The following is a 57,671-nucleotide window of genomic DNA, read 5'->3' as shown; positions in this document are numbered from 1 at the left end:
CTAATTACTAACTACTTTTAATAATTTCCGCCAACAATTTCTTCGCGCGCAGCAGTTTGATCTTGATGTTGCTCAGCGGCTCGCCCAATTGGTCGGCCATTTCCTGATAGCTCAATTCCTGAAAATACCGCAACTGAATCACTTCCTGATAACGCGGTTTGAGCTGTTTGATACAACGCAATAACTGGGAAAGGTTCTGCTCGGTGATGATTTTGTCTTCGGCAGAAGGCGCGGTGTCTGCAATGTTGTTCGCGCGGTAATCGTCTTGGTCTGAAAAATCTACCGAAAGCGAGGATTTTCTTTTGCGCAACATGTCAATATGCACGTTTTTGGCAATCGCGATGAGCCAAGTATTGAACTGGAATTCTGGGTTGTACGTATGAATTTTGGCAAAAGCCTTAGCAAAAGTCTCGATGGTGATGTCTTCGGTGTCGGTTTCGTTTTCGGTGCGCTTGAGCATAAAACCGTAGACTTCGTTCCAATAATGGTCTAGCAGAAAGGTGAAAGCTGCCTGATCGCCTTGTTGGGCTTGGGCTATGTTTCTTTTTACTTCCACTGTACTGGTTTAGCGAAAAGGTTAGTCACAAATATATTAAGCTGGACAAACAAAACGACCATTTCTAAAATTGGGAACCAATACATCACATCTTTCTCGCGCAGTTTTCCGGCGGCAAAGCCCAAGGTAATCCAAGTGAACAAATACCTAAAACCAATTAAGCTCAGTACTATAATCCATTGGTATTGGAAGGCCAGCAGGACAATTGGCAAAACGATGAATAAGAGCTGCGAAACGTAAAACACACCGAGTTGCAAGCGGTCTGAAGTCTTGTAAAAACTTGCTGTGGCTACATGACGCCGTTTTTGGATGAACCAATCCTTGAAAGAAGTTTTAGGCATAGAGTAAGTAAAACTCTCCGGTGAGAAACAAATTGTGGTGTTTTTTCCGGTGGCGGCTTGGTTGATGAACAAATCGTCATCGCCCGAACGGATTTTCATGTGGTCCATGAAACCACGCACATTGAAAAACTCCTCTTTTTTATAAGCTAAGTTCCGGCCTACGCCCATATACGGACGACCGATTTTCGCCCAGGAAAAATATTGAACCGCCGTGAGCAATGTCTCGAAACGGATGAGTTTGTTCAAGAACGAACCGGCTACTCTTTCATAGGCACCGTAGCCCAAGACAATGGTTTTTTCGGAGGTAAATTGCGAACTCATCTCGCGAATCCAATCTTTGGAAATCGGATAACAATCGGCGTCGGTAAACAAAAGGTATTCTTTTTTGGCAGCTTTGATTCCGAGCGTTAAGGCAAATTTTTTGTTGCCCCAAAACGCTTCGTTGTTTTCCACTTTCACCAAACGGATGTTCGGGTATTGCTTTTCAAAATCTTCAAAAATATCGAGGGTTTCATCGCTAGAGGCATCGTCGATGAGCACAATTTCGTAATCAGGGTAATCTTGCTGGGCGAGAATCGGTACGAACTTAATTACGTTTTCTGCTTCGTTCTTAGCACAAACAATCACCGAAATGGGTACTTTTTTAGGCTTGCTCTGCTGGGGTTTCAGAAAAGAAAATTTCCCAAAAACAAACACGTAATAACACAACTGAATCGCCACAATACCAATAAAAACGAAAAATAAAATTGCCAGCATAGTTCGGAATCACTTTTTTAAAACGTGCGCAAAGGTATGAATTCCAAGGCGAAGTTTTAGCCTAATTTTTCAACAACTATTTCATAACTACTAGGTTTAATAATTAACTGAATGGCGATAAAGTCACTACACCCATTTTCCAATTGGTGGCATAACCTATCAGCAGCAGTAGCAGTATAAAAGCTTCCAAAGCGATCAACCCAAAGAACAACAAGACACGATAGAGAATGCCCCAAGTAGAGTAATCTTCGCTAAACGCATTGAAGTACGCATAACCGGTGTAAAGAAAACAAAGCCCAACAATCAGCCAACTCAGGAAAGTATCGCTGAACCAATTACCATAATCCAAATAAAACAGAAAATATCCTAAAATATTCAGAAGTAAAATGCCCAGAAGAATCATTCCGCCAATAATAAAGTGTTCGCTGAGGTTAAGTTTTTTACGGCGAAATAATATAAAACTATTCAAAGCGGCCAGCGGCACAAAGAGAAAAATAATAATCTTGCTTTTCTGCTTGAATATGGCGTCAATGGTTTGACTGGCTTGGTTTAGTTGCGGTTTGTGTTGGGGTAAAACGGCTTCTTCGCCATAAATCCATGTATCGACAGTATGCCGAAAAAATAACAGGAGTCCGATAGAAATCAGAATCAAATAAAACACATTATAGTAACGCACTCTTTTGCCCGAAATGTAATCGAGGGCCGCTTTCCCGGGCCGAATTAAAGCTTGTTTGGCGGTATAGAGCATACCTTTATCGATATGAAAAGTGCCATGCAACACGTCATGATGAATGAAATTTCTGAAGGTAATACGGTGTGTATCGGCTTTTTGCCCACAGCCCGAACAGTATTTGTCGGTGAGTGTTTTGTTGCAATTTAGACAGTTTTTGGCGGTCATTTCTTTGTCAAAATTTGAAAAATTCTGGAGTTTAAAGTAGGGAATTTATTGCAATGGAGTGCAAATTCAAGCAAAAGTTATTCAAAAATCCTCTGAAATGAATGGATTATAATTTAAAAGCTTAAATTCACTGTGCGGAATTTTAGATAATTGAGTACTTGGTTCGGCTGGTTTATTTTCCTTAAATTGATATCAAGATGAGTAGGATATTCATTTTAATTGTTTGGTTGTTCGCCTGTGATACCTTTGCGCAGCGCGCTTATTCCATTAATGATTCTACCAGTTATCAGCTCAGCAACACCAAAATTACCGTAGGCCGGCACAAAGTATATCAGAATGTCAATGATGAACTCACCCTAATTCGGGATTTCACGCTCGCCGATGAACCGTTTTATTACCTCCGCGATTTTGATTTCATTGATGCCGACAGTTGGTATGTTTTGGTAGGAAGCCGTTATATCGGGGCGCCCACGCAATTGTACAGAACTGATGATTCGGGCGGTTCTTGGGAATTGGTAGTGCCTTTCTTGCCCGGGTTAAGTGTAGGTATTGATGACACCGCGAACAGTATCAATCAGGTACAAGTGTTGGGCAATCGCATTTATTTGTTTGACAATTATTATCAGTCTCGAGTGGTTTATTCTGATGATGGTGGCCAAAGTTGGGTATTGTGGTTCGAATCCTTCTGGAGCCATTGGTACCAAATTTATACTTGTGGAAATGACCTCTACATCCACGGAATGCCCGGAGATGGTTTTCGGGCTTACATGACCCAGATTCCGGCTTCTTATTTAGGAGGTCAAAATATTCAAACTGTGGTACCTATTGGTGGCTGTCACAACGGTAATACAGCGGGATGTTATTATGCCCCAGCTAATATCACAGTTCCAGAGATATACAATCATTTTAAATCCGTGTTTGAAACAGTAGTCTGTCCTAACTTAGGCATAGAAGAAACCTTTTTTAATTCGATAAAACTCGTCCCGAATACTGTCCAAAACAAACTCTCTATTTACGGGCTTGAGCCAAGTTTAGCTTTCCAAATAACCATATACAACAGCTTAGGGCAACAGATGGTTTCAGTTTCCAACCGAACAGAAATTGACCTCGCTAGTTTGAGTGCTGGAGTATATCAACTTCGGATTGAGCAACACCAACAAACCATTTTTACAAAGATGCTCAAATTATAAAAATAAGACAAATTAAATTTATTCGTAATGGGTTTGAGTATTTTTAGAAGCCGGGAACCTGCTGTACGTTGCAATCTTTTGTTCTGAACCCCAGAACAAAAGGATTTTCACTACCATCAGGGCTAGGGCTGTTGTCCCAGAACAAAAACCGTATAATCCAATCCACACATCTACACATCCACAAATAAATTCAAAGGCAGGATTACTTTCGTGATTCTGAGTTTGGGGTCAATGCTAAAATCCTTTTCCGCTTTTTGGATTGGAGATTTTTTTTGCAGGATTACTGGTGTGATCCTGTTATGGGCTTGCTGCTAAAATCCTTTTCCGCTTTTTGGATTGGAGATTTTTTTTGCAGGATTACTGGCGTGATCCTGTTATGGGCTTGCTGCTAAAATCCTTTTCCGCTTTTTGGATTGGAGATTTTTTTTGCAGGATTACTGGCGTGATCCTGTTTTGGGCTTGCTGCTAAAATCCTTTTCCGCTTTTTGGATTGGAGATTTTTTTTGCAGGATTACTGGCGTGATCCTGTTATGGGCTTGCTGCTAAAATCCTTTTCCATCTTTTCAAGATGGAAGATTTTTTCATCATAAAAATAATCTCAAGCGAGCTTGGATTATTTTTATAATAAAAAAATCCCTTTTGCAGAGCAAAAAGGATTTTGGTCGGGGTGGCAGGATTCGAACCTGCGGCCTCCTGCTCCCAAAGCAGGCGCGATAACCGGGCTACGCTACACCCCGAAAGCGGGAGCAAATATACGGTTTAATTTGAGTTGACAAAGCGATTTTATTGAAATAAATAAAATTTATTTTTTAATCGATTTTTAGGATTTGGGTGCAGCAAAATTTCTACAATAAAGGTTACATTTGCGGCACCAAAAACAATAAAAACATGTCAGAAATTGAAAAAATAAAATGCCTGATTATCGGCTCTGGGCCTGCAGGTTATACCGCTGCTATTTATGCCGCTAGAGCGAATATGCATCCCGTTCTTTATCAAGGAACGCAACCTGGCGGGCAATTGACTACCACCAACGAAGTAGAGAATTTTCCGGGTTATGTTGACGGAGTAACTGGTCCGGAAATGATGGTTCAGCTTCAACAGCAAGCCCAGCGTTTTGGTACCGATATCCGTGATGGTTGGGCAACCAAAGTAGATTTTACTGGCCCAATCCACAAAGTTTGGATTAATGATAGCAAAGAATTGCATTGCGAAACCGTGATTATTTCTACCGGTGCTTCGGCCAAATATTTAGGGCTTCCTTCAGAGCAGCACTACTTGCAAATGGGTGGTGGTGTTTCGGCTTGTGCAGTTTGTGACGGTTTCTTCTACAGAAATCAGGAAGTTGTGATTGTTGGTGCCGGGGATTCTGCTTGTGAAGAAGCCCACTATCTTTCAAAATTGTGTAAAAAAGTCACAATGTTGGTTCGCAGCGATAAATTCCGTGCGTCTAAAATCATGGAAGAGCGTGTACGCAAAACCGAGAATATCGAAATCTTAATGCACCACGAGACAGAAGAAGTTCTAGGTGACGGACAAGTAGTGACTGCCGTTAAAGCTAAGAACCGTGCTACTGGTGAAATCATCGAAATTCCGGCTACAGGTTTCTTTGTCGCTATTGGCCACCAGCCCAACACGGAAATTTTTAAAGATTACTTGAAACTCGATGAAACCGGTTACATCATTAACGAACCTGGAACATCAAAAACAAGTGTTCCCGGAGTTTTCGTAGGCGGAGATGCAGCAGATCACGTGTATCGCCAAGCAATCACCGCAGCCGGAACCGGTTGCATGGCCGCACTCGATGCAGAGCGTTATCTGGCTTCAAAGGAATAGTATTTCCATAAAGCAACAACGAAAAGCCCCGACTAATAATCGGGGCTTTTTTATATTAAAAGATAAATTATTTTAATGGTTTTTTATTCAGTGAGGCGCTATCTAGAAAGTTCTTGACTTCAATTTTTTGGTTGCCATACAAATTGATTTCAGATTTGCCTTTAGCGTCTAGCACCAGTTTTGTGGCTACATTGATACTACAATCTGAAGCACCTTCTGCCAACAAATCAGTGTTTTTGGTGGTGAGCTTGCTTCCGGTAAAATCAGCGTCATTGTCTAGGCGTAACTTCATGTTGATAGCGTCGCCCTCGATGGTCGCTTTCGATTTCTGATACATATCAAACTTCAACTGCGTGGCCGAAATTAATGCCTTGAGCTGCGAACTTTTACTCATCTCGATTGTGGCATCTTCCGATTTCAAGTTGAGTTCCGTTTTCGATTTATCATCGGTCATCAGCGTGAAAGTTTTGGCATTCACATTGGCATACAACCGCGTGTTGTCATGAATTTTAAAGGTAAAATTTGGTAGGTTCAATTCTGCTAGTGCCGTAATATTGGCATCGTCTTTAGCAGTGAGCATTTTAAAGCCATCGGTATAAGTGACACGGATACTAAACTTTTTAAAACTTGAAACTTGTCTAGAAGCCGCAATTTGTAGTGCTTTTCCTTTGGCATTAATCGACACGTATTCCTGTAAGTTGTCGTCCGCTTCAATTTCAAGTGCACATTTATCTCCTTTGATTAAAAATATGTCAAAGTTGTCTGAAATTTCTAATTCTTCAAAAGGGGTAATGTCTTTCTGTACTACAGTTACGATTTTTGAACCTTTCACCTTTTCTTTTTGGGCAAAAGACATAGAAGTAAACAAGAGGAGCGTGACCAGAGCAATCAGGTGCTTCATGTAAATTAATTTTTGCCAAATATAAAAAAACATCCCAATTATCTCAGGATGTTTTGCAGTTTAACCTTTTCTTAGAACTTTTTCACGTTGTCATCTGGCACACGGTCAATCAAATAATTGTATGGGTCAATACCTGCTTGATAAGGTTTGACTTTGGTTCTAAAAGTAAAGGTATTGTCTTTTTTGGTGACTTTGAGACGTTTGTAAACCAACTGTTTGCCAAGGTTTTTGTCGTCTTTAGGCTCATCAAAGATGCCAATGTCGATATAATCGGCGATCGGAATCGGGGTTTCCTTACCCAAATCGTTGGAGCGGAATTTCTCTGAGGTTGTTTTTAAAGTCACTTCGTACTCATTGCCGACTTTTTTATAGGAAACTTCCAACATTCGGTTAGAAAACAAAGTAATTGTCTCGAACATGTCTTTGATCAAATATTGCAAACTGTCAGGGGTGACTTTCTTAAATTCGTTCACTGCAGCAATCGAAGTAGGATAGGGCGGATTTTTATACCCGTAAGTATCAACCAAATTCCGCAGGGCCTGATTCACGTTTTTCTCTCCAATCATTTCCTTGAGATAGTACATCACCACACTGGCTTTGTTGTAGTGGATGTATTGCTGGTTCTCGGTTTTGATCAGTGGGTTTTCGCCTTCAAATTCTTCGCTTCTGCCGCGCAAGTAACTATTCATTTCATATTCAAGGAACTTTTTCATCTTGTCTTTGCCGTATTCCTTTTCCATGACCATCAGCGCTGAATATTGCGCAAAGCCTTCACTCATCATCTCGCTACCTTGCATATTGCCGCCGATGAGCTGGTGCGCCCAGTACTGATGGCCCATTTCGTGAGCGACCACATAATACACTTGGTCAATGTCGTCTTTGGTCACATCGCGAAGGTCAATAATAAAACCAATTCCTTCGCTGAAAGGCATGGTACCGGGAAACGCTTGGGCAAAATCGGCATAACGCGGGAACTCAATAATTCTGCACTGCTTGTGGAAATACGGGCCGAAATTCTTGGTGTAATATTCGAGCGATTTCTCCATACTCTTGAGCATATTCGGCACATTGTAAGCGTGTTCTTTGTGATAGTATACCTCCAGATTGATACCATTCCATTTTTTGCGCGCCACTTCGTATCTGGCTGAGATAAACGAATAAAAATTCAACGATTTCTGATCAACTTTATACTGGAAATAATTCCGTCCGCCACTTTTCCATGATTTTTTGAGTGAACCCGGCGCAATGGCAATCTGGTCTGCCGAGGTACTGATGGTGGTATTGACCTGAACCCAATCCGCATCGCTAGACATGTAAGTATTGCTTCGGTTGAAAAGGTCGTTCTCATCGAGTTTAGGCATTCTCAAACGCTTGGGAAGTTTCAGTTTCACGCGCTCGTTTTTATCGGAAATCTCATAATTGCTGAGATAACCGAACGATGGCAAAATCTCGGCACTGTTGAAGAAAGTTCCGTTTTGCGTGAGTTGCGTGAAACTGACTTCGTTTTCAAACCCTTTATTTTCTTTGACCAAATGCATTTTGATCTCGATAGAATCGTTTGGCATCAAAGGCTTTTCGAGCTGATAGATGCGATACAAAAGTCGTTTGTCATTGCTTTTGAGTTTGGCTCCTTTGATATCGATTGTCACGCTGTCGGTTAGCATCGGCATGGTGAAATGCAACTCAGGAATCGGTTTTCCGGAAATATTCCGCGCCCACGAATTCACCTCGACATCCAAGCTTCTGGCTTCAGGAACGATATCGATGTTGTAATCGAATTTGTAAAAACGCGGTTGGGCCAAACGCTCGAATTTCTTGTATTTTTTTTCGTATTCCACCTGTTTGTTTTCGCGTTCTTTTTCGCTATCGTAAGTATTGAGAATCTTAGTATTGTAAAAAACGAAACCGGCACAAATCAGAAACGCTAGAATGCTTAGCGACAAAGCGAGTTTTCCTCTCGAGAAGATGTTGCGCGCATTTTTCGCCCGATGACTGAATTGCAATTCCTTTCCGCGGATGTAAAACGCATTGATGACGAATCCTAACAGTAGGCAGAATAAACCCCAATAGAGGTTGAACCAAATTGTCGAAGGCACAAACGGCCCGAATTTGTTCATATCTGAATAAGTAATCGAAGGCTGCGAACTGAACGAAAGCATATTGCTGTTGATTTCGAGCAATCCCCAGATAAAACTGTTCACGACCAAGAACGCGATAAATGCAAAATAGGCGATATAACGGTTGTTGATCAGGTAATGGAACAACAACGACAGCACAATGAAAAATGCAAAATCGAGCAGTTGGATTACCAGCAAAGACTTTATGTAAACATCGATTTCGTAATTGAAATAACCGTAACAGGTTTGGGCGATAATTCCCATTAGGATTGTCGCGACGTAAATAATGGCCAACGCTACGACGAGCGCCAAAAACTTCGACACGAACAGCATGCCTGAGCGCATAGGCGTAGCATCTTGGATTTCGTTGATTTTCGCATCGCGTTCTTTCCAGACCAGCACACCGGTATAAAACGCGATGAAACCGATGATGAAGATGTAAAACGAGTTGTTGATCGTATCGACAATAGAATAAGTAACCGGATATTGATCGGTGCCGTAAGTGCCGGTAAAAGCTACTATACCAACAGTCAGATTGATCAAACCAATGGCGACAATGATGATAAAAGTGGGGTTTTTGATGACCGCCTTAGTTTCGAATTTTACGAGATTCCAGAAGGTAACCAGTGAAAATAAATTTGCTTTGGTGGGTTGGAAATTGGTCTCAGGCAATAAGGCAGGCGCAATATCTTTCTTTGATGCTTTTACTTTTTTTACTTTCTCCTTTTTGGCATTGAATGAAAATCTCGCGTACAATACAAATAGAACTAGCAGGCTGATGCCTAGCCATAGCAAACGGTTGTATAACAGACCATCATGTAAAGTAACGGCAAGCGTGTTTTTTTCGCCCACGGTCATGTATTTGGTCATGATGTTGAAGGGCCTAGAACCAAATGGATCGAGAATATTAGCGAGCCATTCTTTTTGGATGTCACGTGTTAAGCCTGACGAAATCGCATAGAAAACCAATATCAGCATCGAGCCGATGAACGAAACGATACTGCTCCGGAAAATAATCGCCAGACCATAAAGTAAAACCCCGGCAATAATCACGTTCGGAATAGCAAAAGCAAGGATTCCGTAAAAGTGTCCCGACCAAATTACCGGACCGAAACGTTCGGCAGGCGCCATATCGAACACCTGCGCCAATACAGGCCCGAGTAGTAATCCCAATGATACGCCTAGCATCGGCACGACAGCAGCGATGGCGGCACCCAGAAATTTACCGAAAAAGTAATCGCGTTTACGAATCGGAGACGAGAAAATGAATTGGTACATGCCGTACTGGAAATCGCGGTTGGCGGTAGCATTCATGAAAGCGGTAGTCATCAGTAATCCGATGGTCGACATTACCCCATAATATTTTTCAATAACAAAAGGAGCATTTTTATGGATGTTGCCCACACCGCCGCCAATGGAAACATTGTCAGAAGCTACGGCAAAGAATACCAGTAAGGCGTTAATGAAAAAGAAGATCCAAAGCATTGGCGTTTTGAGCCAGTAGCGCAGTTCGTATTGTATGAATTTCCACATATGCGTTGATGGTTGTTGGTTAATGGTTGTTGCCAAGTAGGCCTAAACCAATTCGTTGAGTTTGGCAAAGAACACGTCTTCTAAAGTTTCTTCTGCTTTGCTGAATCCGTTCTCGGGACCATTTTCAGCAAACACGTGAATCAGCGGTTGCCCACCAACGAGTTTGTTGGAGATAACTTTGTAATTTTTCTGGTAATCTTCCAATTCGGCTTTGTTTACTTTTTTCTCCCAAACTTTGCCTTTGATTTGTTCTAGCGCTTGGTCGGTATCGCCTGCAAAAAGTACTTTTCCGTTGTTCATTACTGCCATTTGGGTACATAGTTCACGCACATCCTGAACAATATGGGTCGATAAAATCACAATAATATTTTCCCCGATTTCACTCAAAATATTGTAAAAGCGGTTCCGTTCACCCGGATCAAGCCCAGCGGTCGGTTCGTCTACGATAACCAGTTTTGGGTTACCAATCAGACATTGCGCAATGCCGAAACGTTGGCGCATTCCACCACTATAGCTTGCCACGGCATTTTTTCGGTGTTCCCAAAGATTGACTTTCAGCAGCAATTGCTCGACCATTTGTTTGCGATCGGCTTTAGACTCGAATCCTTTCAATATAGCCAAATGGTCAAGTAAATCTGCAGCTGAAGTTCTCGGATAAACCCCAAATTCCTGAGGCAAATAGCCCAAAACTTTTCGAACAGCTTCTTTATCGTTCAGCACGTCGATATCGCCCAAAGTGACAGTGCCGCTGTCAACGTCTTGAAGTGTGGCTAAAGTTCTCATCAGTGATGATTTTCCCGCACCGTTGGGGCCGAGTAAGCCAAACATTCCTTTGCGGATGGTTAGCGAAACATCGTTTAAAGCATGAACGCCGTTCGCATATTTTTTGTCGAGGTGGTTGATTTGTAATTCCATAAGTTGTGTTTAGGTGGTCAAAAGCGTTGCATTGGTAAGCAGTCGCAAAATATTGTTACAAGTTAAGAAGTTGGAGCCCAACGTTCTTGCAGAAAACGCGGCAGCAATTTGATTTTATAATTGTCTAGAATAAATATTAGAGTTTGGTTTTTATTTAGTAATACCAGTAAAGCATTGGTAACTATAATTGGCGCATTTTGAAGTTTGTTGTAGTAATAATCAGTTACTGCATTAGGTTTGTTGTTGACCAAAAAAGGAATGGTATCGCTGGCGTAAATCATCGGAATTCGTTCTAATTTTGGGCTTACATAATCGGAAAAGTACTTTACTTTTAAACGTTTTCCGGCTCTAAGATTTTGGAATAATTTTAAAGTTGAAAAGTATTTCTCATTTTCCTCGTCAACGAAAAGAATGCCTTTGTGAATGTCGATAGCAATCCATTGCTGTAATTCACTGGAATAGATCTCATTGAACGCATGACCGAATTTCCCTTTGTACAAACTATCGACAATGCCCCATTCTTTGACCCGAATGCCATTGATGAAGCAAAAAATACTGAAAATCTGAGCAAAATCAGAACATACGCCGCCTTTGCCTTCTAACATTATTGCTAGTGTTTTCTCTGACGAAAGCCCAATGCCAGGGCCGCCGGGAATCACTTTCCTGAGATAAGTGGCAATCGTTATGGCACGGGATAGATCATCTTGAGTAGGGTTGAGTCGTATTTTGGTATTGACTTCAAAATATAATTTAGGAATGTCCTCCAAAGTATTGATGTCGTTGAAACATCCCATCGCTTCTATGTTTTTACCTTTGCCATTTTTAGACAAGATGGCATATCGAATCAAGTAAAGCAACGGATGTCGTTTGAATGTATGGGCTATTTTTTTGAAAAAGCGATTCATCAATACAGTGCTGAAGTTGGGTGGTTTTGGGCTAAAAATAATTTTTTTTGACGATATATCTTGGCAACAGGAACAAAAAACCATCCGGTTAAAGATGGTTTTTATGCTGTTGTGGCATTCTATTGTTTATTAATACTTCCGCCTGTGGTTGATTTTTTATTGAGGTTTTTTGGAACGTTGATGTAATGAATACTTCCGCCTGTTGTGGCATCAGCACTAAGGCTCACTAGTGGGTTGACTGTAATGTTTCCCGCTGTGGAAGCACTAGCGATGATGTCGTTGGAAAGCAATTTTTCTGCATCGATGGTACTTCCGGTAGTAGCTGCGGTTTCCAAATTGATGGCTTTTCCTTCGATAGTGATACTTCCGGCTTCTGTAGCTTCAACAGTGGCTTTTTCACATTCAATCGAAATTTTTGTCGTAGCACCGGTCTTGGTTTTGAGTTCCAAGTGATTTGCTTTGATGATGTTCTGGCTTTTGAAGCTCGATCCTTCCATCACTTTGATGCTTTCAACCATCGGCATTTTAACGATGATTTCTTTGGATGCTACGTTTACATAACTATTGACATCAGACGAAATCACGAGTACACCGTTTTCAATTGTTGTTTTGATGTGCTGCAGCAGATTGTCGTCTGCATTGACCGTAATACTTGGGTTTGCCGATTGTTCGAGTATCACATCCAGCCCGTTGCCCACTTTGACGCTTTTGAAGTCTGCAGTAACCGGACGTTTTTCCGAAACTACCTTTCCGCTGCCTTCAACGCCATTGAATTGGCAAGCTGCAAAAAATAAGCTGAGCACTAGGAGCAAAAAAGGTGCTGCGATGATTTTTTTTGATTTCATACTATTTGGTTTTAATCGTGATGCCATCTTCGTTGATTTTCACGCTTTTTACTTCGCGGCTCTCGGTTTCATCTTGGTCTTTTTTGATTAAAATGCCGTCTTTGTTGAGCGTAACACTAGTGGTAGTAGAATCATTTTCGATTTTGATTCCGCCTTCTACGTCGTCCCATTCGTTTTCCTCCGGAGGGCAATTCAAACATTTTACTTTGTCGGTTCCTACTTTGTAGATGTAATTGTCTGAACTGAAGTGCAAGTTAAAGTAAGAATCGTCAGAATCGTCGTAGTCTTGAACGCTAGCATCAGGTTTTAGTAACGTTCCAGCAGGCAAGTACAGATAAATTTCTACTTCTTGATCACGCCATTTGTTTTTGAAATCAGTCAGCAAATAATTGTCGAGTACCAAACGATTGTTCGCAAACGTATAACCGTATTTGATTTGCTCGGCGGTTTTCTTTGCCTTGGCCAACGAACTTCCTTTGGCTTTTCTGTCGATTTGGATGTAAGGCGTTTTCTCGTCGGTTTTCATGATATACAAACGCACCTCGTTGGAGTAAATCACTTTGTTGTTGAGTGAATCTTCGGTAGCCAAAAACTCGCTGCGGTCATTGATTCCGTTAGAAAAATAATCGTTCGATTTGAATTTCACATACAGCGTATCATTCATATTGACAGGCAAATTGCTTTTTTGGATGAATCTTCCATCGACCGCGTATTCGGTAGCCTGACGAATTCCAATCGAAATCAAAATTCCAATCGCAACGAGCCACAAAGCCAGTAAAGTGTATTTGATACCGTTGTTCACTGATTTCATGCCGGGCGACAAGAGTTTGAATCCGAGCAGTAATAAGAAAAAGAACGGAATGCCCATCGCCAAGAAGATAATCAAGCCGAAAACCCAAACCGGATAATCAGAGAAATTGCCGGCCTCGATGAAACTTTGCCAAGGGAAATCGATAAAAGCCGATGAACCTAGCGTAAAGACACCGATAAATAAAATCACCAGCCAGCTCAAACTGCTCAGGATTAAAATTACACCTAATACTTTTGCAAATACTTTGAAAATGGTCATGAAAACCTCGCCAATAGTTCCGGTGAATTTATCGACGCCGGTTTTGACTTGGTTGCCCATTTTGTCATAGTTCGCATTTTTGAACTTTTCTGAAACCGATTCAAATTCTTCCTTTACTTTTTTTTCGATGTTTGAAATGGTAATGGGTTCGCCTTTCATTTCGAGTTTTTCAGAAGTGGTCACCGCTTCAGGCATGACGATCCAAAGTACGATATAAGCTATGATTCCCGAACCAAAGCCGCCGAAAACCAAAACCACTAAAATGATTCGCAACCAAACCGCATCGATACCGAAGTAATGACCCAACCCTGCTGCCACACCGCCAATCATTCCGGTGTCTTTGTCGCGGTATAGCTTTTTGTTGGCTCTGGCGTTGTTGTTCGTGAAGTCATAATTCTGTTGCTGCGGTTCATCGCCATCAGGTTCAATACGGTAATCTTCAGGTTGGCCCATTACTGCAATGATTTCGTCGAGCTCACGCAGGTTGATTACTTGCTTGTCGTTGGTGTGTTTCTCAGCCACGAGCTCGGCGATACGCATTTCGATGTCTTTCAGAATTTCATCTTGTCCGTTAGAGCTTGATAACGAACGCTTGATAGCATCAAAATAACGGGTAAGTTTTTGGAATGCATCTTCGTCGATATGAAAAAACATCCCACCTAAGTTTATATTTACAGTTTTATTCATGACTATTATTTTTGGTTTGTTGTGATTATGTTCACGGCATCGGAGAGTTCGGTCCAAGTGCCATTGAGTTCGTTTAAGAATGTTTTGCCTATTTCGGTAAGCCCGTAGTATTTTCTTGGCGGCCCCGAAGTAGATTCTTCCCAACGGTAGTTGAGTAATCCGTCATTTTTGAGTCTGGTCAGCAGCGGATAAACCGTGCCCTCTACCACCAGCAATTTGGCGTTTTTCAAGGTGTCGAGTATCTCTGAGGTGTAAGCATCTTTTTCTTTGAGAACCGATAAGATGCAAAACTCAAGGACGCCTTTACGCATTTGGGCTTTGGTGTTTTCAATATTCATGATATTATAGTTTTTGTTTGGGATTTATTTTTGGGTTTCCATAGCGATTTCATGCTGATAAACTAAAGAAACGTTTTTGTTTTTAATGATGGCCTCAGCCTCTTCATTTAAATTGATGTTTTTTGGTGAACCGATATAAGTAACAGTAGCATCAGATGCGATGTTTAATGTAATATCATCTCCGGCATAAACCATCGCTACTGATTTTCCGTCTGCGTGAAGCGCTACTGCCTCAGTAATGAAGTTTCTTGCGCTAAGTAAGGTATTGTCTGAGGTTGTCACCCAAGCTTTTTTGGCACTTCCGGTTAGGTTGATTCTGGCGTTGCCGCTAAATTTTCCTTGGAATTTATTAGTTTCAATCTTTCCGTTGAATAAGGTTCCGGTGTTGGCATATAATTTTACTTTTCCCGAGGTTTGAATCATACCGGTCATAGTTGCTCCTGATGCCAAACGCAAGTCGATGTTGTCTGTTTTCAACACATTCTCAATAGTGATTTTTGCTTTGGTCTCTGCGCTTATAGCATTAATTTGGTCAGACGAAACATATACTTTTACGGTTTCGTTAGCGGCCAACGTTGTGCCTTCTGTCAGGTAAATATTTAAGGTTTTCGCGTCCACTTCAGTGATGGTGTTTTTGAGGATTTCGGAGTTGCTCGATTCGAGGTGCAGTGAATTTGATGCGCCGTCGCTGTAAATCAGTTCGATACCGTTTGAAATCTTAATTTTTGAAAAATCTGCGATGTCTCTGTTTTCTGTTGTTTGTCCTTTTGCTAAGAACCCGATGAGGATTACCGTTAGCGTTGTAATGATTTTTACCATGATTTGTTCGTTTTTTGATTTTGCCGCAGGTGATGAATCTGCTGCTGATTGATTAATGATTTTTTTGATGATTGAAACTCTTAACTAATTTGAAATTGATTGGATTTATGATGATCGATAAATGAAACTACTTGATAAAGTTGATGGTGAGCGGATATTTGAAATCGTCTCCGTTAGAAGTTTTCAGCGAAGCATAAATGATTAGGATAAACTCCGCGATTTTCATAAACATAAACAGTACGATAGCCACTACTGCAATGGTAATCACACCACTGATGTTGCTGAAATTAAAATTGTCTAGTACAATGTCGTCGTTGTTAACTATCGCCGAGAAAGTGGTGTTGCTAAAAATACCTACCAATAAAGTCGGAACGGCAATCATCACTAGGGCGCAGGAATACAAAAACAGGCTCAACTGAAAATTGATGGTTTGCTTTCCTTGTTGGTTAACATATTCTGATTTGTCTTTGTTGGTCGTCCAGATGATGATTGGAAAAATCAAATTCCCGAACGGAATAAAATACTGAGTTAGCGTGCTCAAATTTAAAAGCGCTGCGGTGTTATTTTGTGCGGTTGTTTCCATGATGATAAAAAGTATATAGTAATTTCTTATGCAAATATATGTTCAAAAACCAATACCTTGTTTCGCATAGTAGTAAATGTTAACAAAATTTTAACAAATTAAAAGTAATTGATTGTCCGTTATAAATCAGTAATTTTAGCCTGAAAAACCAGCAAATACGTTATGTCGCGATTTAAAATCCACCTTTTTCTTTTTTTAAAATTGCCTTCGGCGTTCTGGAGCGGTGTTCGACTTAGAGGCATCAATCTGCAACAATGTACCACGACAGTTCGGCATCGTTGGATCAACCAAAATCCGTTCGGATCGATGTACTTTGCAGTGCAAGCCATGGCTGCAGAACTTTCCACCGGAGCACTCGTCATGCAATCCATTAGGCAAAGCGGCAGGAAAATTTCCATGCTTGTGGCCAACAATAAAGCTACGTTCGGTAAAAAAGCCACCGGAAAAATTACTTTCACCTGCAACGATGGCGAGAAACTCAACGCGCTGATAAGGCAAGTAATTAGCTCTGGTGAAGGCCAAACGCTCTGGATGAAATCAATCGGAGTCAATGAAAAAGGCGAAGTCGTTTCTGAAATGGATTTCGAGTGGACACTCAAACTCAAAAGCTAAACCGGCTGCAACACAAGTTAAATGAAACCTAATTATCAAAACCTTTTAGTGTTCATTGCCTACTTTTGAAATAAAAAAAATGCGAATACTCATTACCGGCGCTTCAGGTTTAGTAGGTACAGAACTCGTTAATTTGCTATTGCAGAACGGTGTAGAAGTACATTACTTAACCACTTCCAAAAAGAAAATCGCCAAAGAGGAAAAATACCACGGTTTTTTTTGGAATCCCGCTCAAGGCATCATTGACGAAAATGCGCTTTTAGGCGTTGAGGTGGTCATTCACCTGGCCGGCGCCAGCATTTCAAAACCTTGGACCAAAGCTTACAAACAAGAAATCCTGGAAAGTCGTATCAATGCAACCAATACCTTGTATAAAGCCATTAAAGACAATCCAAATCAGGTCAAGCAAATCATTTCAGCTTCAGCCATTGGCATTTACCCGAACAATCCCGATACGGTTTACACCGAGTTGTCGATTGCTACCGATAGTGGTTTTCTAGGTAATGTCGTCGAGAAATGGGAAGAAAGCCTCAACAAGTTCAAACCGCTCGGCATCAAAGTTTGCAAACTCAGAACCGGAATCGTACTGGCCAGAAATGGCGGTGCGTTGCCCGAAATGCTCAAACCAATTAAGTTCGGCTTGGGTGCCGCTTTCGGTAACGGCAAACAAATCACTTCCTGGATTCACCTCCACGATTTGGCTTCGATGTATTTCTTTGCCGCCAAAAACCAATGGGAAGGCATTTTCAACGCAGTTGCTCCCGATCCGGTTTCCAATAAGAAACTCACCGAACAGTTGGCCGCTGCTGCCCGCAGACCGCTATTTCTTCCTAACATTCCCAAATTTGTCATGCAGTTGGCACTCGGCGAGAGGCACGAGTTGTTGTTCACCGATGCCAATGTCAGCCCGCAAAAAGCACTAGACCACGGATTTACCTTCAAGTTTCCGAAACTCAAAATAGCCCTTAACGATTTAATCGCATAAAAAAAGCCTCGTTGTTTCCAGCGAGGCTTTTTCCTTTTATAAAAAAGTGAATTAATAACGAGTAAAAAGCAACTTTGAACTCCCATTTTCATTGAGCGAAAACAAACATAGGTAAAACGAAAACGTTTTAGTCTTAAAATTCTATTAAAAAATCCTTTTTAACTTTTTAGTAGCCGGGAACCTGCTCTACACTCATAGTCCTCGCAAGCTGCGGGCTAACCGTTCCAAATGCGCAGCATTCACCGAATACCCATAAAAAATATTAACTCGGTGAGGTAATCAGGGCTAGGCCCATCGTAAAGCCGGCACTCCATATTAATTGCTGTACTTGAGAAAAAAAAACAATTTACCCATTGCACTTCGATCAACTCGATAATTTTGCACTAAGGCACTAAGGCACTAAGGCACTAAGGCACTAAGGCACTAAGGCACTAAGGCAAAAAAACCGTGACAATTTGACATTTTTCCATCAAATGGCAATACTTTTGTCAACTCGCGCGAAAAAAATGAAAAACCTATTTAAAAATAAAAGCAAAATGACCACGGAACAATCAGAAAACGAACAAGTACTCGACCAGAATCCGCAAACCCAAGAGCAGGAGCAGGGCATTGAAGCAGCCGAAGCCCTATCGCCGGAACAAAAACTTGAAGAGGAACTCGCCAATGAAAAAGACAAGTTTTTAAGACTTTTTGCTGAGTTCGAAAACTACAAACGCAGAACGGCCAAAGAGCGGCTCGACTTGTTCAAAACTGCCAATCAGGAAGTATTGCAAGCCATGCTGCCCATTCTCGACGATTTCGACCGTGCCATCACTGAGATTAAAAAAACCGATGACAACGTTTTGCTCGATGGCGTGAACTTGATTTTCGAGAAACTTAAATCGACATTAACCTCAAAAGGCCTTGAAGAAGTTGCCGTGAAAGCCGGAGACATTTTCGATGCCGATTTCGCTGAAGCCATCACCCAAATTCCTGCACCATCGCCCAATCTTAAAGGAAAAGTAGTCGATGTGATTGAGAAAGGCTACAAGCTTGGCGATAAAATCATCCGATTCCCGAAAGTAGTTATTGGCAATTAAGAAAACACAATATATTTGTTCCCGAACCTACTCCGTTCCACTAATCGAATCAAACCAAAATGAAAAAAGATTTTTACGAAATATTAGGCGTTTCTAAGAATGCTTCCGAAGCCGAGATTAAAAAGGCTTACCGCAAAAAAGCGATTGAATTCCATCCTGACAAAAACCCGGGCAACAAGGAGGCTGAAGAAAATTTCAAATCGGCAGCCGAAGCTTATGAAGTGCTCAGCGACCCGCAGAAAAAAGCCAAGTACGACCAATTCGGTCACCAAGCTTTTGATGGTGCAGGCGGTTTCGGTGGTGGTCATCACATGAACATGGACGACATCTTCAGCCAGTTCGGCGATATTTTTGGCGGTGCGTTCGGTGGCTCTTTTGGAGGCGGCGGTGGCGGACAACGACGTGTAAAAGGAAGTAATCTCAGAATCAAAGTAAAACTCAACCTCGAAGAAGTTGTCAATGGCGTAGAGAAGAAAGTCAAGGTAAAACGCAAAGTGCAAGCACCGGGCGTGACTTACAAAACCTGCGCAACGTGTAACGGCCAAGGCCAAGTGATGCGTGTAACCAACACCATTTTGGGTCGTATGCAATCATCATCAACGTGCCCGACTTGCGGCGGCGCAGGGCAAATCATCGATAAAAGACCGGCTGATGCAGACGCTCACGGAATGGTATTGCGCGAAGAAACGGTTTCAATTAAAATTCCTGCCGGAGTGGTTGAAGGCATGCAACTCAAAGTTTCCAACAAAGGCAACGATGCTCCCGGCAACGGAATTCCTGGCGATTTGATCGTAGTGATTGAAGAACTCGAACACGAATTTTTAAAACGCGAAGGTGAAAACCTACATTTTGATTTGTACATCAGTTTTGCTGAAGCGGTTTTAGGTGTTTCCAAAGACATTGATGCCGTGGGCGGAAAAGTTCGAATCAAACTCGAGGAAGGCATTCAATCCGGAAAAATATTAAGGCTGAAAGGCAAAGGCGTTCCGAGCCTCAACGGTTATGGTAAAGGCGATTTGCTGGTGCACATCAACGTCTGGACACCGAAAACTTTAACCAAAGAACAGAAGCAGTTTTTTGAGAAAAATATGACAGACGAAAACTTCATTCCGCAGCCCGAAAAGAGTGAAAAATCTTTTTTTGAAAAAGTTAAGGATATGTTCTCGTAAATTAAAAAAATAATTTATATTTGACTGTTACTAGACAACTAGTAATTTCTTTTTCATAGCAATTTTTCCCATCCTTGTTTCACGATAAGGGTGGGTTTTTTTTTGTAACGAATTTCAAACCGAAATACTAATTCGCTACTTTTACCAACCTAAGCTAAAGAAACAAAAAAACGCATGGATTCCATCCTCGAAGTTCAAGACGTCGTCAAACAATATGGCGATTACACCGCACTCAATAAAGTATCACTCAGCGTTCCCAAAGGCAGTATTTACGGACTGCTCGGCCCCAACGGCGCAGGGAAAACCTCACTCATCAGAATCATCAATCAAATCACAATGCCCGACAGCGGCCAAGTCATTTTCGATGGCGAACCGCTACAGCCGCATCATGTGCAATACATCGGATATCTTCCAGAAGAACGCGGACTGTACAAAACCATGAAAGTAGGTGAGCAGTGCCTTTATCTGGCGCAACTCAAAGGACTTTCAAAGGCCCAGGCCACCGAGCAGTTGCAATATTGGTTTGACCGACTAGGCATCAAAGGCTGGTGGAACAAAAAAATCCAAGAACTTTCAAAAGGAATGGCGCAAAAAATTCAGTTTGTGGTTTGCGTGCTGCACAAGCCCAAATTGCTCATTTTCGACGAGCCATTTTCGGGTTTCGATCCGGTGAATGCCAACCTAATCAAAGACGAAATCCTTGAACTCAAAAAACAAGGTTCCACCATCATTTTCTCGACACACCGCATGGAAAGCGTCGAAGAACTTTGCGACCACATTGCCCTGATCCACCAATCCAACAAACTCATCGAAGGCCAGCTCACCGAAGTCAAAAAACAATACCGCACCAACAGTTTCCAAGTCGGTATCCTGACCGATAACGTCGAAGGCCTCATGTACGACATTACCCAGAAATTCACCGTGGGACAAACCGATTTCAAATCGCTCAACGACGAACTCAAACTCGAAGTACAACTCGGCAACACCACGCCAAACGAATTACTTCAAGTGCTCACCGGCCGCGGACAAGTCACGCATTTCGTAGAAAAAATCCCGAGCGTGAACGATATATTCATCCGAACCGTCACCGAAAAATAGCAAGATTAAAGACACTAATTACTAACTACTGTTTACTATCTCCTAAATATGAGTATCCTCAACCTTATTATAAAAAGAGAATTCATGGCCAAAGTGCGCAACAAGTCGTTCATTGTCATGACTTTTTTAAGCCCGCTTTTATTTGTCGGAATTGCGGTTTTTGTTGGTTATCTGAGTTCGCTCAAAGCCGATGTCAAACAAATCGCCATCCACGACGAAACTGGTATCTTCGCCAACGAGTTCAAGAACTCAGACGAATACCATTATCTTAACCTATCCCAAGTAGGCCTTAAAACCCTCAAAGACAGCCTGGTAATGGAAAGCTACGAAGGCGTGCTCTACATTCCGAAAACAGACAGCCTTTCGCAACTACAAGAAAAAGTCCAGTTCATTTCCAACGACAGCCCAAGCCTCGGTTTTCTGGGCGAAACCGAAGAAACCATCGCCAATAAAATCACGAAACTCAATTTTGAAACCGCCAAACTCGACACCTTGGCCATCCGCAAAGCCAAAGCAGAAGTTAATATCAGCGTGGCCAAAGCCTCGGGCGAAGAAACCCTCAAAGGCCTCAACGAAATCAAAATTGCCATTGGCGGTGCGTTTGGTTATTTAATTATGATGTTCATTATCATCTACGGCAACATGGTGATGCGCTCAGTAATCGAAGAAAAAACCAACCGCATCATCGAAATTATTATATCGTCGGTCAAACCTTTCCAACTCATGATGGGCAAAATCATCGGGACTTCGCTGGCGGGCGTTCTACAATTTTTCATCTGGGCCATTATAGGTCTGGGTTTAATGTTCGGTGCTTCGGCTTTCTTTGGCGTCAATGCTGCACCAACTGCCAATGTTTCTCCAGAGGTGATGCAGCAAGCGCAAGCACAAATGTCAACCGCCCAGCTTTATCTCAAAGAAATCATGAATTTGCCTTTGGGCACTATTATCAGTTGTTTTATCCTTTATTTCGTCGGCGGCTATTTTCTTTACAGTTCGTTCTACGCCGCCATTGGAGCCGCAGTAGATAGCGAAACCGATTCCCAACAATTCCTCTTGCCGATCATGATGCCGCTGATTCTAGGAGTTTACATCGGGTTCTTTACCGTTATCAATGATCCGCATGGCAATATCGCCACCGTCTTTTCGATGGTACCGCTAACTTCACCGATTGTAATGCTTATGCGGATTCCGTTTGGCGTGCCTTGGTGGCAACTGGCAATTTCCTTGACCCTTCTCTTCGGAACATTTCTCGGAGTGGTTTGGTTCGCTTCCAAAATTTACCGCGTCGGAATTCTGATGTATGGCAAAAAACCTACTTGGAAAGAACTTTACAAATGGCTGCAATATTAGGGAGGAAGTGCCTGAGTTCCTGAGTTTTTTTTAGGAGCCGGGAACCTGCTTTCCGCAGTGCGCGGCACTTTGCTTCAATCAGGGCTAGGGTTATCGGCCGTAATTGCATGCAGTCTGGTTAGTCAGCACTTTTTTATAAAAAACATCAATCTATCCGCGGCACGTCGATTAACTTGTTAATTTTGCACTAAGGCACTAAGGCACTAAGGCACTAAGGCACTAAGGCACTAAGGCACTAAGGCACTAAGGCACTAAAAAACTCAACACATGCCCAAAATACTCATCATCGAAGACGAATCGTCTATCCGCCGCGTACTGATCAAAATTTTGTCGGAAGAAAATAGCACCTATGAAGTAGAAGAAGCCGAAGATGGCGTTCAAGGTTTAGAGAAAATCAAGAACAGCGATTATGGCTTGGTACTCTGCGACATTAAAATGCCCAAAATGGACGGCGTAGAACTGCTCGAAGCAGTAAAAAAAATCAAACCCGAAATCCCGATGGTGATGATTTCCGGTCACGGCGATATGGAAACAGCCATTCAGGCAATGCGTCTGGGAGCGTTTGATTACATTTCCAAACCGCCCGATTTGAACCGGTTGCTCAACACAGTACGCAATGCACTCGATAAAAAGCAGTTGGTGGTGGAGAACAAAATCCTCAAAAAAATCGTCAGCAAGAACTACGAGATGATTGGCAGCAGCGAGCCCATCAACCACATCAAATTGATGATTGACAAAGTCGCTCAAACCGATGCGCGCGTGCTGATTACCGGCCCGAACGGAACCGGAAAAGAACTGGTTGCGCACCAATTACATCAAAAAAGTGACCGTGCTGATTTTCCGCTGATCGAAGTCAATTGTGCTGCAATTCCAAGCGAACTCATTGAGAGCGAACTCTTCGGGCATGTCAAAGGCGCCTTTACTTCGGCCGTGAAAGACCGCGCCGGAAAATTCGAAGCTGCCGACGGAGGCACTATTTTTCTAGACGAAATTGGCGATATGAGCCTAGCTGCCCAAGCCAAAGTCTTGCGGGCTTTACAAGAAAATTTGATTCAAAGAGTAGGTGCCGATAAAGACATCAAAGTCAATGTGCGCGTAGTGGCCGCGACCAACAAAGATCTCAAAGCCGAAATCGCTGCCGGGCGTTTCCGCGAAGATTTGTACCATCGATTGGCGGTGATTTTAATTCATGTGCCGGCGCTCAACGACCGTCGCGACGATATTCCTTTATTAGTAGAACATTTTACAGAAAAAATTGCGTCAGAACAAGGCAATGCACCGAAATCATTCTCGAAAGAAGCCATTAAATTATTGCAGGAATACGACTGGACAGGCAACATCCGCGAGCTGCGCAATGTAGTAGAACGCTTAATAATATTGGGCGGTAACGAAATCTCAGAAACCGACGTGAAACTATTCGCGAGTAAATAATTAGCCATAAGCATGATGCTGTCGGCTGCGGGTTTATGCATGCTGAGAGCTAAAAGCTGATAGCCGAAAGCTAGAAAAATGAACCTCAAAAAAATCAACCCGAACCTTCAAAAGGCACTTATTGAAAACAGTTTAACGGAACCAACGGCTTTGCAGCAAGAAAGTTTCAGTGCCATTAAAAGCGGAGCAGATGTAATTTATATCGACGCTCCCGGCTCAGGTAAATCTATGGCGATTGCCCTGAATGTATTGCAACGCCTAGAAAAGCCTATAGGTGAAAGCACGCGCGCCTTGGTTTTGGTAGAAGACAAAGAAAAAGTACTCGAAATGGTCGCTCTATTTAAAACCCTCGGAAACTATATGGATCTGCGCGTTTTCGGCGTGCACGACAAAGGCGACATCGATTTTGACAAGAACCAAATTTCATTAGGTTTAGATATATTGATCGGAACGCCTAACAGAATCAACCAAATGTTTTCCTCGGCGGGCTTCAACCTAAACACCATTAAAATGTTTGTTGTAGATGATGCAGATTTGATTTTCAAAAGCCGTTTGGATTCGGTGATTTTGAGGCTTTCTGCTAGTATCGAGAAAACCCAATACTTGTTCTTCGCAAGCGAGCTTACCGAAAAAGTTGATATTGTGGCCGACAAAATCATGATTGAGCCCTACGTGTTTGAAATAGAAGAATAGACTTCTGATTTGTAGATTCGTGGATTTGGTTATTTGGGAATTTGTAGCAGCTAAGTACTTGATTGCTTGAGTTTTAATTATGAAAATTGGACTTTTAGCAATATAATCTAATTTGAATATTATTAAGAGAAAACAATAAGTAAAACCGGAACTAAAATGACTCAGGCACTTAGCTACTTTTTTAGCGGCTTTGCGAGATATTATTCTTTTTCTCGCAAAGGCGCAGAGCCGCAAGGTTTTCAAGTTGTTGATTATTGTCCAGTTGTCGAGATTATTCGTTGGGATTTGGAGGTCAAACTAGTTGTAGCACCAGTAACCCTAGCCCTGATCGAAGCGGCATCCTTTTTAAACCTGCAAGGTTTTGGAAACCTGGCAGGTTTAAAAAGATATAGCGAAGAGCAGGTTCCCGGCTCCTGACCCAAGCCAACTCACCAAGTGAAATTCACAGCGACTTTGCAGTAATAAATCTTCCTAGAATAGAAAGTCATTGACTATATTTGCGCCTTTTAAAAAGAGACTTTAAGACTGAAGGATTTTAAGACTATAAGACAAATCCTAAAATCTTACAGTCCTGCCATCTTAAAATCCAAAGAATGATCACAGTTAATGATATTTCCGTGCAATTTGGCGGAACCACTTTGTTTAGCGAGGTTTCCTTCGCCATCAATGAGAATGACAAAATAGCCCTTATGGGGAAAAACGGCGCCGGTAAATCGACGTTGTTAAAAATTATCGCGGGCGCAAACAAACCGTCGACCGGAAGTATTTCGGCACCTAAAGAAGCAGTAATCGCTTATTTGCCGCAGCATTTGCTCACTAAAGATGATGCCACGGTGTTTGAAGAAACTTCGAAAGCTTTCTCGGGCATCTTTAAAATGAAAGCCGAAATTGATGAGCTCAACGAGCAACTCACCATTCGCACGGATTATGAATCCGATGAGTATATGAAACTCATCGAGCGTGTGTCGGAACTTTCAGAGAAATATTATTCGATTGAGGAAGTGAATTACGAAGCCGAAGTAGAAAAAGTACTTAAAGGTTTGGGCTTCGAGCGGGAAGATTTTACGCGGCCTACTTCGGAATTTTCGGGCGGCTGGCGAATGCGCATCGAGTTGGCGAAAATACTTTTACAAAATCCGGATTTGATTTTACTCGATGAGCCGACCAACCACATGGACATCGAATCGATTCAGTGGTTGGAAGATTTTTTGATCAACTCGGCTAAAGCGGTGATGGTGATTTCGCATGATCGCGCTTTCGTAGACAATATTACCAACCGCACGATTGAAGTCACCATGGGCCGCATCTACGACTACAAAGCCAAATATTCGCATTACCTCGAATTGCGCAAAGACCGCCGCATTCACCAGCAGAAAGCTTACGATGAACAGCAAAAATTCATTGCAGAAAACCAAGCTTTTATTGAGCGTTTTAGAGGAACTTTCTCAAAAACAGAACAAGTGCAATCTCGGGTGCGTATGCTCGAAAAATTGGAATTGGTTGAGGTAGATGAAGTCGATACTTCGGCGCTTCGGTTGAAATTTCCACCATCGCCACGTAGCGGGCAATATCCGATAGTAGTAACTGATATGTCGAAAAGTTACGGCGATCACGTGGTGTTTAAAGACGCGAATATGGTCGTTGAACGCGGACAGAAAGTAGCTTTGGTCGGAAAGAACGGTGAAGGAAAATCGACAATGATTAAAGCCATTATGAAAGAAATCCAGCCCGATTCGGGGAAAGTTGAAATCGGTCACAACGCTCAAATTGGGTATTTTGCACAAAACCAAGCGTCACTTTTGGATGAAAATCTAACCGTTTTTGAAACTATCGATACTATTGCTGTTGGTGATATTCGCACCCAAATCAAGAACTTGCTTGGCGCGTTTATGTTTTCGGGCGACGACACTACCAAAAAAGTGAAAGTGCTTTCCGGTGGCGAGAAAACCCGTTTGGCTATGATTAAATTGCTGCTCGAGCCGGTGAATGTGTTGATTCTCGATGAGCCGACGAACCACCTCGATATGAAAACCAAAGACATCATCAAAGACGCATTGAAAGATTTCGACGGTACTTTGATCTTGGTGTCGCATGACCGGGATTTCCTTGACGGTTTGGCAGAAAAAGTGTTCGAATTTGGACACAAGCGCGTGAAAGAACATTTCGAAGATATCACCGGATTCTTGGCGCATAAGAAAATGGAAAGCCTGCGCGAAATCGAAAAATAAAAGCAATGGAAACGATTTTACCTTGGGTCGGTTACGCAGCATCGGTGATTATCGTGTTGTCGATGATGATGAATTCGATTGTCAAATTTCGCTGGATTAATCTGTTTGGCGCCTTGGCGTTTTCGGTTTACGGCTTTCTGATTGGCGCCATTCCGGTCGGGATTCTCAACGGAATTATCGTTTTGGTGGATGCCTATTACCTGATTTTGATTTACTCCAAAAAGGAAACTTTTGAAATTCTTGAAGTCGATTCTAATAGCAAATATTTGCCTCGTTTTATCGAGTTCCACCGCGCCAGAATTGAAACTTATTGCCCGGGTTTTTCTTTTGAACCGAACGACAATACCGTGAGTTTTTTCATTTTACGCAACATGTCGATGGCTGGTTTATTCATTGCGCACCGTGAGAATGGAACGGTTCTGAACGTCGATCTCGATTTCGTTTTGCCGGAATACAAAGATTTCAAGAATGGACAGTACGTTTATTTTACTTTGCGTGATAAGTTTATCGAAGCCGGTTTCAAAAGTGTCAAGGCTGAAGGAAACAATCAGAATTACTTCAAATATTTAAAGAAGCTCGGTTTTAATGAAGTGGAGCGCGGCGTGTTTGTGAAGGAATTGTAGGTTGATAGTAAGACCACCAGAAGTGCTCTTTGGCTTGAACGCAATTCGGTACAAAGAGGAAAAGTTATTAAATAACATTTTTCATCGTAATTCTAAGCCTTCGCGCCTTTGCGAGCAATAAATAATATTCTCTCGCAAACACGCAAAGAATAGTTATTTCACGAGCACCAATTTATAAATCGTAGACTCGGGCGATTCAGTGTCGTTGTCTTCGCAGAGCACAAACTCGATTTGGTTTTTAGTTTCTTTGTAAAGGCTAATTCCTTCAAATTTTTGGGTTTCAGATACGGTTTGGGTGAATTCTACTCTAAGCGTTTTAGCATCTAAACAACCAATCAAACTGCCCAGAACTTCGCCGTCTTTGTATGTTGAGTTCGAATCTTCGGCCGAAGCCAGAAAATAAATTTTGTCTTTGACCAAAGTCGCATCGGTGAAAGTCGCCGCGATGTGTTTAAGGTTCGGAAGTGCAACTGGAATAAATTCGATTTTTTCGTTGGGTTCAAGTTTTTTGTTTTTCAAGATGAAGAGGCCGTTTTTGCCTAGTTTGCCATTGCCGCGCTGGAAGAAAATCCATTGGTTGTTATAGAAAACCACGCCTTCAATATTGAGCTCGTCTTTCGGAAGCTGGGCAGTTTTGCGCAGGGCGTCGTAAAGTGAAGACAAATTTTCTTTGGTGGTTTTGCCTTTTTTGGAATCGTAAATGAAAAGTTGTTCGCGTTGTTTTTTAGAACCCGAGCCGAACAAATAAATTTTCTTGTCTTTCTGCAGCACGGCCTCGAAATCGGGTTTTTCCTTTTTCTTGAGGTTTTCGCGGCTATCTTCGGTGAGTTTTATTTTTTCGGTTTTACCTTCTGCGATTTTGTATTGGTACAAAAAAGTACTGTTGTCGGAAATCAGATAAAGCGATTCGTTGTTGAAAATCAGCCCCGAAGCCGAGCCGATTCCGATGATTTTGAGAAGAATGTCTAGCATGAATTTTTGCATGGTTTTGATTTTGAGTGGATTGCCCTAGCCCGGATGGCAGCGGCATCCTTTTGCAGAGCTAAGCGGCGCAAAAGATATAGCGGACAGCCGGAAACAGCTTCTAAAAATAACTATATTTACTTAAATAAATGCCCGAATATGAAATCAATCGATCCTGAGGATTTTAAAGTCACGCACCCAATCCGATTGTCGGAAATTCCGACCAAGCTAAATGTGAAGGCCAGCGACGACGACAAAGAAGAAAAGCTAGACAAAGTGCAGCAAAAACTCAGCAAATTTCAGGATGTGATGTATGCGCACAACCGTTATGGCGTGTTGATTTGTTTGCAAGGCATGGATACTTCTGGCAAAGACAGCCTGATCCGCGAAGTATTCAAGGAATTCAACCCGCGAGGTGTTGTGGTTCATAGTTTTAAAACACCCAATTCGACTGAACTCGAACACGATTACCTCTGGCGGCATTATTTGGCTTTGCCTGAAAAAGGCAAGTTTGCGATTTTCAACCGCACGCATTACGAGAACGTTTTGGTCACGCGCGTGCATCCGGAATATATACTGAACGAGAATTTGCCCGGAATTGAAAAAGTGGAAGACATCACCCCAGAATTTTGGAACAATCGCATGGAGCAAATCAACAATTTTGAAAAGCACATTGCTCAGAACGGCACCATTGTACTCAAATTTTACCTGCACCTGAGCAAAGACGAACAGCGCGATAGATTGCTGCGAAGATTAGACGAGGCCGACCACAACTGGAAATTTTCGCCCGGCGACTTGAAGGAACGCGAGCGCTGGGACGATTATATGAGTTGTTATGAGAGCGCAATCAACAATACTTCTAAACCACACGCGCCTTGGTATGTGGTTCCGGCCGATGATAAAGAAATGGCGCGGTATATTGTAGCGAAAATCATCTGGGAAGAAATGCAGTTGCACACCGATATTCAAGAACCGGAACTCGACGACAAGGTCAAGGCCGACATGGAATTTTTCAGGAAACAACTCAAATAACGATTTAAAATGTTCCGACACCAAGGGAAAACGAGAACTTTAAAACACAATTTGAGCATTGCCTCATTATTGTCTTTTGTGGCCGGATTGGTGAACGTGGCAGGTTTTCTCGCGGTGCAAAGGTTAACTACCAACGTAACCGGGCATTTTGCTTATTTAATTGACGAGGTTTTCCGGCTGCAATTCTACAAAGGCTTGATTTATTTTCTGTACATTTTTTTCTTTTTCTTGGGTTCGTTTGTCTCGAACTTTATGATTGAATGGTTTTCGCGGCACCGAAAAGGTTCTGCGTTTACTATGCCGATTGTTTTAGAAAGTGCGATTTTGTTTTCATTGGCGGTTTTCGGAAGTTGGCTCATTACCGAGAACCCGAATCTGCTGGCTTTCTGCTTGCTTTTCGCGATGGGATTGCAAAATTCGCTCGTGACTAAAATTTCAAATGCCACGGTCAGAACTACGCATTTGACCGGTTTGTTCACTGATTTGGGTATTGAGTTGTCGCAGTTGTTTTTTTATGCCGAGCCCGAGCAAAGCCAAAAATTAAAATCATCCATCAAACTCAGACTGACTATTATCAGTTCCTTTTTTCTAGGTGGAATTATCGGCGGGGTTTTCTATTCGTCGATGCTACTTAATACCCTAACTATTGCCGCTGTTGCCTTATTGCTGGCTTTGGCCTATGACAGTTTGAAATTCAGGATAATTTTGTTTAAACGAAGACGCAGGAATTCCTAGATGAACTTTGCTCTTGGGTTTCTGAATGGATTTGTAATGAGGCAGAACAAAAAACTGCTAACATCTATTGCAGTAAAAAAATGTTCTGACGGTTCGGATTTTCGCTTTGGTTTATTCGGTGTAGAGAAAAATCGCACCATCGTTGGTTCCGTCGTTGATTTTCCCTTTGAACATTTCATCCATGACGACTTTGAATTTTGATGAAAATTTGCGTGGTTTGAGATAGCGCGCCGTGACTTCAACGTTGTTGTCTTTTTTGAGTTTCATCTTCACGTAATTATACACGTAACCATAAGCAGGTTGGTAAATCAAAACCGTTTGAGAAGTGGATAGAAACGACGGAATCTTATTTTTGAAGATGCTGCTGTCGAAGTATTCATAAGTGTCGATTTTCATTCCGCCAATCGCATCAGGTGATTCGGGTTCTTCCTTGCCATCGACAATCAATTTGCATTTGGCATAATGAATAACGGTTTTTACGGGTTTTCCTGCTTTTAACGCGGTTAGTAAATCGTCGAAATTGGTAATTTGTTTTTGGGCTACTGCGCTCAAAGAAAAACAGTACAAGAACAGAATTAGAAAATTGGTTTTCATCGGATCGAATTTAAAAGGTTAAAAAAAATCCATCTTGAGAGCCGAGATGGATTTTTGGGTGAAATATAAAACTGGGTTATTGGATAACAATTTTGCGGACCAAACTATCGCCTTTGCTATCAGTGAGTTGTAGCAAGTAGATTCCGCTCGCCGCAATGGGCTGAGTTTGAATACTGTTGGCTCCGGAGTTTAGGTTGATTTTTTGGTTGTCTACTACTGCGCCATTAAGATTGATGATTTTCATCGCAACTTCACCCAAGTCAATCTCTGACTGAATAACCAATCTGCCGATTTTAGCGTCGCGGCTGTCGATAACCAATTGGCTTTGGTTGAACTGCGTGGTGCTTAAAGGAACGAAAGTCAAATCATCCCAATTGCGGCCTACACTGACCAAACCTGCTTTTCCGGTAGGCATTCCATTGGTCCAGTTCATTCGGAAGGTCAAACGATCAATACTTCCGGATTGGTCTAAACCGGTATTGGTAATGGCGCTGGTTGAGGCTGGAACGCCGTTGGCATAGACAGGATCTACATACAACGAAACGACGTCATCACTAGTTCCGGGTAATTGGCTGTATTTGACAATCACCAAATGGTCTTCATTATAACTGTAACTCAAAGCCGAAGTCGCCAGCGGATTGCCATTAGCGCCTTTAGCTATAGCAATGTTGTATGAAAATCCGGTGTTAATGGCATACAATCGGAAAGTAGTATTGAGATTGTTGCCGCTCATGACTCTGAAAAAGTCACTGTTGTTGTTGGCTTGTGCTGCGCTTAGATTCAGTACGAAACCTACATAGAGATCACCATCGGTTACTGCTGTAAAACCAACGCCTACACCATCAGAATCAGGACTAATAGCCACTGAGTTGGCGCTAGCGCCATAATCCAGAAAAGCAACAGGTGAAGCTAAAACGTCGGCATTATTGGGAAGGGCTCCAAGAGCAGCACCCAGGCCGCCAGGCAGAGAAGAATTGTGTGTCCATTGGCCTTGATTGTGCAAGTCAGCGCCAGTAGTGTATGATGAAAAGTCATCTTGAAAAAGATTTTGTCCGCAAACTGAAACGGAAACGGCCAAAGCCAAAACGAGTAATTTTGTTTTCATTTTTTTGTTTTTTGATTGAATTATGGAATGATTATTTTTTGATTGAACTTTTCGCCGGTGGTCGTCTTGAAGGTAACGATATAGGTTCCAGTGCTGAGTTTAGTGTCTATTGCAAGGTTAGAATTACCGAGCGGGAGATTTATTTTTCGGTTTTCCACTAAAACACCGGACAAGGCGTGTATTTCGAAATCCAACTGGTTCATGACTGAAGTACTGCGAATCGATAAATTGTGATTGTTGACCAAAGCGGCCACTGTTACTGGAGCAGTTTGAAATTCGTTAGTGGCCAATGGTAAGAAAGACAATCCTTCCCAGGTGGTAGAAGCGCTTACTAATCCTGCAAAACCAGTAGGCATTGACGGAATCGTGTTGTAGTTCAATCTAAAGGCAACGCGGTCAATAGCTCCACTCTGATCAAAACCTGTTGCTGCCGTTGCCACTGCAGAAGCAGGCTCTCCAGAAGCATAATCTGGGTTCACATAAAGTTTAACAATATCGTCATCGGCGCCGTCAAGATGCGAATATTTCACAATAACTAACACGTTCTCATTGAAGTTATAGAGATTGTCTCCATAAGCGGTTGGATTGCTTGAAGCACCTTTGCGGATTCCAATTTTATATCCAAAACCGCCATTCTTCACAATCAAACGAAAAGTCACTTGGGTAGGATCGCTATTGATGACTCTGAGAAAATCTACCGGTAATCCTGATTCATCCGGAGCTGTGGCAAGGTTCAAAACCAAACCGATATACAAGTCACCACCAACAACCATTGGGTTGATGATGTGGGCCACTCCATCGCGCAAAGGACCGATTTCCATCGATTTTGTTGAAGAGCCATAATTTGCGAAAAATACATTTTGGTCTACTATTTTGGTTCCTGAACAAGTAGATCCAGAAGTTACAGGAAGGCAAGCACCGATGCCAACATTCGGGGCTATTGGGCTATTAGACCATAATCCTTGGCCGCTCAACTCGGCACCACTAGTGTACAGAGTGAAATCGTCTTTAAAAATGTTTTGTGATTTTACAGAAACGAACGCGAATAAAATTAAAAGGAGTATTGCTTTTTTCATGCGGTTTGAATTGCGTTTATAACTTAAAAGTACCTAAAAATAAAAATCCATTAAAATTAAACACTTGTTAAATATTTTGACTTTCAAAAAACTCAAATAAACACCGTATTTTTGCCACCAAAATTGCAAAGTGAACCTTACCCAATACTTCAAGGAATTTCCTTATAACATCAAATTGGCTTATCCGGTGGTGCTCGGAATGCTCGGTCATACGTTGATCGGAATTGTCGACAACATTATGGTCGGAAATCTTGGCTCTACCGAACTTGCAGCGGTATCGTTGGGCAACAGTTTTATTTTCATCGGAATGTCGATTGGTATCGGTTTTTCGACTGCCTTGACACCACTGATTGCAGAAGCCGACGCCGAGAAAGACACCAAAACCATCAAGGCTACCTTTCATCACGGTTTGTTTTTGTGCACGCTGCTGGGTATCGGATTGTTTTCGATGATTGTGTTGGCCAAACCGTTAATGTTGCTGATGCACCAACCTGAAGCTGTGGTCAAACTGGCAACGCCGTACATCGATTGGGTGGCGTTTTCGTTGATTCCGGTGATTATGTACCAAGGCTATAAGCAATTTGCCGACGGTTTGTCGCTAACGAAATATTCGATGTATGCCATTTTCCTGACCAACATTGTGCATGTTATTTTTAATTATGTACTGATTTATGGTTTCTGGATTTTTCCCAAATTGGGTGTGGTCGGTGCGGCATTAGGAACGGTTATTTCGCGGGTGATGATGGTGGTTTTCATGCATTATCTACTGAAGTACAACAAAGATTTGAAAATCTATTTCTCGAAGTTCAGTTTTCGCGAAATCAAGAAATCAGTGCTGCGCAAGATTATTAATCTTGGGTTGCCCTCGGCGATGCAGATGTTGTTCGAAGTGAGTTTGTTTACCGCAGCGATTTGGCTCTCGGGAACCATCGGAAAAACCAGTCAAGCAGCCAATCAAATAGCACTGACTTTGGCCACGACGACTTTCATGTTTGCGATGGGCTTGAACGTAACTGCGATGATTCGAGTGGGCAATCAGAAAGGATTGAGCGACTATAAAAACCTCATTGTGGTGGCGCGTTCGATTTTCTTACTGACCATTATTCTCGAGACGATTTTTGCCTTGTTGTTCATTTTGATGCACAACTTTTTGCCGCAGTTGTTTCTCGATATGAAAAATTCAACTTTGGCCATAGACAACGCTGAGGTAGTTTTGATTGCTTCCCAATTGTTAATTGTGGCGGCGATCTTCCAAATTTCTGACGGCTTGCAAGTAGTAGTTCTGGGTGCGCTACGAGGTTTGCAAGACGTGAAAGTGCCGATGTATATCACGTTTGTGGCATATTGGATTATAGGTTTCCCAATTTCCATTTACCTCGGATTGTACACCGCGCTCAAAGCAACCGGAATCTGGATTGGGCTTTTGGCCGGATTGACGGCGGCTGCTTTATTTTTGTATCTTCGCTTTGCAAAACTCACCAAGCAATTGGCAAATCAATAACCTTTACAGGCAGTTTGCGAATTGGTTATATAGCTCCGGTTCGCGAATCCACAACCCAAAGTAACCATGGAATTACCAAAATTTCTTCTCGGCGACAATACCGATTTTCCCGATGATATTTTTATCATTCACTTAGACTATCCGCGATTTATCATCAACCTCAAAGACGATGAAGTAGAATTTTTAGAAGAAGCCGAAGACCTTGACGAGGCCGAACTCAACGCGGAAATGGAAGGGCTGATTGAACAAGCCAACGCCTTTTATGATCGTGAAGTCGAAAGGTACGAGGACTAGCTTTTATTCAGATTTGAAATAAAAATCCAGCAATTTCTGGGCGGCTGCAAACGGTGATATCGTTTGGTTTTGCACCGCATTTTTTTCTTGTTCGAGCAACCGTTGGATTTGAGGATGATTCAAAAAATGTTGTTTGAGCTGGTCATTAATAGTTTCCATCATCCAGAACTGATTTTGCTCGATGCGTTTTTCTTTGAAATAACCATTGTTTTGGGTGAGTTCGAGAAACGCCTCTATGTTGTGCCATATTTCGGCAATACCGTCTTTGGTCATCGCGCTGCAAGTGGAAGCAGTAGGTGTCCAGCCTGATTTTTTTGCTGGGAATAAATGTAACGCTTTGTTGAATTCAGTTTTGGCGAGTTTCGCTTTTCGGATATTATCGCCATCGGCTTTATTGATCACAATCGCATCGGCCATTTCCATAATGCCACGTTTGATGCCTTGCAATTCGTCACCGGCCCCGGATATTTTCAAGAGCAGAAAGAAATCGACCATGCTGTGAACGGCCGTTTCGCTTTGTCCGACGCCCACGGTTTCTATCAAGATGGTATCAAAACCTGCGGCTTCACAAAGTGTAATGGTTTCTCTGGTTTTTCTGGCCACGCCGCCTAAAGTTGCTCCCGATGCAGATGGCCTGATATACGCATTTGGATCTTTCACCAGTTCTTCCATTCGGGTTTTATCGCCTAAAATGCTGCCATGCGAAATCGTACTGCTCGGATCGACCGCCAAAACCGCCACTTTTTTTCCTAAACCGGTCAAGTATTTTCCGAAAGCTTCAATGAAAGTGCTTTTCCCTACACCCGGAACACCTGTAATGCCAATACGAACTGATTTATTGGCGTAAGGTAAGCAAGCGTTGATTAGTTCCGTGGCTTGGCTTTGGTGCGACACATTGGTACTTTCCACTAACGTAATAGCGCGACTTAGTGCGGTGATGTTTGCTGAGCGAATTCCGTCGAGCAATTCTGTCGTGGTGGGCAATTTTCGGCGCGATTGTTTGATTTGGCCAGCTGCGGCTTCGCTAATGATTTCCGGTGCGGAAATTCCAGCTTTTTCATTCAGGGCCGAGGCTTTTTTAGATGGATCGCTCAAAGGGAAAAGTTTGCGTAAATTTAGCAAATAAAAGTTTTCTATGGTAGCTTTTCTTGCAGCGTAGCGGTCTAAAATCTTTTAGCGCAGCGGTCTTTCCTCTTACCTTTGATTTTCTCTTTTTTTCCCGTTCCTTTGCAAAAAATTTCGAAACGTCCGTATGGATAGTATCATCATGTTATTTCTGTGCCTGGTTTTAGGATTGGGCTTGCAGCACGTCAAGGCATTTCCCCAAAATGCACATCAAACCCTGAATCAGTTTGTGATTTATGTGTCGCTTCCGGCACTGGCGTTATTCTATATTCCGAAAATCAAACTCAATGCAGAACTGCTTTATCCGTTAGGTATTGCATGGTTGGGCTTTGTTTTTTCTTTTATATTCTTCTATGTGGTCGGGACAAGGCTGAATTGGTCTCGCAAACTCATCGGATGCTTGACGCTCACGGCCGGTTTGGGCAATACTTCGTTTGTGGGTTTTCCGGTTATTCAGGCGTTGTATGGAGAAGAAGGTTTGAAAACCGCCATAGTCGTAGACCAACCCGGTTCGTTTGTCGTGATGGCTACTTTGGGCGTGATTACTGCCACGATCTATTCCAGAGGAAAAACCGAAGCCAAAACAATTCTCTCCAAAATCCTATTGTTTCCGCCCTTTCTGGGTTTTGTTTTGGCTTGTTCGATGAGCGCTTTAAAAATGGATTTCATTCCCGATTTGCAAACTGTGTTTCAGAAATTAGGCAGTACGGTAACTCCGATTGCTTTGTTGTCGGTGGGTTTTCAGTTGAAAATCGATAGGAACAGCCAGCATTGGAAATTCCTGCGATTTGGTTTATTGTTCAAGTTGTTCATCACACCTGCGATTTTCTTTTTATTGTACCGAATTATTCTCGGCGGTAAAGGCCTAGTTGTTGACGTTTCTATTATGGAAGCCGCGATGGCACCAATGATTACCGGAACCATTCTTTCGGCTTCATACGGTTTGAAACCCAAACTCAGCAACATGATGGTGGGTGTTGGTATTCCGCTTTCGTTCCTCACTTTGGCTTTTTGGCATTTTATCCTCAAGAACTTTTAAATGGAAACTCCTGAAATCAATACCGGCAAGGAAGCCTTTGTGTCTAAAACGATTTTTTCGGTACTGTTCGCCATCAGTTTTGCACATTTGCTCAACGATATGATTCAGGCGATCATTCCTTCGGTTTATCCCATTCTTAAAGAAAACTACAACTTGTCGTTCACCCAAATCGGACTGATTACTTTTGCTTTTCAGTTCTCTGCTTCCATTCTGCAACCATTCGTGGGTTATTACACCGACAAGCATCCGAAACCGTTTTCTCAGGTTTACGGGATGGTTTTTTCGCTTTTGGGTATTGTTGTGCTCTCGTTTGCCAACAGTTTCTACTGGATTTTACTCTCAGTTTGCTTAATAGGAACAGGTTCAGCGATTTTTCATCCCGAATCGGCGCGCATCTCGAATTTGGCTTCGGGCGGCAAGCGTGGTTTGGCCCAATCGATTTTTCAAGTCGGCGGGAATTTAGGAACCGCTTTAGGGCCGTTACTGGTAGCGCTGATTGTAGTTCCGAATTCGCAACGATACATTTTGTGGTTTGTCATCGGAGCAGTGGTGGCTTTGGGCATCATTGGCAAAATTGCTTATTGGTATCGCGACCATTTGATTAGAAAAGCGCACCAATCCACGATTTTTACCGAGTTCCACAATCTTTCAAAAAGCCGCGTGAAATGGAGCATTACCATTTTGCTCGTAGTCATTTTCTCGAAGTTTTTCTACTCGGCGAGCCTTTCCACTTATTACACTTTTTTCCTGATCGATAAGTTCCACCTTTCCATCCAGCAGGCGCAGTACCACATGTTTATTTACCTGATTGCCTATGCCGCCGGAACCATCATGGGCGGCCCGCTCGGCGATAAATTCGGGCGCAAGTACATTATTTGGTTTTCGGTTTTTGGCGCTACACCATTTGCCTTGTTGTTGCCTTATGTAAACCTATTCTGGACCGATGTTTTAATGATTATCATCGGAATGATTATCTCGTCGGCTTTCCCGGCTATTATAGTCTACGCACAAGAATTGATTCCGCGAAAATTAGGCATGATTTCAGGTTTGTTCTACGGTTTCGCTTTCGGAATGGGTGCTTTGGGTTCTGCTTTACTCGGTATTTTGGCCGATTATACTTCCATTCAATACGTATATCACGTGTGTTCGTTTTTGCCAATTATCGGCGTGATTTGCTATGGCTTGCCGAATTTGAAGAAGAAGTAGTTTTGAGTGCCTGAGTTCCTTAGTGCCTTAGTGTCTGAGTTCGTTGGTGCTTAAGTAATTTAGTGCCTGAGCTTTTTCAGGAGCCGGGAACCTGCTATTCGCTATATCTTTTGCTCCGCGACGCTACACAAAAGGATGTCGCTGCTATCAGGGCTAGGGTTTTCGTCTCGACAGAACTTTTTTTTACCGTGAATTTCATTATCTAAACCAAAACGCCCACTTTCCCGGCAGCCGCGTGAGGGATTGCAGCAAAGTGCCGTGCACTGCGAAAAGCCCGACCCTTGGGGCACGCCCAATCCATTAAAACTCCTGAACCGGGCGAAGCTAAATCCAACAAACGACTGACTCCCGACGACCGACTCCCGTTAATTCCACAATTCGAGCTAACCGCTAACAGCTAAAAGCTGACAGCTAATTCCACTGCACAAATCCAACAACCCACAACTTTTACTAAATTTACGCCATGAATTCGCAAATTACTCCCGAAATACTACAACAACTCGCCGCTATTATTGGTGAATCTTACGTTTTTACCGACCTTGAAACCCGACACCATTATGGCCACGACGAAACCGAAGACTATGTGTTTCCGCCCGGTGTAGTGGTCAAACCCGGAACGCCTGAAGAAGTTTCCGCGATTTTGAAATTGGCTACCAAACTCTTGATTCCGGTAACAACGATTGGCGGCAGAACCGGTTTGAGTGGCGGCGCTTTGTGTATTCACGAAGGTATTGGCCTCGCGATGGACCGTTTCAATAAAATCCTAGAAATCGATGAGCGAAATCTGCAAGTTACGGTCGAGCCCGCGGTCATTACACAAGTATTGCGCGAGATTGTGGCTGAAAAAGGTTTGTTCTATCCGCCCGATCCGAGTAGTCAAGGCAGTTGTACTATTGGTGGCAATGTGGCCGAGAATGCCGGTGGCGCAAGAGCCGTCAAATATGGCGTGACTAAAGATTATGTGCTGAACCTCGAAGTGGTTTTGGCCAATGGCGAAATCATCTGGACCGGAGCCAACACGCTAAAAAACTCGACAGGCTACAATCTGACACAACTCATGGTGGGTAGTGAAGGCACTTTGGGGGTGATTACCAAAATCGTCATGAAATTGTTGCCGCAGAACAGCCACAATGTGTTGATGCTCGTTCCGTTTTTTAAAGCCGAGGAAGCGTGCGAGGCCGTTTCGGCTATTTTTCGTGCTGGCGTGACTCCAAGCGCTCTGGAATTCATGGAACGCGATGCGATTGATTGGACACTGCAGTTTGTCGAAGGGTTAAACGTTCAAGTGGCCGAAAATATACAAGCGCATTTGCTCATTGAAGTCGATGGGAATTACCCAGAAGTGTTGTTTCAAGAAGCCGAGAAAATCATGGGCGTTGTCGAACAATTCGATATTGACGAGGTTTTGTTTGCCGACACAGAAGACCAGAAAAACGCGCTCTGGAAAATGCGCCGTTCGGTAGCCGAAGCAGTCAAGGCGAATTCAGTTTACAAAGAAGAAGATACCGTGGTGCCGCGCTATGAACTTGCTAAATTGCTTTCCGGGATCAAATCTATAGGGAAGAAGTACGGTTTCCGATCGGTTTGCTATGGCCATGCAGGCGACGGGAATTTGCACGTGAACATTGTCAAAGGCGAGATGAGCGACGAAGCTTGGCATACCGAAGTTACCAAAGGCATTCGCGAAATATTCGAACTCACCGTGGCTTTGAAAGGAACGCTCTCGGGCGAACACGGCATTGGTTATGTGCAGAAAAATTATATGGATATTGTTTTCAATGCGTTTCAATTGCAACTCATGAAAGGCATCAAGGATACTTTTGATCCGAATGGTATTTTGAATCCGGGCAAGATTTTTCCTGATTCTCTATAAAAAAAGAACGCTAAGATTTTACTATGTTGTCTTAGCGTTCTTTGAAATTCTGGCGAGTTAGTCTCTTTTCGGATTGTTCTTCTTCTCGCGTTTTTCTGCCTTTTTTTCCTTGGCCGTTTTTTGTGGTTCTTTCTTGACGGCTTTCTTGGCGTCCATTCCTTTTGCCATGGTTTTGGAATTTTAAGTTATTACGTAAAAGTAGGAAATATCATTATGGCTTTACAGCCCGAGTTGATTTTTTATGTTTTCGTTAAAAATGCTGTCGAACAAGGCGCGCTGTTCGGGGTCGTCCATATTGAAAAAGCGCCATTGGTTTTGGGTTGAGGCATCGGCAACTCCAACTAGTTTCGAAGTTCGGCGCACATTAAAACTGTTCCTTTTGGGCTCGAAAGTCACGTCGCGGGTGCGGTCTTTCTCGCGCAGGAAATTGGCCTGAATGAGTGAAGTATTGGAATCGAGTTTGTTTTCGTAAAAATAACGGGCCGGATTTTTAAAAGAAACCACAGAGAAATTTACGCCGTCAATAAGCCGGATTGAACCGTATTCGAAAACCACATTTTCAAGTTGGATGCGCATGCGGTAAGTTTCGTTCTGGTAATCGTGGTCGAGTTTTTCGAGAAATTTGTCTTTTCCGTAATGGGTAACGATTTTCGGATAAGAGAATTTAGTGATCGAATCAAAGTCCATGTTGTAATTGGCTTCGTGGATTTTTTTGGTGGCCACTTTGAGTTGTTCGAGGGTTTGGGCAAATGAAAAACCGCCAACCAACAGCAGCAAAAGAAAACAAGTTTTGATTTTCATAGTTAGTAATTTGAAGCCCAAATATAAAAAATCCCCGACTGCGTTTGACAATCGGGGTTTTTATTTTATAAGGTATTTCTGGTTTTACGTTATGCCCTAGCCCTGATGGTAGCGGCATCCTTTTTAAACCTACTAGGTTTTGGAAACCTAGTAGGTTTGAAAAGATATAGCGAACAGCAGGTTCCCGGCTCCAAAACCCTAACTACTAATTACTAACTACTAACTACTAATTATTGTTTACTCATTCACTATCACCCATTCGCCTGAATTGAGCAGGTTTTCAGCTTTCTTGTATTTCATCGTTTCGGATTTTCCGCTCATGATGTGGCGAATTGTCACGTTGTCGTTGCGGTTGATTTTCGGCATTTCGCGCACGATGGTTTCGGTCACTTGGCGTTGCTGCGTTTGGCCCGCTTCTCGGTTTTGTTGTGCCGAAGTTTCTGAATTTGGAATTTCGTCTTTGCTGGTTTTGTAATTTTCCTTGACTTTCACCTGACGGGCTTCCTGAATCGCCGGTGCGTTTTGTTGTTGTGGCAAATCGCCTTTGAACAAGAACGAAATCACTTCTTTATTCACGCCGTTGATCATCGAGCTGAATAGGTTGTAAGCCTCGAATTTGTAGATCAAAAGCGGATCTTTCTGCTCGTGAACGGCCAATTGCACCGATTGCTTGAGCTCGTCCATTTTGCGCAAGTGTTTTTTCCAGGCTTCATCGACAATGGCGAGTGTGATGTTCTTTTCGAAATCGGCAATGAGTTGCTTGCCTTGGGTTTCGTAGGCTTTTTTGAGGTCAGTGACCACATTGAGCGTTTTGATGCCGTCGGTAAACGGAACGATGATGCGCTCGAATTGGTTGTTCGGGTCTTCGTAAACACTTGAAATGATAGGCAAGGCTTCGCGTGCGCTTCTTTCGGTTTTGGCAGTGTAGAATTCCAGTGCGGCTTTGTAAACTCTTCCGGCAAGCTCCATTTCAGACAAACGCTCGAATTCGCTCTCAGTTACCGGCGAAGTAATCGAGAAATAACGAATGAGTTCGAACTCGAAATTCTTGAAATCGTTCACGGCTTTGTTCGTCTGCACGATGAGCTCGCTGGTGTCGAACATCATGTTGGCGATATCTACTTTAAGTCTTTCTCCGTGCAAGGCGTGGCGGCGGCGTTTGTAGACTACTTCACGTTGGGCGTTCATCACGTCGTCGTATTCCAATAGTCTTTTACGGATACCAAAGTTGTTTTCTTCGACTTTTTTCTGGGCGCGCTCGATAGATTTAGTCATCATCGAATGTTGAATTACCTCGCCTTCTTTGAGGCCCATTCTGTCCATGACTTTGGCTACTCTTTCAGAGCCGAACAGACGCATCAGGTTATCTTCTAGGGAAACATAAAACTGCGAGCTTCCGACATCACCTTGACGACCGGCACGACCTCTGAGCTGACGGTCTACGCGACGTGAATCGTGTCTTTCGGTACCGACGATGGCCAAACCTCCGGCGGCTTTTACTTCTGGTGTAAGTTTGATATCGGTTCCACGACCGGCCATGTTGGTGGCAATAGTGACTACACCAGGTTTTCCGGCTTCTTCAACGATTTGCGCTTCCTGCTTGTGCATTTTGGCATTCAATACGTTGTGCGGAATGTTTCTCATTTTGAGCATTCGGCTCAAGAGTTCGGAGATTTCTACCGAAGTAGTACCAATCAGTACCGGACGGCCAGCTTTAGAAAGGTCGGTCACGTCTTCAATCACGGCGTTGAATTTCTCGCGGGTGGTTTTATAGATTAAATCTTCTTTGTCTTTTCTGGCCAGCGGCTTGTTGGTCGGTATTTCTACTACGTCGAGTTTGTAGATTTCCCAAAGCTCGGCTGCTTCTGTAACAGCAGTTCCGGTCATTCCGGCGAGTTTGCTGTACATTCTGAAATAGTTTTGTAAAGTAACAGTAGCAAAAGTCTGGGTCGCGGCTTCGATTTTCACGTTTTCCTTGGCTTCGATGGCTTGGTGCAATCCGTCGGAATAACGGCGACCATCCATGATACGGCCGGTTTGTTCGTCTACAATTAGGATCTTGTTGTCCATGATAACGTATTCGACATCTTTTTCAAACAAGGCATAGGCTTTCAACAATTGCGTCAATGTATGGATGCGCTCGCTTTTGATAGAAAAATCTTGGAACAGCTTCTCTTTTTCCTCGGCTTCTTTGTCTTTTTCCATGCCGAGTTTTTCGATGCGTGCGATTTCAGTTCCGATATCGGGTAACAAGAAGAAATTTTCGTCGGTATCGGTAGAAAGGAATTTGATTCCGTTGTCAGTAAGTTCGACTTGATTGTTTTTTTCTTCAATCACGAAATACAAAGCCTCATCGATTTTGTGCATTTCGCGGTTGTTGTCTTGCATGTACTGGTTTTCGGTTTTCTGCAACAACTGTTTCACACCTTCTTCTGAAAGGAACTTGATGAGTGCCTTGTTTTTTGGTAGCGCACGATAAGCTCTGAGCAGGTTGAAACCGGCATCTTTCATATTTCCTTCTTTGAACAAACGCTTGGATTCGGCTAGGAAACCGTTGGCCAGCTGTCTTTGAAGGTTCACTAAATTTTCAATTTTTGGCTTGAGCTCATTGAATTCGTGGCGGTCGCCTTGCGGAACCGGACCAGAAATAATCAGCGGTGTTCTCGCATCGTCGATCAAAACCGAATCGACCTCGTCTACAATCGCGAAATTGTGTTTGCGTTGTACCAAATCTTCCGGAGAATGTGCCATGTTGTCTCTAAGGTAATCAAAGCCAAACTCGTTGTTGGTTCCGTAAGTGATGTCGGCATCATAGGCTTTCCTACGCTCTGCTGTGTTCGGCTGGTAATTGTCGATGCATTCCACCGTCAAACCGTGGAATTCAAAAAGTGGTGCTTTCCAGGCGCTGTCACGTTTGGCGAGGTAATCGTTCACGGTCACCAAGTGCACGCCGTTTCCGGTTAAAGCATTCAAGTACAGAGGCAAGGTGGCTACCAAGGTTTTTCCTTCACCGGTCTGCATTTCCGAGATTTTTCCGCTGTGCAACACCATACCGCCAATAAGCTGGACATCGTAATGGATCATGTCCCAAGTGATTTCTTTTCCGGCGGCATTCCAAGTGTTGGCCCAGATGGCTTGGTCGCCGTCTAGAGTGATATAGGATTTGGTTGCTGAAAGTTCGCGATCTTTTGGTGTCGCAGTTACAGCAATTTGAGTATTTTCTTTGAAACGTCTGGCAGTTTCTTTTACAACAGCAAACGCTTCGGGTAAGATATCGTTGAGGGTTTTCTCTGAAATCTCGTAGGCTTCTTTTTCTAAGATATCAATAGAAGCGTAAATTTCTTCTCTTTTGTCGATGTCTTCTACGGCTTCCACTTCTTGCAATAAGGCACTGATCTTGGCATCTTTTTCGGCACGGGCTTGCTTGATCTTTTCTTTGAACTCTGCAGTTTTGGCGCGAAGCTGATCGTGTGACAAACCAGACAAAGTGCTTTCAAAGGCTTTGATTTTATTGAGGTTTCCCTGTAAAGCTTTGACGTCTTTCTCAGATTTGTCGCCTACAAACGCTTTGATAATGCTATTGATGAAACTCATAATTAAGTGGTAATTTCTAATTTATAAAGTGTGCAAATTTAAACAAAAAAAAAGCCTCTTCTCGAGACTTTCATTGGGATTATTTTTTTAATATTCATCCTCGTTCCAAAGGTAATCTTCGTCGGTGGGATAGTCTGGCCAAATTTCTTCCATTGATTCGTAGATCTCTCCTTCGTCTTCTATAGATTGCAGGTTTTCCACCACTTCTAGCGGAGCACCAGCTCTGATCGCGTAATCGATAAGCTCATCTTTGGTTGCTGGCCACGGCGCGTCGCTCAAATATGACGCTAGTTCTAATGTCCAATACATCTTCTTTCGATTTTTAGTTTTGTGCAAAAATAATTTTTTTACTTTAACAGTCAAGTAAAAATCAATTTATTTCAAAAAAAAGTAAGAGCGTGGTTTTTAGTAGTTAGTAAACAGTAATTAGTGGTTGGTAATTAGCTTCTATTTTGAACTATTTAGTAAGAAAATCGATTACTTAGCACTAGCTAAAAATTAGTATTTATTACGAAGCATTCAATTTAAAAATGGAATTTCCACTAACTACTAACGACTGTTTACTAACTACTAACTTTTATTTCCTTGGAATCCATTTGACTTCCTCGGCTTTTAGGTCGAAAGTCAACTTCCGTGCCAGCACAAAAAGGTAGTCAGAAAGTCGGTTTAGGTATTGGATTGCCATAGGTAAAACCGGTTCGTTATGGCTTAAATGCACTGCCAAACGTTCGGCCCTGCGGCACACACAGCGCGCAATATGACAATATGACACCGTGGTATGTCCGCCCGGTAAAACAAAATGCGTCATCGGCGGCAGGCTTTCTTCCATGGTGTCGATCTCGCGTTCGAGCAGTTCGATATCGCTTTCGAGCAAACCCAAATTCTGAAGGCGCAATTCCCCATTTTTCATCACTTCTTTTTCTGGAGGTGTAGCCAAGATGGCTCCGATGGTAAACAACCGGTCTTGAATTTCAATGAGTATGTCTTTGTAATGTGCGTTCATGTCTTGGTCGCGAATGAGCCCAATATGCGAATTGAGTTCGTCTACGGTGCCGTAGCTTTCGATTCGGATATGGTCTTTGGGAACACGCGTGCCTCCGAAAAGAGCCGTGGTGCCTTTGTCGCCGGTTTTAGTATAGACTTTCATTTATTCAATTAATAATGAATAGTTAATAATTAATAATTGGGGAATCAAAGTTAGTGGATTAATTCGAGAGTGGCCGATACAAATTTTTCTCTGGCGCCGTGACTATAACTGAAATATAAATCCGGTTCGATGCATTCCACTTCCATCAAGTAGAGTTTTCCGTTGGTAATGATGCCGTCAACTCTGGCATAAAGTAGCTTTTCGGGAAAAGTGTCGACGATTTTTTGAGCCTGTTCGATTACCGATTTTTCGGGAACAACCGAAGTATATTTTCCGCCGAACTGCACCTGAATACGAAAATCTCCGGTTGCTGGTTTTTTGTTTACCGCATGCGAAAATTGTTTGTTGAAAAACACCAACGAGGTTTCGCCTTCGGTCTGGATTTGAGGCCAAAATTCTTGCAATAGAAGTGCTTTCTCGGCGGCTAGGGTTCGGTATTTTTGGTTAATGGTTGTTATTTCGCTGACTTCGAAAACTTCCGTCAGATAAGAACCGGCTGAGAACGCGGGTTTAATTACGGCTTTTTTCCATTCTTTCGGTAGGAGTTCGCCTAAATTTAAAGTACTGGTTGGGTCGATGAAAATTGTGGGCAGAATGGCAATACCTTGTTGTTGCAAATCCCGTAGGTAGAATTTGTGTTTGTTTCTTTGGACGATTTCTAGCGCATTGAGCGTCTTGATTTTAGCTTTTTCGAGTTGCGACAGCCAAAGATTGAACTCTTTTTCATTTTGGTAATAATCCCAAGTGTTGCGGAAAATCAGACAATCAAACTTGGTCCAGTCGATGGTTTTGTCGTTCCAAATAACGGCTTGTGCTTCAATTTGGTGTTTGGCCAGTTCGGGAATCAATAACCGGTCGCTTTCGGTAAGCTCGGGTAATCGTTCGCAGGTAAGCAAGGCGATTTTCATGGCATGTAAGTTTTCTGGGTAGATTAAATTATAAAAGATTTTCTTTAAAGATATAAAACCCAATGATTTGACTTCGCTCGTTCATCGTTATTCTAATCATTGCCGTTCCATAATCAAAATGCCCCAGATATTGTGCACGGGTTTTCTTTAGGTCAATTTCTGTATAATTGGTGATTTCAACCGACCGTAAATTGCCTCGTTCTTTTTTGACGCGTGACAAAATCTGGAAGTAATATTGTTTCGAACGCGCCTGTTTCATTTTGGCGGAAAACGATTGGTAGATTTTCTGAAAATCATTGTTGTTGTAATCCGATTGAAAAGTTTGAATGGCTTGCTGCTGCATAGGGTTTTGCCCCAAAACAAAAAGGCCGGTTAGAAGAACGAACAACAACAACAATATCTTTTTCATCGAAAATGGTTTTGTTAAATCAATAGCCCTAGCCCTGATGGCAGCGGCATCCTTTTTAAACCTACTAGGTTTACAAAACCTAGTAGGTTTAAAAAGATATAGCGTACAGCAGGTTCCCGGCTCCTGAAAATCCACCAACCACCAACCATCAACTATTTATTGACCGTATCGCTCTCAATCATCCCGTCGCGCAAACGAATTACCCGATGGGCGTATGCGGCAATTTCCTCTTCGTGCGTGACCAAAATGACCGTGTTGCCTTGGACGTGGATGTCGCCGAAAAGCTTCATGATTTCGATAGAGGTTTTGCTGTCGAGGTTTCCGGTGGGCTCATCAGCCAAAATGATCGACGGTTTGTTGACCATGGCCCGAGCGATGGCTACCCTTTGCCTTTGTCCGCCGGAGAGTTGGTTCGGCTGGTGATCCATTCTGTCGGCTAGGTTTACTTGAGCCAACACTTCCTTGGCGCGCTCGTAGCGGTCGGCTTTGCCATATCCGGCATAAATCATCGGTAGCGCAACATTATCGAGTGCGGTGGTTCTGGGTAAAAGGTTAAAAGTTTGAAACACGAAACCAATTTCCTTGTTGCGAATTTCGGCCAGTTCGTCATCGTGCATTTGGCTGACGTCTTTGCCGTTAAGAATGTAGGTTCCTGAGGTCGGCGTATCGAGACATCCTAAAAGGTTCATCAGCGTTGATTTTCCGGAACCCGAAGGGCCCATGAGTGCCACATATTCGCCTTTGTTGATTTCGAGATCGATGCCTTTGAGTACATATACCGTTTCATTGCCGAGGATGAAATCGCGTTTGATTTGGGTAATCTGAATTAAAGGATGGGCCATGCCAAGAATATTTTGAGTTTCTAAAAGTACGAATTGCACCGGAAAATTTCCGCGAATAAGTAGCCGTTTTTTAATCGATGTTACTTTTCGACTTAAGAGTTTTATAAATGGTTGTGAATATTGGTTGTTGGTTGACGGTTGTTGGATTTTCTCAGGAGCCGGGAACCTGCTGTTCGCTATAGTCCTCGCAAGCTGCGGGCTGTCGCGGCCATCAGGGCTAGGGCAGTCCGTAAATCCTGAAATACAGGTGAACTTTCAAACCCGAATTATATAAAACTCTTTCTGCCATTATTCTAGTTGGATTTTACAGCTGAAAGTACACTTTTCCGATTTTAAACTCAGGCACTAAGGCACTCAGGCACTTCATATCCGAATCACAAAATGCTCTTTCTGCTGTTCGTATCTAAAGAAAACCAAACCCCATTGAAACGTATCGATGGTCACAGTCACTTTTGGATGGTTCTTGATGGTTTCCCAAGCTTCTTCCATATCGGCAGACCAGTGAATGTCATCGAAAATCCAGACGGTTTCGTTGGTAATTGTGGGCAACAAAAGTTCAAAGTATTTCAAAGTCGCGGCTTTGGAGTGGTTGCCGTCGAAGTAGGTTAATTGATGGTTGTTGGTTGATGGTTGTTGGTTGGTGGCGGAATTGGACAGGTAGGTTTCGAATTCCGTATTGATGAGTTCAATGTTTTGAAAACCGAATTTCTCGAATTGTTGTTGGGCGATTTTTGCGGTTTCTGGACAGCCTTCAAGTGTTGTGATTTTCGCTTTTGGGTTTCCGAGTAAAAGTGCTGAAGTGGACAATCCTAATGAAGTGCCGATTTCGAGCACATTTTCCGGTTCAAAATAACGCGACAATCGGAACAACAATTCTGCCCGCTTTTCGGTAATGCCGGCGTTTTTAGCGATTTGGTCGATTCTTCGTGTATTGCTGTTAAAAACGCGCGAACCGGCACCGAAATCAGTTACTTCAATCGTGTTCTTGTTTTCTAGCAATGCATTGCGGTAATTCCTCAGGATGGAATATTCAGTTTTGGGTGTTCTGTCATAAAAACATTTCGTGACCAAAGCAAACACAAATGGCGAATGCACCCCATGCTCGTTTTTGGAGTGCCAAAGAAATCGGAAATAGGATTTTATTTGATGTAACACTATTTATACAACACAGATTACACAGATTTACACAGATTAGGATTGTTGCGAATAAAATCTGTGCTAATCCGTGGAATCTGTGTTCAATTTTTTTTTATTCAATCTTCGCACTAAGCTCAAACCAGCGTTCTTCTTTTGCTTCCAGTTTTTGAATTACGGCTTGCAGTTCGTTGGCCTTTTTCTCGATGTCTGCATCAGCCACTTTTCCGTCGGCGAACTGTTGCTCGATTTGTTTTTTTTCGTATTCCAAGTCTTTGATCTCGCGCTCAATTTTCTGGAATTCCTTCTGCTCGTTGAAGCTCAAACCTTGGCTGACTTGTTTTTCTTTCCAGTTGTTTTTTTCTTTCGGGCTGTCGTCTTTCACGGGTTCGGCACTGTCTTCGTATGCCCTGAAATCAGAGTAATTCCCGGGAAAATCTTCAATTTCGCCTTGTCCGCGGAATACAAATAAATGGTCGACAATCTTATCCATAAAATAGCGGTCGTGCGAAACCACAATCAAACAACCCGGATAATCTAAAAGGAAACTTTCCAAAACGTTCAACGTCACAATATCCAAATCGTTAGTCGGCTCATCAAGAATCAAAAAGTTCGGGTTCTGAATGAGCACCGTACACAAATACAACCGCTTGAGCTCGCCACCGCTGAGTTTTTCTACGTAGTCGTGCTGCTTCTTGCGGTCGAATAAGAATCGCTCCAACAATTGCCCGGCAGAAATCGTCCTGCCTTTCATCAGCGGAATGTATTCGCCGTATTCCTTAATCACATCAATCACTTTCTGGCCTTGCTTTGGGTTAATGCCGCTTTGGGTGTAATACCCGATTTTGATCGTATCGCCCACAACCACTTTGCCGCTATCGGGCGGAATCGTTCCGGTGACCAAATTCAGAAATGTCGATTTTCCAGTGCCATTTTTTCCGATAATACCAATGCGTTCCGAGCGTTGGAAGTCATAACTGTAATTCTCCAAAATCACGCGGTCTTTGAACTTTTTGCTCACTTTGTGCAACTCAATCACTTTGCTGCCCAAACGCTCCATATTGATTTCAAGCTCGACCACATTTTCCTTGCGGCGGCTTTCGGCTTTTTGCTTGATGATGTAAAAATCATCCTGACGCGATTTCGATTTGGTCGTACGCGCTTTGGGTTGGCGGCGCATCCAAGCGAGTTCCTTCACGAACAAGTTTTGTGCTTTGTCTATACTCGCGTTTTCCGAGGCTATACGTTCTTCTTTCTTCTGTAGATAATAGGAATAGTTGCCTTTATATTGATACAGTTTCCCGTTGTCGAGTTCAATAATTTCATTGCATACGCGTTCCAAAAAGAAACGGTCGTGCGTGACCATAAATAAGGTAATGCTTTCCTTGGCGAAATAACTCTCCAGCCATTCAATCATTTCCAAATCGAGGTGGTTGGTAGGCTCATCCAAGATCAGCAAATCGGGTCGGTCAATCAAGATAATCGCGAGCGCCAATCTTTTTTTCTGCCCGCCCGAAAGGTTTTTTACTTTGAGTTTGAAATCTTCCAGCTTGAGCTTGAACAAAATTTGCTTGTATTGTGTTTCAAAATCCCAAGCGTTGTGGCGGTCCATCAGGTCGAACGCTTTCTGGTAATTCTCAGTATCGTTGGGGTTTTCGAGCGCTTTTTCGTATTGCTCAATTACTTTCAGAATCGCGTTGTCTGAAGCGAAAATACTTTCCTCAATGGTGAGTTCTTCCTGCAAATTCGGCACTTGAGAGAGGAATGCCATTTTAATTTCTTTGCGCACCACGACTTGACCGGCATCGGGTTCGTCGATTCCGTTGAGGATGTTCATGATGGTCGTTTTTCCCGAACCGTTCTTGGCGATGAACGCAATTTTCTGGTCTTTGTTGATGCCGAAAGACAGGTTTTCAAACAGCGTGCGTTCGCCGTACGATTTCGATATATTTTCTACAGAAAGATAATTCACAGCAATAAATTTTGCGCAAAAATAGTGTTTAGTTGTCGGTTGGTGATGGTTCGTCGTCGGATTTTTTAGGAGCCGGGAACCTGCTGTTCGTTTCAAGTCCTCGCAAGCTGCGGGCTTTCCACTTCCATCAGGGCTAAGGCAAGCCGTAATTCTTGAAGTTTAGGATTTCAATTCAAGTATAGTTGTACCTGAAGTCCACTGGACTTTTATTCCGCTATCGCTCCATACGATTCGACCTTTCGGTCTCGGGTCTCCTCTTAATATCTACCCGAGGCTTTAGCCGAACTGAGCGAAGCTAAATAATCAGGGCTAGGGCTGCTGTCAAATTTTCACTTTTTTCGGTCTTAAAAATGTCAATTTGTCCTTGGTTAACGCCGGTTGACAGGATTTTTTGTGTTGGTACAAAACTTGTCAAAACCAGTTCGAAATGTTTAATCAAGTTTAACTTTAAATCTTTTAAAAATGAACTTAGTAAAGCGCAACCCGAACAATTTTTTTCCAGCCTTAATGGAAGAATTCTTCAGACCCGACTGGATGGGCGGATCTCAAAATCCCAACGCACTGAGCGTGCCACCGGTGAATATCCGCGAAACTGAAACTGCCTTTGAAGTCGAGCTTTCGGCTCCAGGCAAGCAAAAAGAAGATTTCAATATCGAGATCGACAATGATATGCTAACGATTTCTTCGGAACACAAAACCGAAAACACCACCGAGGAAGGCAAATACACCCGCAAAGAATTTTCGTTTTCAGCATTCCGCCGTTCATTCACTTTGCCAGAAACAGTCAAAAGCGACGACATCAGCGCAAGTTATGAAAACGGCATCCTGAAAATCAGCTTGCCCAAACGCGAAGAAGCACTACCAAAACCCAAAAGGCTGATAGAAATCGCCTAAGTACAAGCGTCCGAGATGGGCGCTTTTTTTATGGCTTTTTGTGACGGTATTCCAAACCTATCCTGAATCTGCTATATTTGCGCCATGCAAATTTCTGTCGTCATCCTCAATTACAATGTGCGCTATTTTCTGGAGCAATGTGTGCTCAGTGTGCAAAAAGCATTGCAAAACCTTGACGGCGAAATCATTGTGGTCGACAATAATTCTCCCGACGACAGTTGCACCATGATTAAGCAGCGTTTTCCCAACGTCAAACTCATCGAGAACAAGGAAAATTCAGGTTTCCCCAAAGGCAATAACATCGGTGTAGCAGTAGCCCAAGGCGAATATTTGTGCATTCTGAATCCCGATACGGTGGTGGCCGAAGATACTTTCGAGAAACTGCTCGAATTCGCCAAAACCAAAACCAACTTAGGAATTGTAGGCTGCAAACTTATCGATGGAACCGGGAATTTCCTACCCGAAAGCAAGCGCGGCATTCCAACGCCGTTTGTTGCGATGGCAAAAATAAGTGGACTTTACAAATTATTTCCCAAAGTACCGCTATTCGGAAAGTATTATGCGCAACATCTCACCGAGAATCAAACCGGAAAAGTCGATGTGTTGGTAGGCGCTTTTATGTTAATGAAACGAAGTCTGTACAATGAACTCAGTGGTTTTGATGAGGCTTTTTTCATGTACGGAGAAGACATCGATTTGTCCTACCGTTCGCTCAAATCCGGTAACGAAAACTATTATTTTGCCGGAACCACCGTGATTCATTACAAAGGCGAAAGCACTGTCAAAGACCGAAAATATTTAGAGCGCTTTCAAACCGCAATGCAACTTTTTTATCATAAACATTTTAAAGTTTCGTTTGTTTTTAAAGTTTTTATGGATTTCGGAGCCTACGTATTTTCGGTAGTGAAGATGAAAAAATCAGATGCCAAGCCACGGAATATCGACGCTTACTGCCTGTTCTCAAACGATGTCGAGCGTGCTGGTGAAGTTGAAAACTTGTTAGGAAAAAAAGTACGGCTGCTCGATGCTGCAACCGAAAATAATCTAAATTCGCCTTCAGGTGTAGCGGGTAAAAACGTCGAAATTATTTTCGATAATAACAGTTGTTCTTTCCGTTCGATTATTGAATTGATGCAGCGGCACAACAACAATCAGTTCACGTTCAAGATTTTGCCCGAGAAAAGCCGTTTTTTAATCGGAAGCAACAGCAGTAACGACCGAGGCGAAGTGATTCGGTTATCGTAACAGAAAGCACCAAACCGAGATTGAAAAAATAAACGATTCTTAACCGAAACTGATTTATTTTATTAATTTCGCAAACACAAAATAAGAATATACCTTTAGGTTAACAATATGGCAAGATTTGAATTGAAGCTTCCGAAAATGGGAGAAAGCGTTGCCGAGGCAACCATTACCAATTGGCTCAAAGCAGTCGGCGACAAAATCGAAATGGACGAAGCCGTACTAGAAATCGCGACCGATAAAGTAGATAGCGAAGTACCGTCTGAAGTCAGCGGGATTCTCGTTGAGCAACTGTTTCAAAAAGACGATCTTGTTCAAGTAGGCCAAACCATCGCCATCATTGAAACCGATAGCGCAGCAGCCACGACGCCAACGCCAGCAGTTGAGGCAGCACCAGCACCAGCCGCAGCAGTAGAAGCAGTAGCCAAAACCGTAGAAGCCGCAAAAGATTACGTGGCCGCTCCAGCTCCGGCTGTACCAAGCGCACCACAAGATTTCAGCACTTCAGGAAAATTCTTTTCGCCACTAGTGCGCAACATTGCCAAAGAAGAAGGCGTCAGCGTAGCAGAACTCGAATCTATCCAAGGCACAGGAAGCGAAGGCCGCGTTACCAAAAACGATATATTAGATTACATCAAGAATAGGACGAATGCTCCGGTTGTTGCCCAAGCCGCTCCAGCTCCGGTCCAGTCTGTAGTACAACCTGTAACGCCCGTCCCAAGTGCAGCAGCCGAAACACAACTGGCAACCAACAACCAACAACCAACAACTCAAAAAGCCATTCCGGTTTCAGTCAACGGCCAAGACGAAATCGTCGAGATGGACCGCATGCGCAAACTCATTTCGGGTTATATGGTGCAGTCGGTACAAACTTCGGCGCATGTGCAATCGTTTATCGAAGTCGACGTTACCGCAATTTGGGATTGGCGCGAGAAAAACAAAAACGCATTCGAGAAAAGAGAAGGCGAGAAGTTGACCTTCACCCCAATATTCATGGAAATCATTGCAAAAGCTTTGAAAGATTTCCCGATGATGAACATTTCAGTCGATGGCGATTATATCATCAAAAAGAAAAACATTAATCTTGGTATGGCGGCTGCCTTGCCCAACGGAAACCTGATTGTTCCGGTAATCAAAAACGCAGACCAATTGAATTTACTGGGTATGGCGAAAGCTGTAAATGATTTGGGCAATCGAGCCAAAGCAGGTAAATTAAAACCAGACGATACACAAGGAGGAACTTACACCGTAACCAACGTTGGTACATTTGGCAGCGTGTTCGGAACGCCGATTATCAACCAACCACAAGTAGGAATTTTGGCTTTGGGAGCCATCCGAAAAGTGCCTGCAGTAATTGAAACGCCAGAAGGTGACTTTATTGGCATCCGCAAGAAAATGTTCCTTTCGCACAGCTATGACCACCGTGTGATCGATGGCGCACTCGGAGGAAGTTTCGTAAAGCGCGTTGCTGAATATATGGAAGCGTTTGATGAGAACAGAAGCTTTTAATCACCAGAAATAAACAAAGAAGCCTTTCTGAAACGGAGGGCTTTTTTATACCCAATTATTAACTATTAATTATTCATTATTAATTGAATATCTTTGTCGCCCTAAAACACCAAAATGGAACTCAAGCTGAACAAACCCATTTGCTTCTTCGACCTTGAAACAACAGGTATCGACATAAGTAAAGACCGCATCGTCGAAATCTCAATTTTTAAGGTGTTTCCCAACGGCAACAAAGAAAGTAAGACTTGGCTGGTGAACCCCGAAATGCCGATTCCGCCGCAAGTGGTCGCGGTGCATGGTATTACAAACGAAAAGGTGGCCAACGAACCGACTTTTAAAGAACTCGCGCATCAGATTCACCACATGATTAAGGACAGCGATTTGGCGGGTTTTAATTCCGATCGTTTTGATATTCCATTGCTGGCGGAAGAACTGCTTCGCGCCGGAGTAGATTTTGACATGAAAAGCCGCGTTTCGGTTGATGTGCAGACGATTTTCCACAAGATGGAAGAACGCACTTTGAGCGCCGCGCTGAAGTTCTATTGCGGAAAAAGCTTAGACAATGCGCATTCTGCTGCGGCAGATACGATGGCGACCTACGAAATCCTTAAAGCACAACTGGAACGCTATCCGGAACTGGAAAACGACATGAAATCTTTGTCGGAATTCACGACCCGTAAAAAGGCTGCTGATTTCGCCGGATTCATCGCTTACGACAAAGACGGCAACGAAGTATTTACTTTCGGCAAACACAAAGGCGCATTGGTAGAGAAAATTCTAGAAGAAGAACCGGGTTATTTCGGCTGGATCCAGAATGCGGATTTTCCGTTGTATACTAAGAAGGTTTTGACGGCGATTAAGCTTAGGAAACTTAATAATAAGTTGTTGTAAGTGCCTTAGAAGCTGAGTGCCTGAGTTTGGATTCGGAAAATTGTACTTTTAGTAGTAAAATCTAATTTGAATATCAACAGAAATACCTTTAGGAAACAGTAGTTGAAATCGGGACTAAAATAACTCAGGCACTCAGCTACTCAGGCACTTCCTAGCCCTGATGGTAGCGGCAGCCCGCAGCCCAGCGAGGACTACAGCGTACAGCAGGTTCCCGGCTCCTAAAAAAAAACTCAGCACCTTAAAAAAATGAAGCTAATCTGCATCGGACGCAATTACGCGCAACACATTGAAGAGCTCCAGAACGAGCGCCCTGACGAGCCTGTGGTTTTTTTAAAGCCCGACTCTGCAATATTACTCAAGCAACATCCGTTTGTGATACCGGAGTTTTCTTCGGACATCCACCACGAAATTGAATTGGTGGTGAAAATCAGCAAAGTAGGCAAATATATCGAGCCCAAGTTTGCGCATAAATATTACGAAGAACTCACCGTGGGTATTGATTTTACTGCGCGCGATTTGCAGCAAAGGCTCAAAGACAAAGGGCTGCCGTGGGAAAAAGCGAAGGCATTTGACGGTTCAGCGGTGATTGGCGACTTTATATCGAAAAAAGTTTTTAGTTCGGTGGAAAGTCTTAATTTTGAGCTTCGAAAAAATGGAGAAGCCGTTCAGAAAGGCAATTCAAGCCTGATGCTCTGGACCATTGACGAGCTGATTTCGCATGTTTCGCAGTATTTTACCTTGAAAATTGGCGACCTGATTTTCACAGGAACGCCAGCAGGTGTGGCCGCGGTAAAACCCAATGATATTCTGGAAGGATATCTACAAGACAACAAATTATTCAGAATTAATGTAAAATAAAAATGGCCCTAAATTACAACCTAGCGAAAGTCTACGCGCTTTCAGACAACGACCCGGAATTCGTGAACCAGATCATCACTTTATTCGTTACCGAAGTTCCGCTGGATTTAGAACAAATCAAACTCGGTATCAAGACCAAAGACCACAAATTAGCTTACAGCTACGCCCACAAAATCAAGCCTACCTTGGATTTACTCGGGATGGACCAAGCGTTCGAAGAAATCCTACAAATCGAAGCCTGGACCAAAGCTGAAGGCAAGAAAAAGGAAATCAAAGAAACTTTTAAAAGCGTCGCGTCTCAGATTGAGAAGGCCGTGAAGGAAATTACCAAAGATTTCGAATTATAAGGAGGTGCCTTAGCGGCTGAGTTCCTTAGTGCCTGAGTTTTTTTAGGAGCCGGGAACCTGCTATTCGTTGCAATTTTTTTGAAAATTTGCCTTCGCTGTTGCTGCGGCCAATCCTCAAAAAAGATTTCCACTGCTATCAGGGCTAGGGCAACAGATAATCAAGCATTTCCCGATATAGTTAGTACTTTCTAAAAAATAATCGATTCATTCATTGTACATCGATTAACTTAATAATTTTGCACTAAGGCACTAAGGCACTAAGGCACTAAGGCACTAAGGCACTAAGGCACTAAGGCACTAAGGCACCCAATATGAAAGCAACCATAGTCACCATCGGCGACGAAATTCTCATAGGCCAGATTATCGATACCAATTCCGGTTTCATAGCCAAAGCGCTCGACAAAGTGGGCGTAGCGGTGCACGAAATGATTTCCATTTCCGACGACCGCAACCACATTTTAGACACTTTTTCACGATTGCAGAACCAAACTGATTTTGTAATCATCACCGGCGGCCTCGGCCCGACCAAAGACGATATCACCAAACACACTTTTTGCGAGTATTTCGAGGATTCATTGGTTCGCAACCAAGCTGTTGAAGACCACATCGTGAAGCTGTTCGAGAAAATTTCTACCATTAGGCTTTCGCAAGTCAATAAAGACCAAGCTTTGGTTCCTTCAAAATGTACGGTGTTGCACAACGCCCACGGCACTGCTCCGGGCATGTGGATTCAGAAAGAAAACACCGTTTTTATTTCACTTCCGGGTGTTCCGTTCGAGATGAAAGCGATTGTCACCAATGAAATTATTCCTAAAATTGTCAAGGAATTCAAACGGCCGTACATTCTTCACAAAACCATTCTGACATACGGACAAGGCGAAAGCATGATTGCCGAGCGCATCGAAGCTTGGGAAAACAATTTACCGGAGTTTGTAAAGCTCGCTTACTTGCCCAATCCCGGTCGTGTTCGTTTAAGACTGACCGCGCGTGGCACTGACAAAGAGCTTTTAGAAAGGGCCGTAGCAG

Annotated in this window: 53 protein-coding genes and 1 tRNA gene (1 of these 54 running past the window's edge); 27 read left to right on the top strand and 27 right to left on the bottom strand. The window is 42.8% G+C overall.

What is annotated here, in order from left to right; translation table 11 throughout:
• Positions 1-7: 7 nt before the first annotated feature.
• From G4D82_RS03760 to G4D82_RS03750, 3 genes are all read right to left on the bottom strand, one after another.
• Positions 8-556, bottom strand: a complete 549-nt coding sequence (locus tag G4D82_RS03760; protein WP_166334660.1) for an RNA polymerase sigma factor — start codon at positions 554-556, stop codon at positions 8-10.
• On the bottom strand, positions 547-1,653 hold the full coding sequence (locus tag G4D82_RS03755; protein WP_166334658.1) for a glycosyltransferase: 1,107 nt from the start codon (positions 1,651-1,653) through the stop codon (positions 547-549). The genes G4D82_RS03760 and G4D82_RS03755 overlap by 10 nt, the downstream gene beginning before the upstream one ends.
• A gap of 103 nt (positions 1,654-1,756) precedes the next feature.
• A complete protein-coding gene (locus G4D82_RS03750; RefSeq protein WP_166334656.1) occupies positions 1,757-2,551 on the bottom strand; it encodes a DUF3667 domain-containing protein in 795 nt (264 codons plus the stop codon).
• A gap of 197 nt (positions 2,552-2,748) precedes the next feature.
• On the opposite strand from G4D82_RS03750, the gene G4D82_RS03745 reads away from it, so the two are divergent.
• On the top strand, positions 2,749-3,741 hold the full coding sequence (locus G4D82_RS03745; protein WP_166334654.1) for a T9SS type A sorting domain-containing protein: 993 nt from the start codon (positions 2,749-2,751) through the stop codon (positions 3,739-3,741).
• Between the two features lie 659 nt (positions 3,742-4,400).
• Here G4D82_RS03745 and G4D82_RS03740 read toward each other — a convergent pair.
• A tRNA-Pro gene (locus G4D82_RS03740) sits at positions 4,401-4,478 on the bottom strand.
• A gap of 151 nt (positions 4,479-4,629) precedes the next feature.
• Here G4D82_RS03740 and trxB point away from each other — a divergent pair.
• Entirely contained in the window at positions 4,630-5,574 is a 945-nt protein-coding gene (gene trxB / locus G4D82_RS03735; RefSeq protein WP_166334652.1) for a thioredoxin-disulfide reductase, read from the top strand.
• A gap of 67 nt (positions 5,575-5,641) precedes the next feature.
• On the opposite strand, the gene G4D82_RS03730 is transcribed toward trxB, so the two are convergent.
• The 9 genes from G4D82_RS03730 to G4D82_RS03690 form a co-directional block, all read right to left on the bottom strand.
• Complete coding sequence (locus tag G4D82_RS03730) at positions 5,642-6,475, bottom strand: GIN domain-containing protein (protein WP_166334650.1); 834 nt, start codon at positions 6,473-6,475, stop codon at positions 5,642-5,644.
• A gap of 71 nt (positions 6,476-6,546) precedes the next feature.
• Positions 6,547-10,125 carry a M1 family aminopeptidase gene (locus G4D82_RS03725; protein ID WP_166334648.1) on the bottom strand — a complete coding sequence of 1,193 codons (3,579 nt, stop codon included), beginning with the start codon at positions 10,123-10,125 and terminating at the stop codon, positions 6,547-6,549.
• A 42-nt stretch (positions 10,126-10,167) separates the two neighbouring features.
• Complete coding sequence (locus tag G4D82_RS03720; protein WP_166334646.1) at positions 10,168-11,040, bottom strand: ABC transporter ATP-binding protein; 873 nt, start codon at positions 11,038-11,040, stop codon at positions 10,168-10,170.
• Between the two features lie 62 nt (positions 11,041-11,102).
• Complete coding sequence (locus G4D82_RS03715) at positions 11,103-11,945, bottom strand: transglutaminase-like domain-containing protein (protein ID WP_166334643.1); 843 nt, start codon at positions 11,943-11,945, stop codon at positions 11,103-11,105.
• Between the two features lie 119 nt (positions 11,946-12,064).
• A complete protein-coding gene (locus G4D82_RS03710; protein ID WP_166334641.1) occupies positions 12,065-12,790 on the bottom strand; it encodes a head GIN domain-containing protein in 726 nt (241 codons plus the stop codon).
• Position 12,791: 1 nt separating this feature from the next.
• On the bottom strand, positions 12,792-14,546 hold the full coding sequence (locus G4D82_RS03705) for a PspC domain-containing protein (protein ID WP_166334639.1): 1,755 nt from the start codon (positions 14,544-14,546) through the stop codon (positions 12,792-12,794).
• Positions 14,547-14,551: 5 nt separating this feature from the next.
• Positions 14,552-14,884: a PadR family transcriptional regulator gene (locus G4D82_RS03700; RefSeq protein WP_166334637.1), complete on the bottom strand. Its 333-nt coding sequence runs from the start codon at positions 14,882-14,884 to the stop codon at positions 14,552-14,554.
• A 24-nt stretch (positions 14,885-14,908) separates the two neighbouring features.
• Positions 14,909-15,703 carry a GIN domain-containing protein gene (locus G4D82_RS03695; protein WP_166334635.1) on the bottom strand — a complete coding sequence of 265 codons (795 nt, stop codon included), beginning with the start codon at positions 15,701-15,703 and terminating at the stop codon, positions 14,909-14,911.
• 127 nt (positions 15,704-15,830) lie between these two features.
• On the bottom strand, positions 15,831-16,286 hold the full coding sequence (locus G4D82_RS03690; protein WP_166334633.1) for a DUF4870 domain-containing protein: 456 nt from the start codon (positions 16,284-16,286) through the stop codon (positions 15,831-15,833).
• Between the two features lie 162 nt (positions 16,287-16,448).
• Between G4D82_RS03690 and G4D82_RS03685 the strand changes: the two genes are divergently transcribed.
• The 11 genes from G4D82_RS03685 to G4D82_RS03635 all read left to right on the top strand — a co-directional run bounded on the left by G4D82_RS03685 (position 16,449) and on the right by G4D82_RS03635 (position 27,554).
• Complete coding sequence (locus G4D82_RS03685) at positions 16,449-16,898, top strand: DUF4442 domain-containing protein (RefSeq protein WP_166334631.1); 450 nt, start codon at positions 16,449-16,451, stop codon at positions 16,896-16,898.
• A 79-nt stretch (positions 16,899-16,977) separates the two neighbouring features.
• On the top strand, positions 16,978-17,883 hold the full coding sequence (locus G4D82_RS03680) for a TIGR01777 family oxidoreductase (protein ID WP_166334629.1): 906 nt from the start codon (positions 16,978-16,980) through the stop codon (positions 17,881-17,883).
• Positions 17,884-18,419: 536 nt separating this feature from the next.
• On the top strand, positions 18,420-18,962 hold the full coding sequence (locus G4D82_RS03675; protein ID WP_166334627.1) for a nucleotide exchange factor GrpE: 543 nt from the start codon (positions 18,420-18,422) through the stop codon (positions 18,960-18,962).
• A 59-nt stretch (positions 18,963-19,021) separates the two neighbouring features.
• A complete protein-coding gene (dnaJ, locus tag G4D82_RS03670) occupies positions 19,022-20,131 on the top strand; it encodes a molecular chaperone DnaJ (protein WP_166334625.1) in 1,110 nt (369 codons plus the stop codon).
• Between the two features lie 174 nt (positions 20,132-20,305).
• Positions 20,306-21,229, top strand: a complete 924-nt coding sequence (locus tag G4D82_RS03665) for an ABC transporter ATP-binding protein (protein WP_166334623.1) — start codon at positions 20,306-20,308, stop codon at positions 21,227-21,229.
• A 48-nt stretch (positions 21,230-21,277) separates the two neighbouring features.
• Positions 21,278-22,579, top strand: coding sequence for an ABC transporter permease (locus G4D82_RS03660; RefSeq protein WP_166334621.1), 1,302 nt, complete (start codon positions 21,278-21,280; stop codon positions 22,577-22,579).
• Between the two features lie 267 nt (positions 22,580-22,846).
• Positions 22,847-24,010, top strand: a complete 1,164-nt coding sequence (locus tag G4D82_RS03655; RefSeq protein ID WP_166334619.1) for a sigma-54-dependent transcriptional regulator — start codon at positions 22,847-22,849, stop codon at positions 24,008-24,010.
• Positions 24,011-24,088: 78 nt separating this feature from the next.
• Positions 24,089-24,703: a DEAD/DEAH box helicase gene (locus G4D82_RS03650; protein ID WP_166334617.1), complete on the top strand. Its 615-nt coding sequence runs from the start codon at positions 24,089-24,091 to the stop codon at positions 24,701-24,703.
• A 156-nt stretch (positions 24,704-24,859) separates the two neighbouring features.
• Positions 24,860-25,120 (top strand): hypothetical protein, encoded by a 261-nt coding sequence (locus G4D82_RS03645; RefSeq protein ID WP_166334615.1) that lies wholly within the window; start codon positions 24,860-24,862, stop codon positions 25,118-25,120.
• 176 nt (positions 25,121-25,296) lie between these two features.
• Positions 25,297-26,931 carry an ABC-F family ATP-binding cassette domain-containing protein gene (locus G4D82_RS03640; RefSeq protein WP_166334613.1) on the top strand — a complete coding sequence of 545 codons (1,635 nt, stop codon included), beginning with the start codon at positions 25,297-25,299 and terminating at the stop codon, positions 26,929-26,931.
• 5 nt (positions 26,932-26,936) lie between these two features.
• Positions 26,937-27,554 carry a hypothetical protein gene (locus G4D82_RS03635; protein WP_166334611.1) on the top strand — a complete coding sequence of 206 codons (618 nt, stop codon included), beginning with the start codon at positions 26,937-26,939 and terminating at the stop codon, positions 27,552-27,554.
• A gap of 153 nt (positions 27,555-27,707) precedes the next feature.
• Here G4D82_RS03635 and G4D82_RS03630 read toward each other — a convergent pair whose 3' ends face one another.
• Positions 27,708-28,538 (bottom strand): DUF6929 family protein, encoded by an 831-nt coding sequence (locus G4D82_RS03630; RefSeq protein WP_166334609.1) that lies wholly within the window; start codon positions 28,536-28,538, stop codon positions 27,708-27,710.
• Positions 28,539-28,676: 138 nt separating this feature from the next.
• Here G4D82_RS03630 and G4D82_RS03625 point away from each other — a divergent pair, with 138 nt between their 5' ends.
• Positions 28,677-29,549, top strand: a complete 873-nt coding sequence (locus G4D82_RS03625) for a PPK2 family polyphosphate kinase (RefSeq protein ID WP_166334607.1) — start codon at positions 28,677-28,679, stop codon at positions 29,547-29,549.
• Between the two features lie 9 nt (positions 29,550-29,558).
• Positions 29,559-30,284, top strand: a complete 726-nt coding sequence (locus G4D82_RS03620; protein ID WP_166334605.1) for a YoaK family protein — start codon at positions 29,559-29,561, stop codon at positions 30,282-30,284.
• 111 nt (positions 30,285-30,395) lie between these two features.
• On the opposite strand, the gene G4D82_RS03615 is transcribed toward G4D82_RS03620, so the two are convergent.
• The 3 genes from G4D82_RS03615 to G4D82_RS03605 all read right to left on the bottom strand — a co-directional run bounded on the left by G4D82_RS03615 (position 30,396) and on the right by G4D82_RS03605 (position 33,059).
• Complete coding sequence (locus G4D82_RS03615; protein WP_166334603.1) at positions 30,396-30,878, bottom strand: VirK family protein; 483 nt, start codon at positions 30,876-30,878, stop codon at positions 30,396-30,398.
• 76 nt (positions 30,879-30,954) lie between these two features.
• A complete protein-coding gene (locus G4D82_RS03610) occupies positions 30,955-31,983 on the bottom strand; it encodes a T9SS type A sorting domain-containing protein (protein WP_166334601.1) in 1,029 nt (342 codons plus the stop codon).
• Positions 31,984-32,003: 20 nt separating this feature from the next.
• On the bottom strand, positions 32,004-33,059 hold the full coding sequence (locus tag G4D82_RS03605) for a T9SS type A sorting domain-containing protein (protein WP_166334599.1): 1,056 nt from the start codon (positions 33,057-33,059) through the stop codon (positions 32,004-32,006).
• A gap of 130 nt (positions 33,060-33,189) precedes the next feature.
• On the opposite strand from G4D82_RS03605, the gene G4D82_RS03600 reads away from it, so the two are divergent.
• Positions 33,190-34,560 (top strand): MATE family efflux transporter, encoded by a 1,371-nt coding sequence (locus tag G4D82_RS03600; RefSeq protein ID WP_166334597.1) that lies wholly within the window; start codon positions 33,190-33,192, stop codon positions 34,558-34,560.
• 66 nt (positions 34,561-34,626) lie between these two features.
• Positions 34,627-34,854: a hypothetical protein gene (locus G4D82_RS03595; RefSeq protein ID WP_166334595.1), complete on the top strand. Its 228-nt coding sequence runs from the start codon at positions 34,627-34,629 to the stop codon at positions 34,852-34,854.
• 3 nt (positions 34,855-34,857) lie between these two features.
• Here the strand turns inward: G4D82_RS03595 and meaB are convergent, their stop codons facing one another.
• Positions 34,858-35,949 (bottom strand): methylmalonyl Co-A mutase-associated GTPase MeaB, encoded by a 1,092-nt coding sequence (gene meaB / locus G4D82_RS03590; protein WP_166334593.1) that lies wholly within the window; start codon positions 35,947-35,949, stop codon positions 34,858-34,860.
• A 157-nt stretch (positions 35,950-36,106) separates the two neighbouring features.
• Between meaB and G4D82_RS03585 the strand changes: the two genes are divergently transcribed.
• The 3 genes from G4D82_RS03585 to G4D82_RS03575 all read left to right on the top strand — a co-directional run bounded on the left by G4D82_RS03585 (position 36,107) and on the right by G4D82_RS03575 (position 40,097).
• Complete coding sequence (locus G4D82_RS03585) at positions 36,107-37,018, top strand: AEC family transporter (protein ID WP_166334591.1); 912 nt, start codon at positions 36,107-36,109, stop codon at positions 37,016-37,018.
• Positions 37,019-38,224, top strand: a complete 1,206-nt coding sequence (locus tag G4D82_RS03580; protein WP_166334589.1) for an MFS transporter — start codon at positions 37,019-37,021, stop codon at positions 38,222-38,224.
• A gap of 463 nt (positions 38,225-38,687) precedes the next feature.
• Positions 38,688-40,097, top strand: a complete 1,410-nt coding sequence (locus tag G4D82_RS03575; protein ID WP_166334587.1) for an FAD-binding oxidoreductase — start codon at positions 38,688-38,690, stop codon at positions 40,095-40,097.
• A gap of 219 nt (positions 40,098-40,316) precedes the next feature.
• Here G4D82_RS03575 and G4D82_RS03570 read toward each other — a convergent pair whose 3' ends face one another.
• The 9 genes from G4D82_RS03570 to G4D82_RS03530 all read right to left on the bottom strand — a co-directional run bounded on the left by G4D82_RS03570 (position 40,317) and on the right by G4D82_RS03530 (position 50,904).
• A complete protein-coding gene (locus G4D82_RS03570) occupies positions 40,317-40,898 on the bottom strand; it encodes a hypothetical protein (RefSeq protein WP_166334585.1) in 582 nt (193 codons plus the stop codon).
• A gap of 237 nt (positions 40,899-41,135) precedes the next feature.
• Positions 41,136-44,492 carry a preprotein translocase subunit SecA gene (gene secA / locus G4D82_RS03565; RefSeq protein WP_166334583.1) on the bottom strand — a complete coding sequence of 1,119 codons (3,357 nt, stop codon included), beginning with the start codon at positions 44,490-44,492 and terminating at the stop codon, positions 41,136-41,138.
• A gap of 87 nt (positions 44,493-44,579) precedes the next feature.
• Positions 44,580-44,801, bottom strand: coding sequence for a DUF2795 domain-containing protein (locus G4D82_RS03560; RefSeq protein WP_022828503.1), 222 nt, complete (start codon positions 44,799-44,801; stop codon positions 44,580-44,582).
• A 268-nt stretch (positions 44,802-45,069) separates the two neighbouring features.
• A complete protein-coding gene (locus G4D82_RS03555; RefSeq protein ID WP_166334580.1) occupies positions 45,070-45,639 on the bottom strand; it encodes a cob(I)yrinic acid a,c-diamide adenosyltransferase in 570 nt (189 codons plus the stop codon).
• Positions 45,640-45,689: 50 nt separating this feature from the next.
• Positions 45,690-46,547, bottom strand: a complete 858-nt coding sequence (locus G4D82_RS03550; protein WP_166334578.1) for an ATP-grasp domain-containing protein — start codon at positions 46,545-46,547, stop codon at positions 45,690-45,692.
• 28 nt (positions 46,548-46,575) lie between these two features.
• A complete protein-coding gene (locus G4D82_RS03545; RefSeq protein ID WP_166334576.1) occupies positions 46,576-46,956 on the bottom strand; it encodes a DUF3887 domain-containing protein in 381 nt (126 codons plus the stop codon).
• Between the two features lie 152 nt (positions 46,957-47,108).
• Entirely contained in the window at positions 47,109-47,798 is a 690-nt protein-coding gene (locus G4D82_RS03540; protein WP_166334574.1) for an ABC transporter ATP-binding protein, read from the bottom strand.
• A 363-nt stretch (positions 47,799-48,161) separates the two neighbouring features.
• Complete coding sequence (locus G4D82_RS03535) at positions 48,162-48,953, bottom strand: O-methyltransferase (protein WP_166334572.1); 792 nt, start codon at positions 48,951-48,953, stop codon at positions 48,162-48,164.
• A 94-nt stretch (positions 48,954-49,047) separates the two neighbouring features.
• The gene (locus tag G4D82_RS03530) at positions 49,048-50,904 is read right to left on the bottom strand and encodes an ABC-F family ATP-binding cassette domain-containing protein (RefSeq protein ID WP_166334570.1); all 1,857 of its coding nucleotides are present in this window, start codon (positions 50,902-50,904) and stop codon (positions 49,048-49,050) included.
• Positions 50,905-51,366: 462 nt separating this feature from the next.
• Between G4D82_RS03530 and G4D82_RS03525 the strand changes: the two genes are divergently transcribed.
• The 7 genes from G4D82_RS03525 to G4D82_RS03495 all read left to right on the top strand — a co-directional run.
• Positions 51,367-51,798 carry an Hsp20/alpha crystallin family protein gene (locus G4D82_RS03525; RefSeq protein ID WP_166334568.1) on the top strand — a complete coding sequence of 144 codons (432 nt, stop codon included), beginning with the start codon at positions 51,367-51,369 and terminating at the stop codon, positions 51,796-51,798.
• 84 nt (positions 51,799-51,882) lie between these two features.
• Positions 51,883-53,043 carry a glycosyltransferase family 2 protein gene (locus G4D82_RS03520; protein WP_166334566.1) on the top strand — a complete coding sequence of 387 codons (1,161 nt, stop codon included), beginning with the start codon at positions 51,883-51,885 and terminating at the stop codon, positions 53,041-53,043.
• 108 nt (positions 53,044-53,151) lie between these two features.
• Positions 53,152-54,549 carry a dihydrolipoamide acetyltransferase family protein gene (locus G4D82_RS03515; protein ID WP_166334564.1) on the top strand — a complete coding sequence of 466 codons (1,398 nt, stop codon included), beginning with the start codon at positions 53,152-53,154 and terminating at the stop codon, positions 54,547-54,549.
• 114 nt (positions 54,550-54,663) lie between these two features.
• Entirely contained in the window at positions 54,664-55,440 is a 777-nt protein-coding gene (locus G4D82_RS03510; protein ID WP_166334562.1) for an exonuclease domain-containing protein, read from the top strand.
• Positions 55,441-55,686: 246 nt separating this feature from the next.
• Positions 55,687-56,298 carry a fumarylacetoacetate hydrolase family protein gene (locus tag G4D82_RS03505; protein ID WP_166334560.1) on the top strand — a complete coding sequence of 204 codons (612 nt, stop codon included), beginning with the start codon at positions 55,687-55,689 and terminating at the stop codon, positions 56,296-56,298.
• A 2-nt stretch (positions 56,299-56,300) separates the two neighbouring features.
• Positions 56,301-56,645, top strand: coding sequence for an Hpt domain-containing protein (locus G4D82_RS03500; RefSeq protein ID WP_166334558.1), 345 nt, complete (start codon positions 56,301-56,303; stop codon positions 56,643-56,645).
• 311 nt (positions 56,646-56,956) lie between these two features.
• Positions 56,957-57,671: the 5' portion of a CinA family nicotinamide mononucleotide deamidase-related protein gene (locus G4D82_RS03495; protein ID WP_166334556.1), read on the top strand. The gene runs 542 nt beyond the window's last position; 715 of the gene's 1,257 nt are visible here — the first part of the coding sequence; its start codon is at positions 56,957-56,959; the stop codon falls past the right edge of the window.

Origin of the sequence: Flavobacterium lotistagni (genome assembly GCF_011392125.1) — a bacterium.
GTDB lineage: Bacteria > Bacteroidota > Bacteroidia > Flavobacteriales > Flavobacteriaceae > Flavobacterium > Flavobacterium lotistagni.
The sequence above is the reverse complement of the archived record's forward strand: the minus strand, read 5'-3'. Positions and strand labels throughout refer to the sequence as shown.

Excerpts from the sequence above, each read along its gene's own strand:
- G4D82_RS03755 (WP_166334658.1), bottom strand. The coding sequence starts at position 1,653 with ATGCTGGCAATTTTATTTTTCGTTTTTATTGGTATTGTGGCGATTCAG.
- G4D82_RS03750 (WP_166334656.1), bottom strand. The coding sequence starts at position 2,551 with ATGACCGCCAAAAACTGTCTAAATTGCAACAAAACACTCACCGACAAA.
- G4D82_RS03745 (WP_166334654.1), top strand. The coding sequence starts at position 2,749 with ATGAGTAGGATATTCATTTTAATTGTTTGGTTGTTCGCCTGTGATACC.
- trxB (WP_166334652.1), top strand. The coding sequence starts at position 4,630 with ATGTCAGAAATTGAAAAAATAAAATGCCTGATTATCGGCTCTGGGCCT.
- G4D82_RS03730 (WP_166334650.1), bottom strand. The coding sequence starts at position 6,475 with ATGAAGCACCTGATTGCTCTGGTCACGCTCCTCTTGTTTACTTCTATG.
- G4D82_RS03725 (WP_166334648.1), bottom strand. The coding sequence starts at position 10,125 with ATGTGGAAATTCATACAATACGAACTGCGCTACTGGCTCAAAACGCCA.
- G4D82_RS03720 (WP_166334646.1), bottom strand. The coding sequence starts at position 11,040 with ATGGAATTACAAATCAACCACCTCGACAAAAAATATGCGAACGGCGTT.
- G4D82_RS03715 (WP_166334643.1), bottom strand. The coding sequence starts at position 11,945 with ATGAATCGCTTTTTCAAAAAAATAGCCCATACATTCAAACGACATCCG.
- G4D82_RS03710 (WP_166334641.1), bottom strand. The coding sequence starts at position 12,790 with ATGAAATCAAAAAAAATCATCGCAGCACCTTTTTTGCTCCTAGTGCTC.
- G4D82_RS03705 (WP_166334639.1), bottom strand. The coding sequence starts at position 14,546 with ATGAATAAAACTGTAAATATAAACTTAGGTGGGATGTTTTTTCATATC.
- G4D82_RS03700 (WP_166334637.1), bottom strand. The coding sequence starts at position 14,884 with ATGAATATTGAAAACACCAAAGCCCAAATGCGTAAAGGCGTCCTTGAG.
- G4D82_RS03695 (WP_166334635.1), bottom strand. The coding sequence starts at position 15,703 with ATGGTAAAAATCATTACAACGCTAACGGTAATCCTCATCGGGTTCTTA.
- G4D82_RS03690 (WP_166334633.1), bottom strand. The coding sequence starts at position 16,286 with ATGGAAACAACCGCACAAAATAACACCGCAGCGCTTTTAAATTTGAGC.
- G4D82_RS03685 (WP_166334631.1), top strand. The coding sequence starts at position 16,449 with ATGTCGCGATTTAAAATCCACCTTTTTCTTTTTTTAAAATTGCCTTCG.
- G4D82_RS03680 (WP_166334629.1), top strand. The coding sequence starts at position 16,978 with ATGCGAATACTCATTACCGGCGCTTCAGGTTTAGTAGGTACAGAACTC.
- G4D82_RS03675 (WP_166334627.1), top strand. The coding sequence starts at position 18,420 with ATGACCACGGAACAATCAGAAAACGAACAAGTACTCGACCAGAATCCG.
- dnaJ (WP_166334625.1), top strand. The coding sequence starts at position 19,022 with ATGAAAAAAGATTTTTACGAAATATTAGGCGTTTCTAAGAATGCTTCC.
- G4D82_RS03665 (WP_166334623.1), top strand. The coding sequence starts at position 20,306 with ATGGATTCCATCCTCGAAGTTCAAGACGTCGTCAAACAATATGGCGAT.
- G4D82_RS03660 (WP_166334621.1), top strand. The coding sequence starts at position 21,278 with ATGAGTATCCTCAACCTTATTATAAAAAGAGAATTCATGGCCAAAGTG.
- G4D82_RS03655 (WP_166334619.1), top strand. The coding sequence starts at position 22,847 with ATGCCCAAAATACTCATCATCGAAGACGAATCGTCTATCCGCCGCGTA.
- G4D82_RS03650 (WP_166334617.1), top strand. The coding sequence starts at position 24,089 with ATGAACCTCAAAAAAATCAACCCGAACCTTCAAAAGGCACTTATTGAA.
- G4D82_RS03645 (WP_166334615.1), top strand. The coding sequence starts at position 24,860 with ATGACTCAGGCACTTAGCTACTTTTTTAGCGGCTTTGCGAGATATTAT.
- G4D82_RS03640 (WP_166334613.1), top strand. The coding sequence starts at position 25,297 with ATGATCACAGTTAATGATATTTCCGTGCAATTTGGCGGAACCACTTTG.
- G4D82_RS03635 (WP_166334611.1), top strand. The coding sequence starts at position 26,937 with ATGGAAACGATTTTACCTTGGGTCGGTTACGCAGCATCGGTGATTATC.
- G4D82_RS03630 (WP_166334609.1), bottom strand. The coding sequence starts at position 28,538 with ATGCAAAAATTCATGCTAGACATTCTTCTCAAAATCATCGGAATCGGC.
- G4D82_RS03625 (WP_166334607.1), top strand. The coding sequence starts at position 28,677 with ATGAAATCAATCGATCCTGAGGATTTTAAAGTCACGCACCCAATCCGA.
- G4D82_RS03620 (WP_166334605.1), top strand. The coding sequence starts at position 29,559 with ATGTTCCGACACCAAGGGAAAACGAGAACTTTAAAACACAATTTGAGC.
- G4D82_RS03615 (WP_166334603.1), bottom strand. The coding sequence starts at position 30,878 with ATGAAAACCAATTTTCTAATTCTGTTCTTGTACTGTTTTTCTTTGAGC.
- G4D82_RS03610 (WP_166334601.1), bottom strand. The coding sequence starts at position 31,983 with ATGAAAACAAAATTACTCGTTTTGGCTTTGGCCGTTTCCGTTTCAGTT.
- G4D82_RS03605 (WP_166334599.1), bottom strand. The coding sequence starts at position 33,059 with ATGAAAAAAGCAATACTCCTTTTAATTTTATTCGCGTTCGTTTCTGTA.
- G4D82_RS03595 (WP_166334595.1), top strand. The coding sequence starts at position 34,627 with ATGGAATTACCAAAATTTCTTCTCGGCGACAATACCGATTTTCCCGAT.
- G4D82_RS03585 (WP_166334591.1), top strand. The coding sequence starts at position 36,107 with ATGGATAGTATCATCATGTTATTTCTGTGCCTGGTTTTAGGATTGGGC.
- G4D82_RS03580 (WP_166334589.1), top strand. The coding sequence starts at position 37,019 with ATGGAAACTCCTGAAATCAATACCGGCAAGGAAGCCTTTGTGTCTAAA.
- G4D82_RS03575 (WP_166334587.1), top strand. The coding sequence starts at position 38,688 with ATGAATTCGCAAATTACTCCCGAAATACTACAACAACTCGCCGCTATT.
- G4D82_RS03570 (WP_166334585.1), bottom strand. The coding sequence starts at position 40,898 with ATGAAAATCAAAACTTGTTTTCTTTTGCTGCTGTTGGTTGGCGGTTTT.
- secA (WP_166334583.1), bottom strand. The coding sequence starts at position 44,492 with ATGAGTTTCATCAATAGCATTATCAAAGCGTTTGTAGGCGACAAATCT.
- G4D82_RS03560 (WP_022828503.1), bottom strand. The coding sequence starts at position 44,801 with ATGTATTGGACATTAGAACTAGCGTCATATTTGAGCGACGCGCCGTGG.
- G4D82_RS03555 (WP_166334580.1), bottom strand. The coding sequence starts at position 45,639 with ATGAAAGTCTATACTAAAACCGGCGACAAAGGCACCACGGCTCTTTTC.
- G4D82_RS03550 (WP_166334578.1), bottom strand. The coding sequence starts at position 46,547 with ATGAAAATCGCCTTGCTTACCTGCGAACGATTACCCGAGCTTACCGAA.
- G4D82_RS03545 (WP_166334576.1), bottom strand. The coding sequence starts at position 46,956 with ATGAAAAAGATATTGTTGTTGTTGTTCGTTCTTCTAACCGGCCTTTTT.
- G4D82_RS03540 (WP_166334574.1), bottom strand. The coding sequence starts at position 47,798 with ATGGCCCATCCTTTAATTCAGATTACCCAAATCAAACGCGATTTCATC.
- G4D82_RS03525 (WP_166334568.1), top strand. The coding sequence starts at position 51,367 with ATGAACTTAGTAAAGCGCAACCCGAACAATTTTTTTCCAGCCTTAATG.
- G4D82_RS03520 (WP_166334566.1), top strand. The coding sequence starts at position 51,883 with ATGCAAATTTCTGTCGTCATCCTCAATTACAATGTGCGCTATTTTCTG.
- G4D82_RS03515 (WP_166334564.1), top strand. The coding sequence starts at position 53,152 with ATGGCAAGATTTGAATTGAAGCTTCCGAAAATGGGAGAAAGCGTTGCC.
- G4D82_RS03510 (WP_166334562.1), top strand. The coding sequence starts at position 54,664 with ATGGAACTCAAGCTGAACAAACCCATTTGCTTCTTCGACCTTGAAACA.
- G4D82_RS03505 (WP_166334560.1), top strand. The coding sequence starts at position 55,687 with ATGAAGCTAATCTGCATCGGACGCAATTACGCGCAACACATTGAAGAG.
- G4D82_RS03500 (WP_166334558.1), top strand. The coding sequence starts at position 56,301 with ATGGCCCTAAATTACAACCTAGCGAAAGTCTACGCGCTTTCAGACAAC.